Annotated in this window: 59 protein-coding genes and 1 tRNA gene (2 of these 60 running past the window's edge); 8 read left to right on the forward strand and 52 right to left on the reverse strand. The window is 43.6% G+C overall.

The window, feature by feature from the left end:
- The 45 genes from HGO26_RS08035 to HGO26_RS08255 all read right to left on the reverse strand — a co-directional run.
- A protein-coding gene (locus tag HGO26_RS08035) for a protein-glutamate methylesterase/protein-glutamine glutaminase (protein ID WP_168824450.1) crosses the window boundary here: on the reverse strand, positions 1 to 1,040 show its 5' portion. The gene continues 88 nt to the left of window position 1, outside the view; 1,040 of the gene's 1,128 nt are visible here — the first part of the coding sequence; it begins with the start codon at positions 1,038 to 1,040; the stop codon falls past the left edge of the window.
- A 20-nt stretch (positions 1,041 to 1,060) separates the two neighbouring features.
- Positions 1,061 to 3,307: a chemotaxis protein CheA gene (locus HGO26_RS08040; protein ID WP_168824452.1), complete on the reverse strand. Its 2,247-nt coding sequence runs from the start codon at positions 3,305 to 3,307 to the stop codon at positions 1,061 to 1,063.
- A 15-nt stretch (positions 3,308 to 3,322) separates the two neighbouring features.
- Complete coding sequence (locus HGO26_RS08045; protein ID WP_028761174.1) at positions 3,323 to 4,060, reverse strand: protein phosphatase CheZ; 738 nt, start codon at positions 4,058 to 4,060, stop codon at positions 3,323 to 3,325.
- A 13-nt stretch (positions 4,061 to 4,073) separates the two neighbouring features.
- Positions 4,074 to 4,457, reverse strand: coding sequence for a chemotaxis response regulator CheY (gene cheY, locus HGO26_RS08050; protein WP_007649667.1), 384 nt, complete (start codon positions 4,455 to 4,457; stop codon positions 4,074 to 4,076).
- A 47-nt stretch (positions 4,458 to 4,504) separates the two neighbouring features.
- Complete coding sequence (locus HGO26_RS08055; protein WP_168824454.1) at positions 4,505 to 5,218, reverse strand: RNA polymerase sigma factor FliA; 714 nt, start codon at positions 5,216 to 5,218, stop codon at positions 4,505 to 4,507.
- Complete coding sequence (locus tag HGO26_RS08060) at positions 5,211 to 6,092, reverse strand: MinD/ParA family protein (RefSeq protein WP_006082389.1); 882 nt, start codon at positions 6,090 to 6,092, stop codon at positions 5,211 to 5,213. Before HGO26_RS08060 ends, HGO26_RS08055 begins: the two co-directional genes overlap by 8 nt.
- A gap of 4 nt (positions 6,093 to 6,096) precedes the next feature.
- Complete coding sequence (flhF, locus tag HGO26_RS08065; RefSeq protein WP_168824456.1) at positions 6,097 to 7,467, reverse strand: flagellar biosynthesis GTPase FlhF; 1,371 nt, start codon at positions 7,465 to 7,467, stop codon at positions 6,097 to 6,099.
- A gap of 11 nt (positions 7,468 to 7,478) precedes the next feature.
- Positions 7,479 to 9,578, reverse strand: coding sequence for a flagellar biosynthesis protein FlhA (gene flhA / locus HGO26_RS08070; protein WP_028761177.1), 2,100 nt, complete (start codon positions 9,576 to 9,578; stop codon positions 7,479 to 7,481).
- Between the two features lie 183 nt (positions 9,579 to 9,761).
- Positions 9,762 to 10,892 carry a flagellar biosynthesis protein FlhB gene (gene flhB / locus HGO26_RS08075; RefSeq protein WP_131523091.1) on the reverse strand — a complete coding sequence of 377 codons (1,131 nt, stop codon included), beginning with the start codon at positions 10,890 to 10,892 and terminating at the stop codon, positions 9,762 to 9,764.
- A gap of 18 nt (positions 10,893 to 10,910) precedes the next feature.
- On the reverse strand, positions 10,911 to 11,708 hold the full coding sequence (gene fliR / locus HGO26_RS08080) for a flagellar biosynthetic protein FliR (RefSeq protein WP_028761179.1): 798 nt from the start codon (positions 11,706 to 11,708) through the stop codon (positions 10,911 to 10,913).
- A gap of 4 nt (positions 11,709 to 11,712) precedes the next feature.
- Positions 11,713 to 11,982 (reverse strand): flagellar biosynthesis protein FliQ, encoded by a 270-nt coding sequence (fliQ, locus tag HGO26_RS08085; RefSeq protein WP_012587225.1) that lies wholly within the window; start codon positions 11,980 to 11,982, stop codon positions 11,713 to 11,715.
- Between the two features lie 18 nt (positions 11,983 to 12,000).
- Positions 12,001 to 12,747 carry a flagellar type III secretion system pore protein FliP gene (gene fliP, locus HGO26_RS08090; RefSeq protein WP_028761180.1) on the reverse strand — a complete coding sequence of 249 codons (747 nt, stop codon included), beginning with the start codon at positions 12,745 to 12,747 and terminating at the stop codon, positions 12,001 to 12,003.
- A complete protein-coding gene (fliO, locus tag HGO26_RS08095; protein WP_168824458.1) occupies positions 12,744 to 13,169 on the reverse strand; it encodes a flagellar biosynthetic protein FliO in 426 nt (141 codons plus the stop codon). The genes fliP and fliO overlap by 4 nt, the downstream gene beginning before the upstream one ends.
- Positions 13,170 to 13,199: 30 nt before the next feature.
- A complete protein-coding gene (fliN, locus tag HGO26_RS08100) occupies positions 13,200 to 13,580 on the reverse strand; it encodes a flagellar motor switch protein FliN (RefSeq protein ID WP_028761182.1) in 381 nt (126 codons plus the stop codon).
- 11 nt (positions 13,581 to 13,591) lie between these two features.
- The gene (gene fliM, locus HGO26_RS08105; RefSeq protein ID WP_105251943.1) at positions 13,592 to 14,620 is read right to left on the reverse strand and encodes a flagellar motor switch protein FliM; all 1,029 of its coding nucleotides are present in this window, start codon (positions 14,618 to 14,620) and stop codon (positions 13,592 to 13,594) included.
- 39 nt (positions 14,621 to 14,659) lie between these two features.
- The gene (gene fliL, locus HGO26_RS08110) at positions 14,660 to 15,187 is read right to left on the reverse strand and encodes a flagellar basal body-associated protein FliL (protein ID WP_028761184.1); all 528 of its coding nucleotides are present in this window, start codon (positions 15,185 to 15,187) and stop codon (positions 14,660 to 14,662) included.
- A gap of 84 nt (positions 15,188 to 15,271) precedes the next feature.
- Positions 15,272 to 16,867 (reverse strand): flagellar hook-length control protein FliK, encoded by a 1,596-nt coding sequence (locus HGO26_RS08115; protein ID WP_168824459.1) that lies wholly within the window; start codon positions 16,865 to 16,867, stop codon positions 15,272 to 15,274.
- A gap of 241 nt (positions 16,868 to 17,108) precedes the next feature.
- Positions 17,109 to 17,555: a flagellar export protein FliJ gene (fliJ, locus tag HGO26_RS08120; RefSeq protein WP_168824461.1), complete on the reverse strand. Its 447-nt coding sequence runs from the start codon at positions 17,553 to 17,555 to the stop codon at positions 17,109 to 17,111.
- A 29-nt stretch (positions 17,556 to 17,584) separates the two neighbouring features.
- Positions 17,585 to 18,922 carry a flagellar protein export ATPase FliI gene (gene fliI / locus HGO26_RS08125; protein WP_028761187.1) on the reverse strand — a complete coding sequence of 446 codons (1,338 nt, stop codon included), beginning with the start codon at positions 18,920 to 18,922 and terminating at the stop codon, positions 17,585 to 17,587.
- Complete coding sequence (fliH, locus tag HGO26_RS08130; protein ID WP_168824463.1) at positions 18,891 to 19,886, reverse strand: flagellar assembly protein FliH; 996 nt, start codon at positions 19,884 to 19,886, stop codon at positions 18,891 to 18,893. Before fliH ends, fliI begins: the two co-directional genes overlap by 32 nt.
- Complete coding sequence (fliG, locus tag HGO26_RS08135) at positions 19,873 to 20,925, reverse strand: flagellar motor switch protein FliG (protein WP_168824465.1); 1,053 nt, start codon at positions 20,923 to 20,925, stop codon at positions 19,873 to 19,875. Before fliG ends, fliH begins: the two co-directional genes overlap by 14 nt.
- Complete coding sequence (gene fliF, locus HGO26_RS08140) at positions 20,918 to 22,606, reverse strand: flagellar basal-body MS-ring/collar protein FliF (RefSeq protein WP_168824616.1); 1,689 nt, start codon at positions 22,604 to 22,606, stop codon at positions 20,918 to 20,920. Before fliF ends, fliG begins: the two co-directional genes overlap by 8 nt.
- A 45-nt stretch (positions 22,607 to 22,651) precedes the next feature.
- The gene (fliE, locus tag HGO26_RS08145; RefSeq protein ID WP_028761191.1) at positions 22,652 to 22,987 is read right to left on the reverse strand and encodes a flagellar hook-basal body complex protein FliE; all 336 of its coding nucleotides are present in this window, start codon (positions 22,985 to 22,987) and stop codon (positions 22,652 to 22,654) included.
- 231 nt (positions 22,988 to 23,218) lie between these two features.
- The gene (locus HGO26_RS08150; protein WP_028761192.1) at positions 23,219 to 24,562 is read right to left on the reverse strand and encodes a sigma-54-dependent transcriptional regulator; all 1,344 of its coding nucleotides are present in this window, start codon (positions 24,560 to 24,562) and stop codon (positions 23,219 to 23,221) included.
- Positions 24,555 to 25,637 carry a sensor histidine kinase gene (locus HGO26_RS08155; protein ID WP_168824467.1) on the reverse strand — a complete coding sequence of 361 codons (1,083 nt, stop codon included), beginning with the start codon at positions 25,635 to 25,637 and terminating at the stop codon, positions 24,555 to 24,557. The genes HGO26_RS08150 and HGO26_RS08155 overlap by 8 nt, the downstream gene beginning before the upstream one ends.
- A 109-nt stretch (positions 25,638 to 25,746) precedes the next feature.
- Positions 25,747 to 27,180 (reverse strand): sigma-54 dependent transcriptional regulator, encoded by a 1,434-nt coding sequence (locus HGO26_RS08160; RefSeq protein WP_105251936.1) that lies wholly within the window; start codon positions 27,178 to 27,180, stop codon positions 25,747 to 25,749.
- A 287-nt stretch (positions 27,181 to 27,467) separates the two neighbouring features.
- Positions 27,468 to 27,878 (reverse strand): flagellar export chaperone FliS, encoded by a 411-nt coding sequence (gene fliS, locus HGO26_RS08165; RefSeq protein ID WP_028761195.1) that lies wholly within the window; start codon positions 27,876 to 27,878, stop codon positions 27,468 to 27,470.
- A gap of 6 nt (positions 27,879 to 27,884) precedes the next feature.
- Complete coding sequence (locus HGO26_RS08170; RefSeq protein ID WP_168824469.1) at positions 27,885 to 28,205, reverse strand: flagella biosynthesis chaperone for FliD, FliT; 321 nt, start codon at positions 28,203 to 28,205, stop codon at positions 27,885 to 27,887.
- Between the two features lie 30 nt (positions 28,206 to 28,235).
- Positions 28,236 to 29,606: a flagellar filament capping protein FliD gene (gene fliD / locus HGO26_RS08175; RefSeq protein ID WP_131523082.1), complete on the reverse strand. Its 1,371-nt coding sequence runs from the start codon at positions 29,604 to 29,606 to the stop codon at positions 28,236 to 28,238.
- 33 nt (positions 29,607 to 29,639) lie between these two features.
- On the reverse strand, positions 29,640 to 30,017 hold the full coding sequence (locus HGO26_RS08180) for a flagellar protein FlaG (protein WP_131523081.1): 378 nt from the start codon (positions 30,015 to 30,017) through the stop codon (positions 29,640 to 29,642).
- Positions 30,018 to 30,157: 140 nt separating this feature from the next.
- Positions 30,158 to 30,976 carry a flagellin N-terminal helical domain-containing protein gene (locus HGO26_RS08185; RefSeq protein WP_131523080.1) on the reverse strand — a complete coding sequence of 273 codons (819 nt, stop codon included), beginning with the start codon at positions 30,974 to 30,976 and terminating at the stop codon, positions 30,158 to 30,160.
- Between the two features lie 253 nt (positions 30,977 to 31,229).
- Positions 31,230 to 32,051 (reverse strand): flagellin N-terminal helical domain-containing protein, encoded by an 822-nt coding sequence (locus HGO26_RS08190; RefSeq protein ID WP_028761199.1) that lies wholly within the window; start codon positions 32,049 to 32,051, stop codon positions 31,230 to 31,232.
- Positions 32,052 to 32,145: 94 nt separating this feature from the next.
- A complete protein-coding gene (gene flgL, locus HGO26_RS08195; protein ID WP_168824471.1) occupies positions 32,146 to 33,357 on the reverse strand; it encodes a flagellar hook-associated protein FlgL in 1,212 nt (403 codons plus the stop codon).
- An 11-nt stretch (positions 33,358 to 33,368) separates the two neighbouring features.
- On the reverse strand, positions 33,369 to 35,294 hold the full coding sequence (gene flgK, locus HGO26_RS08200) for a flagellar hook-associated protein FlgK (RefSeq protein WP_168824473.1): 1,926 nt from the start codon (positions 35,292 to 35,294) through the stop codon (positions 33,369 to 33,371).
- Between the two features lie 40 nt (positions 35,295 to 35,334).
- The gene (flgJ, locus tag HGO26_RS08205) at positions 35,335 to 36,477 is read right to left on the reverse strand and encodes a flagellar assembly peptidoglycan hydrolase FlgJ (protein WP_028761202.1); all 1,143 of its coding nucleotides are present in this window, start codon (positions 36,475 to 36,477) and stop codon (positions 35,335 to 35,337) included.
- Positions 36,478 to 36,494: 17 nt separating this feature from the next.
- Complete coding sequence (locus HGO26_RS08210) at positions 36,495 to 37,586, reverse strand: flagellar basal body P-ring protein FlgI (RefSeq protein ID WP_028761203.1); 1,092 nt, start codon at positions 37,584 to 37,586, stop codon at positions 36,495 to 36,497.
- Between the two features lie 11 nt (positions 37,587 to 37,597).
- The gene (gene flgH / locus HGO26_RS08215) at positions 37,598 to 38,272 is read right to left on the reverse strand and encodes a flagellar basal body L-ring protein FlgH (RefSeq protein WP_028761204.1); all 675 of its coding nucleotides are present in this window, start codon (positions 38,270 to 38,272) and stop codon (positions 37,598 to 37,600) included.
- A gap of 11 nt (positions 38,273 to 38,283) precedes the next feature.
- Positions 38,284 to 39,072: a flagellar basal-body rod protein FlgG gene (gene flgG, locus HGO26_RS08220; protein WP_028761205.1), complete on the reverse strand. Its 789-nt coding sequence runs from the start codon at positions 39,070 to 39,072 to the stop codon at positions 38,284 to 38,286.
- Positions 39,073 to 39,082: 10 nt separating this feature from the next.
- On the reverse strand, positions 39,083 to 39,826 hold the full coding sequence (gene flgF, locus HGO26_RS08225) for a flagellar basal-body rod protein FlgF (RefSeq protein WP_105251930.1): 744 nt from the start codon (positions 39,824 to 39,826) through the stop codon (positions 39,083 to 39,085).
- A gap of 173 nt (positions 39,827 to 39,999) precedes the next feature.
- The gene (flgE, locus tag HGO26_RS08230) at positions 40,000 to 41,361 is read right to left on the reverse strand and encodes a flagellar hook protein FlgE (protein WP_028761207.1); all 1,362 of its coding nucleotides are present in this window, start codon (positions 41,359 to 41,361) and stop codon (positions 40,000 to 40,002) included.
- A gap of 82 nt (positions 41,362 to 41,443) precedes the next feature.
- On the reverse strand, positions 41,444 to 42,214 hold the full coding sequence (flgD, locus tag HGO26_RS08235) for a flagellar hook assembly protein FlgD (protein ID WP_168824475.1): 771 nt from the start codon (positions 42,212 to 42,214) through the stop codon (positions 41,444 to 41,446).
- Between the two features lie 24 nt (positions 42,215 to 42,238).
- Entirely contained in the window at positions 42,239 to 42,655 is a 417-nt protein-coding gene (flgC, locus tag HGO26_RS08240) for a flagellar basal body rod protein FlgC (RefSeq protein WP_006085646.1), read from the reverse strand.
- A gap of 2 nt (positions 42,656 to 42,657) precedes the next feature.
- The gene (gene flgB / locus HGO26_RS08245; RefSeq protein ID WP_113939454.1) at positions 42,658 to 43,062 is read right to left on the reverse strand and encodes a flagellar basal body rod protein FlgB; all 405 of its coding nucleotides are present in this window, start codon (positions 43,060 to 43,062) and stop codon (positions 42,658 to 42,660) included.
- A gap of 143 nt (positions 43,063 to 43,205) precedes the next feature.
- Positions 43,206 to 44,045, reverse strand: a complete 840-nt coding sequence (locus HGO26_RS08250; protein ID WP_168824478.1) for a CheR family methyltransferase — start codon at positions 44,043 to 44,045, stop codon at positions 43,206 to 43,208.
- Positions 44,046 to 44,145: 100 nt separating this feature from the next.
- Positions 44,146 to 45,066, reverse strand: coding sequence for a chemotaxis protein CheV (locus tag HGO26_RS08255; RefSeq protein ID WP_028761211.1), 921 nt, complete (start codon positions 45,064 to 45,066; stop codon positions 44,146 to 44,148).
- Positions 45,067 to 45,271: 205 nt separating this feature from the next.
- Between HGO26_RS08255 and flgA the strand changes: the two genes are divergently transcribed.
- The 3 genes from flgA to HGO26_RS08270 all read left to right on the forward strand — a co-directional run bounded on the left by flgA (position 45,272) and on the right by HGO26_RS08270 (position 46,806).
- Entirely contained in the window at positions 45,272 to 45,979 is a 708-nt protein-coding gene (gene flgA, locus HGO26_RS08260; RefSeq protein ID WP_028761212.1) for a flagellar basal body P-ring formation chaperone FlgA, read from the forward strand.
- 75 nt (positions 45,980 to 46,054) lie between these two features.
- Complete coding sequence (gene flgM / locus HGO26_RS08265) at positions 46,055 to 46,378, forward strand: flagellar biosynthesis anti-sigma factor FlgM (protein ID WP_168824480.1); 324 nt, start codon at positions 46,055 to 46,057, stop codon at positions 46,376 to 46,378.
- Positions 46,379 to 46,380: 2 nt separating this feature from the next.
- Positions 46,381 to 46,806 (forward strand): flagella synthesis protein FlgN, encoded by a 426-nt coding sequence (locus tag HGO26_RS08270; RefSeq protein ID WP_168824482.1) that lies wholly within the window; start codon positions 46,381 to 46,383, stop codon positions 46,804 to 46,806.
- A 128-nt stretch (positions 46,807 to 46,934) separates the two neighbouring features.
- Here HGO26_RS08270 and HGO26_RS08275 read toward each other — a convergent pair whose 3' ends face one another.
- Both HGO26_RS08275 and HGO26_RS08280 read right to left on the reverse strand, forming a co-directional pair.
- Complete coding sequence (locus tag HGO26_RS08275) at positions 46,935 to 47,387, reverse strand: LPP20 family lipoprotein (RefSeq protein ID WP_168824484.1); 453 nt, start codon at positions 47,385 to 47,387, stop codon at positions 46,935 to 46,937.
- Positions 47,384 to 48,016: a FlgO family outer membrane protein gene (locus HGO26_RS08280; protein WP_028761216.1), complete on the reverse strand. Its 633-nt coding sequence runs from the start codon at positions 48,014 to 48,016 to the stop codon at positions 47,384 to 47,386. Before HGO26_RS08280 ends, HGO26_RS08275 begins: the two co-directional genes overlap by 4 nt.
- 279 nt (positions 48,017 to 48,295) lie before the next feature.
- Here HGO26_RS08280 and HGO26_RS08285 point away from each other — a divergent pair, with 279 nt between their 5' ends.
- The 5 genes from HGO26_RS08285 to HGO26_RS08305 all read left to right on the forward strand — a co-directional run bounded on the left by HGO26_RS08285 (position 48,296) and on the right by HGO26_RS08305 (position 52,148).
- Positions 48,296 to 49,462 carry a flagellar assembly protein FlgT gene (locus tag HGO26_RS08285; RefSeq protein WP_168824486.1) on the forward strand — a complete coding sequence of 389 codons (1,167 nt, stop codon included), beginning with the start codon at positions 48,296 to 48,298 and terminating at the stop codon, positions 49,460 to 49,462.
- A gap of 55 nt (positions 49,463 to 49,517) precedes the next feature.
- Positions 49,518 to 49,593: transfer RNA gene (locus tag HGO26_RS08290), tRNA-Arg, on the forward strand.
- Between the two features lie 51 nt (positions 49,594 to 49,644).
- The gene (locus tag HGO26_RS08295) at positions 49,645 to 50,973 is read left to right on the forward strand and encodes a motility associated factor glycosyltransferase family protein (protein ID WP_168824488.1); all 1,329 of its coding nucleotides are present in this window, start codon (positions 49,645 to 49,647) and stop codon (positions 50,971 to 50,973) included.
- Positions 50,970 to 51,209 carry a hypothetical protein gene (locus HGO26_RS08300; RefSeq protein ID WP_105251922.1) on the forward strand — a complete coding sequence of 80 codons (240 nt, stop codon included), beginning with the start codon at positions 50,970 to 50,972 and terminating at the stop codon, positions 51,207 to 51,209. The genes HGO26_RS08295 and HGO26_RS08300 overlap by 4 nt, the downstream gene beginning before the upstream one ends.
- A gap of 78 nt (positions 51,210 to 51,287) precedes the next feature.
- Entirely contained in the window at positions 51,288 to 52,148 is an 861-nt protein-coding gene (locus tag HGO26_RS08305) for an N-acetylneuraminate synthase family protein (protein ID WP_168824490.1), read from the forward strand.
- 60 nt (positions 52,149 to 52,208) lie between these two features.
- On the opposite strand, the gene HGO26_RS08310 is transcribed toward HGO26_RS08305, so the two are convergent.
- The 5 genes in view from HGO26_RS08310 to HGO26_RS08330 are tightly spaced (at most 24 nt apart) and all read right to left on the reverse strand, a layout consistent with a single transcriptional unit that may run on beyond the window.
- Complete coding sequence (locus HGO26_RS08310) at positions 52,209 to 53,426, reverse strand: ATP-grasp domain-containing protein (protein ID WP_131523694.1); 1,218 nt, start codon at positions 53,424 to 53,426, stop codon at positions 52,209 to 52,211.
- Positions 53,416 to 54,171, reverse strand: coding sequence for an SDR family NAD(P)-dependent oxidoreductase (locus tag HGO26_RS08315; protein ID WP_131523693.1), 756 nt, complete (start codon positions 54,169 to 54,171; stop codon positions 53,416 to 53,418). The genes HGO26_RS08310 and HGO26_RS08315 overlap by 11 nt, the downstream gene beginning before the upstream one ends.
- Before the next feature lie 3 nt (positions 54,172 to 54,174).
- Positions 54,175 to 55,950, reverse strand: coding sequence for a 1-deoxy-D-xylulose-5-phosphate synthase (locus HGO26_RS08320; RefSeq protein WP_168824492.1), 1,776 nt, complete (start codon positions 55,948 to 55,950; stop codon positions 54,175 to 54,177).
- Between the two features lie 16 nt (positions 55,951 to 55,966).
- Complete coding sequence (locus HGO26_RS08325; RefSeq protein ID WP_168824494.1) at positions 55,967 to 57,172, reverse strand: class I SAM-dependent methyltransferase; 1,206 nt, start codon at positions 57,170 to 57,172, stop codon at positions 55,967 to 55,969.
- A gap of 24 nt (positions 57,173 to 57,196) precedes the next feature.
- On the reverse strand, positions 57,197 to 57,671 hold the 3' portion of the coding sequence (locus HGO26_RS08330) for a class I SAM-dependent methyltransferase (protein ID WP_168824496.1). Its footprint extends 437 nt past the window's final position; only the last 475 of its 912 coding nucleotides appear in the window; its start codon lies beyond the right edge, outside the window; its stop codon occupies positions 57,197 to 57,199.

A 57,671-nucleotide genomic window follows, 5' to 3' on the forward strand; every position in this document is an offset into this window, starting at 1 on the left:
TGTGGCATACCATAAACCACACAACTGGCTTCATCTTGCGCCCAAATGGTAGCGCCTACAGCTTTCAACATACGTGCGCCTTCTCTGCCATCCGCCCCCATGCCAGTTAATACAACAGCAAGCACATCACCACTAAAGGCTTTAGAAGCAGAAGCAAAGGTGATATCCACACAGGGCTTATAATTCATATCAGCACTGCCTGCGATAACTTTTAATCGGCCACTTGCTCCAGTACGTTCAACCATCATTTGCATACCACCTGGCGCTAAATATGCACAACCCGGTTTAAGAAGATCGCCATTAGCGGCCTCTTTTACTTCAATTTTACATAAGCCATTTAAACGACTCGCAAATGCAGGGGTAAAAGCTGCTGGCATATGCTGAATTAATAGAATTGGGTGCGGATAGTTTGCTGGAAACTGCGTGAGTATTTTTTGCAGCGCAACCGGACCACCAGTAGATGTACCGATCAGCAATAATTTATACTGCTTACCACTTGCACGAATCGTCGTTGCCGTTGACGTTCTAACAGGAGCTGCGACAGGCGTATGAGCCGATATACTCGTTGTACCTAAAACGCTACCTGTTGGACGCAAACTAGGTGTTGACGCGACTACAGGACGTGCAATCGGACGAAACATTCTGCGTCGTCCCAATGCCTTAACTCTTTGTTGCAACAATAAAATGGCATCATCTTTGTTGGTCGCAATATCTTCAAAACGTTTAGGTAGAAAATCTAATGCACCAGCATCTAAAGCGTCTAACGTTGCTTTAGCGCCATCATGGGTTAAAGAAGAAAACATCAAGATCGGAGTCGGACACTTAGCCATGATTTCACGAACAGCAGTAATACCATCCATGACAGGCATCTCAATATCCATAGTGATAACTTGGGGATTAAGCTCAGCAGCCAACTTCACCGCTTCGGCCCCATTTGAGGCCGTCGCGATAACTTCCAGTTCAGGATCTTGATTGACTATTTCACTAACACGTCGTCTGAAAAAACTTGAGTCATCAACGACTAATACTTTAATGGCCATTCCATTCCTTAGCTTGGAAACTAATTCTTACTTTTCGCATAATGCTTTAGCAATCCAGGAACATCTAAGATCAGTGCAATACCACCATCCGATGTAATTGTCGCACCAGCCATCCCAGGAGTGCCATGTAACATAGCGCCAAGAGGTTTAATAACAACCTCTTCTTGTCCTATTAAGGCATCCACTACAAAACCAATTTGCATCATGCCTAATTGCACGATAACCACATGACCATGCTTTTTATCGCCATGTTTAAAGGTCGTTTTGTTTCTATGTAGCCAGTGTTCCAAATAGAACAAAGGTACGGCCTTATTACGCACTATGACAGTCAGTTGCCCATCAACAATATTGGTTTTTGTGAGATCGAGATGGAAAATCTCATTCACGCTAGATAGAGGTAATGCGAACACTTGTTTAGCGACATCGACCATTAAGGTAGGCATAATCGCCAGTGTTAACGGTACTTTAATCTCAAGTATCGTTCCCTTACCTTTCATGGAATCAATATGTACAGTGCCATTCAGCTGGGTGATACGAGTTTTTACCACGTCCATCCCAACACCACGGCCTGAAATATCTGAAATCTCAACTTTAGTTGAAAAACCTGGTGCAAAAATCAAATTATAGGCTTCGCTATCTGTCATCCGCGAAGCAGAATCTTCATCGAGCACACCACGATTTATGGCGATTTTTTTGAGTTTTTCAGGATCCATGCCTGCGCCATCGTCTTCGATTTTCAGCAGTATATGGTCGCCTTCCTGACTTGCAGATAAGGTAATCGTTCCCGTTCTTGGCTTACCACTAGCTTCACGCTCGTTTGGCATCTCGATACCATGGTCCACAGAGTTACGCACTAAGTGGACGAGTGGATCGGCAAGCGCTTCAACGAGGTTTTTATCTAAGTCAGTTTCTTCACCGACCATGATCAAATCAATTTCTTTGTTTAGTGTACGAGCAAGATCACGTACCACCCGAGGGAAACGACCAAACACTTTCTTGATCGGTTGCATACGGGTTTTCATCACAGCGCCTTGCAAATCGGCAGTAACGAGATCTAAGTTCGCGAGAGCTTTCGACATCTCCTCATCATCACGACTGATGCCTAAGCTCACCAATCGATTACGCACTAACACTAACTCACCCACCATATTCATGATCTGGTCGAGTCGTGCAGTATCTACACGTACTGTTGTTTCACCCTGAGGCACATTCGCAGAGCTAGCCTTAGCAGGAGCTTTATCGACAACCGCAATTTCCACCTTAGGCTTTGCAGCAACGACTGGAGCAGGAGCTGGTACTGCGGCTTTAACTGGCGCAGCATGTAGTGCAGCAGTAGGTGCTACAGTCGAAACAGGGGGCGTAGGCGCTTTGACTTCGGCTTTCGCAGGTGCTCCGCCTTTCCCGTGGAGTTCGTCGAGTAATCGCTCAAACTCATCATCGGTAATTTCATCAGCATCTACAATCGGTTGAGGCGCAGGTGTTGCCACAACCTTAGGCTTAACAGGCACTTCAGCCTCAGCTTTAAATTTACCTGAGCCATGAAGTTCATCCAGTAACGCCTCGAACTCATCATCAGTGATGTCATCACCTGATGTTGAAGGTGTTTTAATTGGTGCAGCAGGCTTGACAGCAACAGGCTCAGATACAAATGTGGTAGCAGCGACCGCTGGTCCCTTTCCTGAACCATGAAGCGCATCCAATAAAGCTTCAAATTCAGCATCATTGATATCATCAATACTTGAAGACGTATTTTCAATGGAAGATGAGTTATCACTTATGTCAGCAGGGATTTCTTGAAGGGTAGGAGTATCAATAATGACTTCTACAACAGGTTCTGGCTCTGCAACCTTGGCAGAAGCGACTTCAGATGGCAAAGGTGCACCTGAACTGAGCATTTTAAGTCTCGCTAACAAACCTGAATCGGCGGGGTCTTGTTGTTCGCCCTGCTGGGTTTGCGCAAACATAGTATTAATTGCATCAACAGCCTGCAAAATAATATCCATCAACTCTGCGTTAACGCTACGCTTGCCTGTCCGCAATAAATCGAAGGTATTCTCAGCCTCATGACAAACATCAACCATGGGAGTTAAGCTAAGAAAGCCAGCACCACCTTTAACGGTATGAAAACCTCGGAAAATGGCGTTCAGCAAGTTAGTATCATCAGGATTATTTTCAAGCGCAACGAGTTGCTCTTGCAGAAGCTCTAAAATTTCACCGGCTTCGATTAAAAAGTCCTGGAGTATCTCTTCATCTACATCAAAGGCCATCAAATTGACTCCCAGTTAGAAACCCAGACTCGATAGAAGATCATCCACTTCGTCTTGACCCGTTACCACATCTTGACGAAGCTCGGCATTCATTATCGGGCCTTCTGCTTCAATATTATTTTTCTGAGCAATCTGACTTTCAATCATAGGTTGCTCACCAAATACCGTCAGCATAGAAACCAGATTACTTTCTACTTCCATTACTAGATCAATAACACGACGTATTATTTGTCCTGTTAAGTCTTGAAAATCTTGCGCCATCAAAATTTGATTAAGCAATTCACGTAATCGAGTCGAGTCATTTGCACTACGAGACATAAGGTCTTGTACATCGTGACAAAGGCCCTTAAATTCAGTCAGCGCTATCTCGCGTCGCATTAATCTGTCCCAAGATGGCATGACATTTTGAATATTTACGGTCACGGCATTAGCCAAAGGTAAACATTCTTCAACCGCATCCATGGTTTTATTTGCAGCTTGTTCGGTCATGTCAATAACGTAATTTAAACGTTGCTTGGCATCGGGGATCTCTGTATTGGCTAATTCAGCAAGACGATTATCAACTTGAAAATCCATCAGCGCACTATGAAGTTGCCGAGTTAATTTACCTACTTCTTCGAATAATTCTCGTTGCAGTGGAGCAGCAAGCTCCCGAAATAAATCATCTGCCTGACTTTGCTCACCTGCACTTAATAATTCAACTAAATGCTGAGCTTGCTCGAGCGTGATGAGCCCTGATGTTTGTGACTTCATAGCTCATCCTTGCTCAAGCGAGTCGTTCGAATATTTTATCTAACTTCTCTTTCAGCGTTGCAGCGGTAAAAGGCTTAACCACATAACCATTCACTCCCGCTTGAGCGGCAGCAATAATCTGTTCACGTTTTGCTTCAGCAGTTACCATTAATACGGGTAAATGCTTTAGCGAATCATCAGCGCGAATTGCTTTTAACAGATCGATTCCTTGCATACCAGGCATATTCCAATCTGTAACAACAAAATCAAAATCCCCCTTTTGCAACATCGGCAGGGCTGTTGAGCCATCGTCTGCTTCTTGGGTGTTATTAAACCCCAAGTCTCGCAACAAGTTCTTGATGATACGCCTCATTGTCGAAAAATCGTCAACAATGAGAATCTTCATATTCTTGTCCAAGGTTTCCTCCGGTGAGCTGACATTCTGTGCTCGATTAATAATTATACTTATGTCCAGTGCTTGAGTTTAGCTTTCAATCGCAACATTGCCTGACTTAATATCTGGCTAACCCGCGATTCACTGACTTCAAGAATGGCGCCAATCTCTTTTAAATTCAATGCTTCATCGTAGTACAGGGATAACACTAATGCATCTCTTTCAGGCAATAATTTAATTGCCTCAACCAGAGCAGAATGAAATTGGTTCTCAGCTAATGCTTCAAATGAATCATCATCGGACCGATCACTCACTGTAAGTATATCCTGAGATACGCCTAAATCTTCTATCCCTATGATTTTTCCGATAGAAACATCGTTAAGAATATGATGGTACTCATCAAGCGTCATATCAAGTTTTTCTGCAATTTCTGTGTCGCGTGCATCACGGCCCAGTTCTTGCTCTAACTCATCAATAGCGTGTGCAACCTTACGATTGTTACGATGAACGGAACGAGGGACCCAGTCGCCACGACGAATTTCATCTAACATGGCTCCACGTATGCGTATGCCGGCGAAGGTTTCAAATTTCGCACCCTTGCCACCATCAAACTTGGATGATGCTTCTAGTAACCCCATCATCCCAGCTTGGAGTAAATCATCTAACTGCACAGATGCAGGTAGTCTGGCGAGTAAATGATGCGCAATTCTTTTAACCAACGGAGCATACTGTTCAACGATCGACGATTTATTGTCTAAACAAGTATACGCAGCGGCTTTATTCACTCGTTTTTTCCTCTTGAAAATCTGGTCGTTGTACTAAACGCTCAACGAAAAACTCCAAATGCCCACCAGGTTGCTGCGGCACAGGCCAGCTCAAAATTTTATTTGCCAATCCTTGATACGCAATCGCCGCTGGTGATTTAGGATAAGCTTCAACCACCAATTTTTGTTTACGAACTGATTTACGTAAGTTTTCGTCAAATGGAATCGTGGCGACTAATTCAAGTGCAACATCTAAAAATCTGTCGGTCACTTTACTGAGTTTAGCAAATAATTCCATACCTTCGCGTAAACTACGCACCATATTGGCAACTATTTTAAAACGGAACACGCCATGCTCACGGCTGAGAATTTTAATCAGGGCGTAGGCATCGGTAATCGAAGTGGGTTCATCACAAACAACGACTAGCACATCCTGCGAAGCACGTGAGAAACTGAGCACCATATCTGAGATCCCAGCAGCAGTATCTACGACTAGAATATCAAACTGAGTCCGCATCTCGCTAAATGCTCGGATTAATCCAGCATGTTGTGCAGGGCTTAATTCCACCATCCCCTGTGTTCCAGAGGTGGCTGGTACTATGCCTATCCCCTTTGGACCACGCACGATAATATCGTCAAGCTCTGCATCACCAGAGAGCACGTGAGAGAGGTTACGCTCGGCACGAATACCCAGCATGACGTCGACGTTTGCTAAGCCAAGGTCAGCGTCAAGTACCAAGACACGCTTGCCTTTTTCGGCTAATGCCACAGCAGTATTAATAGAAACGCTGGTTTTACCCACGCCTCCTTTACCGCCAGTGACCGCGATTACTTTCACTTTTTCGTTATAGGGTTGATTCATCATACGTAAACCACTTGCTTGATCCAGGGTCATAAATCTACTCAAATGCACAGGCCATATTATCTGACCACGCTGTGTCTTGTAATGATTGTTGTTCTGTACTATCTAACGCTGCGAGTGCCTGCTGGGCTAAATCTAGGGTATCCGCAACTTTCATATCTTCAGGAACTCTTTGTCCATCAGTAATATAACTTAATGGTAATCCGTTTTGGATCAACACACTTAATGCCCCTGCTAACGACACAGATTCATCGAGTTTTGTGAGAACGACACCAGATAGGGGAATGCGTTTAAAATGATTGACTGCATCTTGCAGCACACGGCGCTGCCCTGTCGCAGACAGTACCAGATAACTGCGGATAGGTATCCTGCTATTTGCAGTTAAATTATCAAGTTGCTGGTAAAGGCGCATATCTCGCTGTCCCATGCCAGCCGTATCTATCAATACTAGCTTGCGATTCCTAAACTGATAGAGAATTTGTTCTAATTCATTTAGATCATGAGCTTGCTTTACTGGGCAGCCCATTATTTTGCCATAAGTTGCTAATTGCTCATAGGCTCCGATGCGATAATGATCTGTGGTAATTAAAGCAACATGTTCAGCACCATGATGTGCCGCAAAACGGGCAGCAAGTTTAGCTAATGACGTTGTTTTACCAACCCCAGTAGGACCAACTAATGCAACCACTCCGCCCTGCTTAACAATGTCATCGCCCTGATTATCAAGCATATTCGCAAGACTTTGTGGTAATGCTCTGACTAATTCAGCTGGCGTATAATGCTGGCTCAGCGCGGCTAATTTATTCGCAACCGCAGGGGAGAATTCAGCCTCAAGCAATTTGGCTTCGAGCATAGCACCGACGGGATCGATGCGTTTTTTATGTTCCGTCATCAAGGAGGATACTTGATGTGTCAGTAAATTACGCAGTGATGCTAATTCATCACGCATAGCCTCAATATCAGCACTTTGTTTCTGTGATGTTTGTGGCTTTTTATCAAACGAGGAAGACGCTTCACGACGTTCTGGTTTCACAGCAGTAGGGGCTTGTAAGCCCTTAGCCCATGCTGGTAACTCGGCATCAACTTGCTGATGTGACATTTGTTGATTCAAACGGCTTTGCTGCTTCTCAAGTAAGGCTTGTAATGAGTCTGCTGGTGCGGCTGGCTTAGCGCGAGTTTCTACACGAACTGGCTGCTTAGCACCTAGGGACACGAGATCGTCGCTCACGTCCATAAAGGTCGGTGCTGGCGCAGTGGCTTTAGGTTCGTCATAGTCAACGGCAGCGACAATTTCGATGCCACCGTTCACTTTTTTATTTGACATAATGACGGCATCTGAGCCGAGTGTTTCTTTCACTTGGGCCAGTGCGGCGCGCATGTCTTTGGCAAAAAATCGTTTAATCTTCACTTATGCGTCCTCTACTGGCCGACTGCAGATACGATACGTATTTGCTTCTCATCAGGTATTTCTTGATATGAAATGACTCTGAGATTAGGAATAGTATGTTTAACAAAGCGTGACAGCGTCGCGCGTAACATACCTGACGTCAACAATATGGCGGGTTGTCCGACCATTTCTTGCTTCTGAGCCGCATCGGCAAGGGACTGCTGCATGCGTTCTGCAAGACCGGGTTCAATATTAGGACCATCACCACCGGTTGCTTGCATTGACTGATGCAACATCTGTTCCAACTCTGGCGCCAAAGTAATGACGGGGATTTCGAGCTCTGGGCCTGAGATTTCCTGAACTATCATACGTTTCAAAGCGATACGTACAGCGGCAGTCAAGACTTCAGTGTCATTACTCTTAGTGCCATATTCTAACAAAGTTTGCACTATAGTACGCAAGTCTCTAACTGAAACCCCTTCATTTAATAGGTTCTGCATCACTTTTACGACATGTCCTAACGGCATGATATCTGGAATAAAGCCATCAACCAGCTTAGGAGAGTGTTTCGCAAGCATATCCATCAGTTGTTGCACTTCTTCGTAGCCTAACAACTTAGCAGCATTATTTGTGAGTAATTGACTAATATGAGTTGCAACAACCGTCGCAGCATCGACGACGGTATAACCTAGTGTTTGTGCGTGCTCACGTAACTCAGGGGCGATCCATACAGCTTCCAGGCCAAAGGCGGGATCGCGCGTTTCGATACCATCGAGTTTGCCATAGACTTGACCAGGGTTGATCGCCAATTCGCAATCATGACGAATATCTGCCTCTCCGACGACGACGCCCATTAATGAAATGCGATACGCATTAGGTGATAAATCTAAGTTATCGCGAATATGCACCGCGGGCACTAAGAAGCCTAATTCCTGAGACAACTTTTTACGCACGCCTTTAATGCGGCTTAGTAACTCGCCACCTTGGCCCTTGTCTACCAGAGGGATCAAACGATATCCAACCTCAAGACCAATAGTATCCACATGATGTACATCGTCCCAACCTAGCTCTTTAGGCTCTTTATCTTGTCTTTCTATTGGACCCGATTTCACTTGTTCTAGCGCTTTAAGACGTTTGTTTTCATTTCGTTTATAAACAAAATAAGCTGCACCAGCAGTCATAAAGGCAAAGCTTAAAAACGCCATGTGCGGCATACCAGGAACAATACCCATGACAAACAGGACTCCGGCGGCGATACCCAATGACTTATGACTGTCAAACATCTGACTCATCATCATTTGGCCCATATCACCCGACTCGTTTTGACGAGTCACCATCAAGGCTGCGGCGATTGACAATAATAGACCGGGGATCTGCGCCACTAAACCATCACCGATAGTCAGTAAGGTATAAATTTCAACTGCTTCAGAGAAACTTAAGCCATGCTGCACAATCCCTATGATGAAACCACCTACGATGTTGATCACTAAGATCATGATACCGGCAATCGCATCCCCTTTAACGAATTTGGACGCACCGTCCATCGCACCATAGAAATCAGCTTCACGGGTCACTTCGGCACGGCGTATTCTCGCTTGGTCTTGATTTAAGGTTCCTGCATTTAAGTCAGCATCGATTGCCATTTGCTTACCTGGCATAGCATCCAAGGTAAAGCGGGCACTAACTTCTGCGATACGACCAGCACCTTTAGTAACTACCGCAAAGTTGATGATAATCAGAATGATAAATACCACTAGACCAACGGCATAGTTACCACCGATCACCACAGAACCGAAGGCTTCAATCACCTTACCCGCGGCATCACCGCCATTATGACCCTCAAGTAAAACCACACGAGTAGAGGCAACGTTGAGCGCAAGACGTAATAATGTCGCCACCAGCAACACAGTTGGGAAGGCAGCAAAATCTAAGGGTCTATCGGTATAAATAGCCACCAGCAATACGATGAGAGCTAACGCAATGTTGAATGAAAAGAGTATGTCTAATAGAAATGGAGGGATAGGTAAAACAATCATGGCCAATGCAGCAAGCACAACCACCGGCGTGCCAATGCCTTTAAAAGTGCTGAGCCTAATTTGTTTTACTTGACCAAGAGTCGCTTTAACATCCATTCGCTATAACCTAAACTTTGACGTGTAATAGCATAAAGCAAAAAACGCGCCAACAAGATTAAAGCCATTAATGAAGGAAAGATATGTACTGTGACTGATTGATATACATAAAATTAGCCATAAAAAAACAAATGAACTTGACATCATCAGCTTTACCAATGACTACCATCTGAGACTAGTGGTTCAATATTTCAATTCATCTGGTATAGGTTGATTAAGTGGGACAGGAATAGGTTTACGACCGCGTCCTTTTTGATATTGGCGCAGTTGGAATACATAAGCCAAAATCTGTGCGACAGCAGTAAACAAACCTTCAGGGATCTGCTGGTCTAACTTAGTCGTATGGTAAATAGCCCTTGCAAGTGGTGGGGCCGAGACAATCGCAATATTGTGCGCGCGGGCAATCTCACGTATTTTAAAGGCCACATCATCAACACCTTTCGCTATCACAAAGGGAGCTGCAGAGCGCTGCACATCGTATTTAATCGCAACGGCAAAATGCTCAGGGTTAACGACAATCACATCGGCATTTGGCACTTCAGCCATCATACGCCTTTGTGCTAGTTCACGTTGCATCTGCCGTATATGCCCTTTCACCTCAGGTTTACCCTCAGTGTCTTTATATTCATCTTTTACTTCTTGTTTGGTCATCTTAAGTTGCTTGTTGTGATTCCAAATTTGGAACGGCACATCGATGACGACAATAAACAAAATCGAGGAACATAACAGGATAAACATCCAAACCAACAAATCTAATGCATGGTAAACATTACCAGGAAGATGGTCGCTAGACAGCAACATGATGTCATTGAAATAGAAGCTTAATAAAAAATAAGCAGAAAACGCTACTACAGAAAATTTTGCAATGCCTTTGGTGAGTTCAACCAGAGCCTGTACGCCAAACATACGTTTAAAACCAGCAAGGGGACTCATTTTACTGGCTTTTGGCATCATAGCTTGGGTCGAAAAATTGATCCCACCAAGAGAGACGTTACCGATAAACGCAACCACCACAATCAGTAGCATAATTTTAGCCATGGGCCAGGCTATTTCACTCGCAACAACACCCCACACGTTGAACATTTCATTAGTATCAAAAATTTGCGCCCTATCCATGGTAAATACAATTTCAAACACCCGAGTTAGGCTAATGGCCAAACTTGGGCCTAGCATATAAAACCCACATGCCGCCGAAATCAATACCGCTGCAGTCCCGAGTTCTTTCGAACGTGCAATCTGTCCTTTTTCCCGCGCCTGTTCTAGACGCCTCCCCGTGGGTTCCTCTGTACGTTCGCCACTTGATTCTTCAGCCATGGGCTTCTCCTAATCCCATCATATCAAGCCATCAGCGTTACATTGAAGCGCTAACATATCGCAAAGCAGCACTTGAGCCGTCGACCATACTTCATCGAAGTGTGCCATTACCGGTGTTAGGGTTAACCACAGAATAAACAGTCCACCAATCATAGTGATCGGAAAACCAATAGAGAAAATATTCAATTGCGGCGCGGCGCGGGTCATGACCCCGAAGGACAAGTTGACTAATAACAAGGCGATAATCGCAGATATCGACATAGTGAGTGCCGCACCAAACATATACGAACCCCAATCAGCCAGCGATCGATAACTTGTCAGTGTTAAGCCTTGATTAGAAATCGGCAAAGTTTCAAAGCTCGCCACTAGCATACGGATCATCAAAAGATGACCGTCCACAGCTAAGAAAATTAATGTCGCCAATAAAAGGAAAAAGTTACCGATAACGGGTGTTTGTTGGCCAGACCCAGGGTCAACCATAGAGGCAAAGCCTAAACTGGTCTGCATACCAATGATCTGTCCAGTGAGCACAAAGACTTGCATCACCATTTGAGTCACAAACCCCATGGCAACACCGATAATAATTTGCTGCGCCGTGATGAATACTGCGCTTAACGAAAATAAATCCACATTTTGAGTTGGAGGAAGAACAGGTGCTATCGCAAAGGTAATTGCCATCGCCAATAATAAACGCACTCGAGTTGGTGTCGTTGCCGCCCCAAATACTACCATGACCATCAACATGCTCGCGACGCGAAACAATGGCCAAATATAAGCGGCAATGGTTTGCATTAAGGTATCGAGCAGCAGCTCCATCGCGTTAGCCTATCACTTGAGGAATGCGATTCACCATCTCGATGAAAAAGTCCATCAGGGTTTCAACTAACCAATGTCCCATAAACATTAGGCCAAAAAGTGTCACTAACAAACGCGGAAGGAAACTTAAGGTCTGCTCGTTAATAGAAGTCGCCGCTTGAAACACAGCAACGATTAACCCAATTCCCAGCCCAGGCAACACAATAGCAGACACCATCATAACGATAACAGCGAGAGCTTCACGAAAAATATCAATTAGCGCCTCAGGACTCATGTGTTTACTCTCCCTTGGCTATCCGAAACTATTCGCTAATGTCCCGAGGACTAAGCTCCAACCATCTACGAGCACAAACAACATGATCTTAAACGGCAGCGACACTATCATGGGAGATAACATCATCATACCCATAGCCATCAAGATACTCGCCACCACTAAATCGAGTACTAAAAAAGGCACAAATAGCATAAAGCCAATCTGAAATGCGGTTTTTAACTCACTGGTAATGAAAGCGGGCACTAACACACTCATAGGTGCTTCTTCGGGAGACTTAATATCCTTATAGCCAGAAATCTCAATAAAGGTCTTTAAATCCGTCGTTCTTACTTGGCCCAACATAAAGCCTCTCAGCGGCTCTTTCCCTTTATCAAACGCTTGCTGCAAGGTTAATTGCTCATCGATATAAGGCTTCACCCCTTCATCATAAATCCGGTCGAATACCGGTGCCATGATAAAAAAAGTCATGAACAAACTCATGCCAATTAAGACTTGATTAGATGGAGTCTGTTGTAATCCAATGGCTTGGCGTAATATCGACAGGACAATGATAATCCGCGTGAAAGAGGTCAACATGATGAGCATGGCAGGTAAAAAACTCAGCGATGTCATCAGCAGTAAAATCTGCATTGTGACCGAATATTCCGTTGAGCCGTCTGGCGCCGTTGTTACTGTTACAGCAGGTAAGACGCCATCTGCGGCCCATGCTGACGGCATCAATAGCAGCATAACTAACCCAACTAACGCGAGGATACGTGTTGTCATTGTTTTAATTTCGCCTGGCGTAATCGACTCGCAAACGAATCAGCTTCTAGATGGATAGGTTCAGCTAACTTATCAATCAAACTCACCTGCTGCGAGCTAACCCCAAGTAAATATTGTTGTTCTCCCACCTGAACCAAGACTAAACGTTCTTTTTGACCGAGGGAAGTCACAGCAATAGTCTTTAGCACGCCATTGGTCGTGGGGACTAAATTAAACCTTCTCAGTAAATAAGCTAACGCGAAAATTAATAATAAAACCAGAATCAAGCCGCCTAACATACTTGCTAAGGTCGCAACTTGAGAAGGTTCTGCCATTTTTGTAGCAGGCGCTATTGAAGCAATATTCGCTGCGCCTTCCCCACCGAGGCTATCTGCGCTCGCTTGAACCGCTACCACTAAACTCTGTATTACCGATGTGCTCATTTAAAGTTCCAACGACTTTTACATCTCGAATTATTTAAGCTTTTTAATTCGCTCAGTTTGACTGATCACATCCGTTAAGCGAATACCGAATTTATCGTTTACCACCACCACTTCACCGTGAGCGATAAGCGTGCCATTGACCATCACATCTAACGGTTCACCTGCGACTCTATCTAACTCAACCACAGAACCTTGGTTAAGTTGTAATAAGTTTCGAATACTAATATAGCTACGCCCCACTTCCATCGAAATGGTGACAGGAATATCTAAAATTGTATCTAACTTAGCCGCTTCAGCCTTAGAAATAGGTCTTGAATCATCAACCAGCTCATCGAGTTCAATTGCGTTGGCTTCTTCTAACGCTTGTTCTGCCATTGCTGCAGCCCAATCATCCGTATCGTCTGTGCTCATCTTACTTCACCTTATAATTCTGATATATCACGAGATTTACCCTTACGCGTCACCAATTGCAGCTCAGATTTAACTGTCTCTGGCCGAGGGATTTTCTCACATATTTTAAGCGCTAGGTTATCTCTAGAACGGCCCATTTTACAACGATATGTCGGTAAATCCTCGATTTTCATCATGATAAACTCGGGTAACTCAATCGGAATAATATCGCCCGCTTTAAAATTCATGACCTCTTTGAGTGTTAATTCATGTTCAACAATATTGGCATCGAACCCGACCTTCACATCCATGATTTCATCGTGTAATGCCTGTGACCAACGCATATCAGTATCTTGCTTGTCACTTTGCACACCCGCATCGAGTAACTCTCGGATAGGTTCAATCATGGAGTAAGGCATAGTGATGTGAAAATCACCACCACCTCCATCGACTTCAATATGGAATGAATTAATCACCACAACTTCGGTAGGACTAACAATGTTCGCCATGGCGGGGTTGACTTCAGAGTCCAAATAATCAAACTCAACATCCATTACGGGCGCCCAAGCATCTTTATAATCTTCAAATATAATCTTAAGCAGTAACTGTACGATTCGTCTTTCTGTCGGCGTAAATTCTCGCCCTTCAATCTTGGCATGGAAACGCCCATCGCCACCAAAGAAGTTATCCACCAGGATAAATACCAGTCGCGCTTCCATGGTGATCAATGCTGTGCCTTTGAGTGGGCTAAAACGCACCATATTCAAGCTAGTAGGAACAAAAAGCGTATGTACGTACTCACCAAACTTGAGCATCTGTACACCGTTGATCGACACTTCGGCCGCTCGGCGCATCATATTAAACATACTAATGCGTAAATGGCGCGCAAAACGCTCATTCACGATTTCCAGCGTCGGCATACGCCCACGAACTATTCGATCTTGGGAAGAGAAATCGTAGGAACGGGCATCTTCTCCAACAGCGTCAATTTCGTCATCATCGACGTCATCAACCCCGTGCAATAGCGCATCAATTTCGTCTTGGCTTAATAAATCACTCACTATATTGCCTTCGCCTCTTTTGGTGCTGAAGTTAAAGGATTATTGCATTACAAAACCGGTAAATAGTACTTTCTCGACAACCTTACGCCCAGTTACTGACTGTAGAGTATTTTGCACACTCAAAAGTGCTAACTGCCGTAACTCATCTTTCCCCGCTTGCGTGCTGAGCTTTTGCACATCTGCACCACTAAAGGTCGTTAAAAGCGCATCTTCAATCAGCGGAATATGTTTTTGTGTTAGCACATCATCATCGGTACCACGCACCATAAGCTGCACTTTAATCTCAACTAAACGAGCCCTATCAGGCCCTGGTAAGTTGAATAAAAAAGGACGTGGCATAGGCACGTATGATGCGGTAGCTACTTCTCCTGATGCTGGTACTTCAGCCTGAACAGCACTATCTGCTGCTACGGCGGGAACCTCTTCGGTACTGCTTCCCATAAAGAACCAGACACCGCCACCGATTAACAGCGCGACTAAAACGCCCACACCAGCAAAAATAAATAGTTTCTTCTTACTCTTAGGCTCTTCAGTACTTTCAAGTTCTAACGATTCTTCCTTAGCCATCACTATTCTCTTTAATTTAGGCGGAAACTCATTACAGTTTTATTTGAAACGTAATTATGTCAGTCATTGCTATAGGTTACCTGCTTAAGCGTAATAATCTATACCTGAAGTTACACTAATCGCTTGATTTAAACCTAAATGTAACTCTTCTGCCGAGATTTCATCCATATCAGCCGCATTTGAACTGCCGCCATCACCGAAACTACCTTCACGACGCTCACCTTGATCGCCTTGAGAAACATGGCTGTCAGCCAACTGCATCCCTTGCTCTTGCAATAACTCACGTAATCTTGGCATAGCTTGTTCAACCAGATCACGCGTTTGCGGCTGAGTAACATGGAACTGTACTTGGGTTTGGTCGCCATGCACTTGGATCTTTACCAACATATGCCCAAGCTCAGGGGGATCGAGCCGGATTTCCGCATGTTGGATGCCTTGACTCACCATAGTAATCAATTGCTGCTTCATCACAGGTGAAAATCGTTGGATCATCTCCTGCATTTGGTTTTGCTGTTCTACTCCTTGACGCAATGACAGCTGAACTTGCATGGTTTCTTGGCGATTTAATTGTGACATCGAGAGTGTCTGTATGGATGATGTCGACTTAAGTTCTGAGAAAGTATTACTATCATCCATAAAACTTTCGTCTCTGGGAATATCCATCGCAACCGTTAATTTAGCATCTTTCAGTAATAGGTTAGCAGCCAAATCGGAATTGGGACTCCCATCAAGATCACTTTCTGTTACAGATGTTGTATCTAATGGTTCAGATGAAGTTGAAGAGCCTAAGGTATTCAGGTCGAAAGTATTTCCCGAGGTCGCGATATTAGCCGTATTGAGACTATTCACTGTAGAGCTACTAGTCGTTGCTTTTGCCGCAGTGTTGGTTACCGACTTTATCGTTGCACTGTTCGCTAAGCCCGCTTGATTAATCACAGCATTAAGTGTGACCTCATTCTCAACTAAAGACTCATCTATACTCACCCCGACTTCAGTGGCAGAGACAAGCTCAGTGTCTTCTAAAGGTAATTCTGAAGCGTCATCGGTCAAATTTGGATCAATCACAACATCACTATCCGCTGACACTTCAAGTATATTTGGGTCTATGGGGAGAATTTGTACGAGTGACTTATCAGTCAAAGATGATGGTTTCACATCATCTGCGATTAAAATTGCTGCCATATCTGGGCTAGTAGAAACTAACTTTTGTAATTCAGCAGAAAAACCCGCTTCATCGGCATCTATATCTGATGCCAGTTCAATCTCAACAGAAACAGTAGATGCCAATGCTGAGCCGGTTAATAAAGCTGATGAAGTATCAATATTTTCTTCACCAGTTATATCTTCTTCAGCATTTAAAAATGCTAGCGGCAAACTATCTCCATCTGATGCCGTTTTCTTCATATCATTTGCCATGCTAATTTGGGCAAAAATGAGATTTACGTCGGCGTCATCAGTTGATATATCGTCATCTTTTACTTTATCAGCAGAGGTAACCTGCACAGTATCATCAGTGTTAGCAATGGTTTTTTTAGACGCAGAAATAGAAAATGAGCTAGCAGTGACTGACGCAAGTGTAGATGAAAAGTCTTCATTATTAGACTCTTGGGAAGATGTCTTAGCGGAATTGGCCGCAGAGTTGCCTGTTTTACTTAACAGGATATTGGTCATTTGTTGCATAAGTGCTCCCAAACATCACCCAACAAAAAAAGAAATGGCTAGGTAGAAACGTCAATTAAACACTGCGGTTGCAGGGTCATGGACTAAATCAAAGCAAATAAGATGCCAAAACATCAGATTTTACGACAGCATATCGAAAAGAATTAACACTGAGAGGTGCCGAATTGATGCTTATGCCATCAATACAAAAAAACTAAAGAGCCTATCCGGCTAGCGAGCAGTAAAGATGCCTATCATTTCACTAACGTTGATGACGGCGATAAAATTGCTGGGAAGCAAATTCATCGGTCATTTTTTGCTCCCTTTTTTGTTCAGCCACTTGACGCTTCTTCTCTTTACTGGCTAAGAGTAATTCTACTGCCTTACGTTTTTTTTGCTTTTCCAACCAATGTTGTTGTCGATATTCTTTTTGCTTTTCACCGTCGGCTACGACGCGATTTTGCTGGATAATTGCGTCATCGATCTGACGAATAAAACGGTGAAACTGGTGATAGTGACTAGCACTGATGGCTTGACCTTGCTGTGATTGCATTTGCTTCATGTATTCTAAGCGATAGTTATTCAGAGCACTGAGTTGATTCAACCGTTTTTGACACTCTAATTGCGCAGATTTTAACAATAATGCCGCTTGTTCTTCGGCATCATTGGCAAGCTTTAACACTAACAACAAGGGATCGGCGTTAGCCATACTAGACCTCGATTAATTCGATGACGCCATTATTTGCACTGTGCAGCAAGTTGCCCAAGCATGACTTGGCTATCGGCAAAGCTAAATGCATCACGCATGGTTTGTCGCAAAAAAGCATTCATTGCTGGCTGCAGTCGTATCGCATTATCAATGCGAGGATCGCTTCCTTGGGCATAGGCCCCAATAGAAATCAAATCTCGATTTTGCTGATACAAAGAATAGGTTTGTTTCACGCGGCGCATCGCCTCCAAATGTTCATTGGAGATCACCATAGGTGCGACTCGGCTAATAGAAGCTTCAATATCAATTGCAGGATAGTGCCCCGAATCCGCAAGCGAACGTGACAAGACAATGTGACCATCGAGGATCGCCCGCGAAGCATCGGCAATGGGATCCTGTTGATCGTCTCCTTCCGTCAACACAGTATAAAATGCCGTAATTGAACCTTGCCCAGGGCCACCGTTTCCGGCGCGCTCAACTAAACGTGGCAATTTTGCAAACACAGAAGGCGGATAACCTTTAGTCGCAGGCGGTTCACCCACAGCCAAAGCAATTTCACGCTGCGCTTGGGCGTAGCGCGTTAAACTGTCCATAAGCAATAAAACGTTATAGCCTAAATCGCGGAAGTATTCGGCAATACGAGTCGAGGTTTCACAGGCGCGAAGGCGCATCAGCGGCGATGTATCCGCAGGCGCAGCAACGACGACTGAACGCGCTCGACCTTTCTCACCAAGAATTTCCTCAATAAACTCTTTCACTTCCCGTCCACGCTCACCCACTAGCCCAACCACAATAATGTCGGCGGTAGTACCGCGAGTCATCATACCTAAGAGCACACTCTTACCGACACCTGAGCCCGCAAACAAGCCCATACGTTGGCCTTTGCCCACGGTCAGCATAGCGTTGATAGCGCGAACGCCAACGTCCAGCGGTTCAGTAATAGCACGGCGAGATAAAGGATTAATGGCAGCGCTATGTCTTGGCGCTTGTTGGTCCGTTTGCAACGCGCCTAAACCATCTAAAGGCACGCCGTTACCATCGAGTACGCGTCCTAGCAGGGATAAACCAACATTGAGTCCAGTTTGTTCCCCCAAAGGCACAACCCGCGCACCAGGTAATACACCACGCAATTCTTCAATGGGCATTAAATATAATAGTTCGCCATCAAACCCGACCACCTCGGCGATTAACTCGCCCGCCATGGTTTCGATCGAACATAAACTGCCCACAGGCGCACGGCAACCGCTTGCTTCTAAGGTTAAGCCGACAACACGCACCAGTTGACCACTGGCCACAGCGCGAAATGGCGGCACCTTACCCTGATGATGATTAAGCCTATTCAGCAGTTGATGTTGGCGATTTTGCATCTGATTTTGCCTCTAATTGCTCACCTGTGTTTGAGGCAGATTGTATATCCTCAGCATGTTGAGAAACCGTATCGACAACCTGATCATCAAGCTCTAATCCCACGGCCTCAGAAGCCGCAACATGTTTTGCGGTATCTTCAACCTCTATCGCCTCTTGCAATTGACGCTGCTTGTCACTTAAGTGAGCATGTTGGTTCCGTAAAGACTCAAACACAGCATCGATGCGCGATGCGAGGGTCAAATCGACTAAAGAACGATGACTACTGAGAATACAGTCACCTGGGCTTAAGGAAGGGTCAACTTCAAGTTCCCACTTACTGCGGGTCAGTTGGGCGGTGGAATAAAGTTGTTCGACTAAGATAACATCGTCAGGATGCAAGCGGATTGTGACCGTTTGTTCTTTTATCGGCAGCGATTCTATACCTAAGCGCAATGCCGAAAGCACTTGTTCAGGATGAGTTTTTAATTCGTGGCCAATGACAGATTTCGCTAATGTCATACTCAGGTTCAGTAGCGAAAGTTCAATATCGCCATCGAGCAATTGCAATGGTTTTTCAAATTGGGCTAATAAGGTTTCAAAACGCGAGAGCAATATTTTTGCTTGGGCTAAACCGGTTTCTAATCCTTGCTCATGCCCTTGGGCGAGCCCTTCAGTATGGCCCTGCTCTAACCCTTCTAAACGTCCTTTTTCTAGCCCTTGCTCATACCCTTGCTGCTTACCTTCGCTAAAGCCTTCTTCTTCGGCTTGGGCGCGAATGTCTTCAATCTCAGCCATAGTCGGTGGAGAAACACTTTCCACAGTAGTCGACTTAGCGGCTTGATGATTAGAATGGCCGAACAGATTTGAGATAGAATCATCATCGGCTTCAGTCACATCTGGCAGCGCCCAGTGACTAAATTCGACATCTCCTTCGCTCAAGACCTTATTCAACAATTTATTGTCACTCGGATTAGAGGAACTCATCGCCACCACCGCCGCCTAACATGATTTCGCCGCTGTCACTTAAGCGACGAGCAATAGACAGGATTTCTTTTTGTGCGACTTCCACTTCACTGATACGGATTGGGCCCATGGCTTCAAGATCATCACGCAATAATTCAGCGGCACGTTTTGACATGTTACCCAAGATTTTTTCTTTCAGTTGATCATCAGTGCCTTTGAGCGCCTTCATCAGTACATCTTGCTGCACTTCACGCAACAGGGCTTGAATACCGCGGTCATCGACATCGATTAAGTTTTCAAATACAAACATCAAATCTTGGATTTGCTGCGCCATTTCTTCATCAGACTCGCGCATGGTTTCCATCAACTGGCTTTCGATACCCGTGTCTAAGTAGTTCATTATGTTGGCAGCCGCTTTTAAGCCACCCATTTTCGCGGCCTGGGCGCCACCTTGACCGGCGAACTGTTTCTCCATGATGTCGTTCAACTCTTGCAGTGCAGCGGGCTGCACTTCTTCAAGATTTGCAATACGCATCATCAAGTCTAAGCGGGTATTCTCAGGGAATTGACCAAAAATTTCCGCCGCTTGATCGGGTTCTAGATAAGACAACACAATGGTTTGGATCTGGGGATGTTCGTTTTGAATAATGGTCGCCACTTGGCGTGCATCCATCCACTTCAACGAGTCCAAACCTTTAGCGCCACTGCCCATGATAATCTGTTCAATCAGATTACCCGCTTTATCTTCACCCAGCGCGGCGGTTAAGGCTTTACGGACGAACTCTTCACTGTTGAAACCAATTGAAGAATACTTTTGAATATCATCAAGAAACAGCTTATGTACCCCGATAACTTTTTCCTGACCAAACTCATCCATTGCCGCCATGGCCATACCCACTTTTTGCACTTGCTTCGGCTCTAAGTGTTTTAAAATGGATGCAGCATCAGCCTCACTCAAACTGAGGAGTAAAATAGCGGTCTTTTCAACGCCACTAATATCTTTGATATTAAAGGCTGGTGTGGCCGCAGGAGCCACTTCTTTCGTTTTATTCTCAGCCATTGTCTTGTAACCAGTTTTTCACGACTTGAGTAGAGAGCTCAGGCTCATTCGCCACGAGCGCACGGATAGCTTTAATCATATCATCATCTTTGTGAAGATTAGGGATATGAATTGAGCCATCGTCAGCATAACTGTATTCCGCCTCTTGAGTATTGAGCATCCCTAGCGTATCAGCCGCATATTGGTCCTCAATTTCGGCTAATTCATTACCTAATCTGCCATCCTCAGGCATATTCACACTGTCAGGATAGATCAAGCGTTTCAGCATAGGACGTACCACAGCTAGAATCAGCACCAAAATCACTAGCGCACCAATCCCAAGCTTAATCGCACGCCAAAACCAAGGTTGCTCCCAAAGTTCAGGTGCGGGTAAATCTTCAACCAATTGATCCATAAAGGGAACAGTTACCACTTCCAGCACATCACCCCGTTGTGAGCTAAAACCAACCGCGCCTTCAAGCAAACGACGGATATTGGTCAGTTCTTGTTCGGTACGGGCAACACGGGCTACTTGACCATTTTCTCCAGCGGCACCAGGTTTAAAGTCCACCGCGACTGATACACTAATACGGCGCACTGCACCAACTTGCTGGCGGGTATGGCTAATGGTGGTATCTAATTCAAAGTTACGGGTCGCTTCGCGGTGCGAATTACCTGCTGCAGCCGTTGCTGATTCTGTCGCTTTTGTTGCATCTTCTGGAATATTAGACTCCATTGGCGGTTGATTGGATAACGCGCCAGGGATCCCACCAGAAGAGCCGCCAGTGGTGTTATTTTCAACGGTCATTTCACTACGCAGTGCCGGTAAATCAGGGTTAAAACGCTTTGATGTTTGCTCAACCGCAGTAAAATCCATACTGACGTCGACTTGAGAGGTAAAATTATCAGGACCTAGAATTGGCACCAGAATCGATTCAATCTTAGTGCGATATTCAGCTTCTTTTTGCTGTACTAATTCAAGTTCACGGCGAGCCGTCGCAGACGCGCCATCTTGGCTGCCTGAGTTCAATAAACGGCCGTTAGAATCAGTTACCGTCACCCTTGATGGTTCTAAACCTTGTACTGCAGAAGCAACAATATCGACGATAGCATCGACTTCACCTTGGCCTAAGCCACCGCGACGGGTATTGATCACCACTGTTGCACTCGGTTTAGAGGCATTGCGGGCGAAGACGTTTTCTTTAGGTAACGCAAGAATGACTTTGGCACGACTGACACTTTGTAGTTGCTCTATCGCACGGGCGAGGTTTTCTTCTTGGCTATGCTTAAGACGAGCTTGTTCCATACGTTGGCTGACACCAAAACCACTGTCTTTATTCAAAAAATCTTGGTTGGCTGCAGGACTGTCGATACCTGCACGGCTCAACATCATTTTGACTTCTTGATATTTATCTTCAGGAACTTTAATAACGTCCACGTCGATTTGGTACTTAACTTTATTTTTATCAAGTACATCTAGCACTTGAACCATTTCCTGAGTTTCCATTTTACCCAATGGACGATACTCTGGCTCCTGCGCCCACAGCATGACAAATACCGCCAAGGCTAAACAAATCGCTAAGGCTAAAATCATAGTCACTTGGCGCATCATATCGACACCGCCAAGATTTCCCATCATTCCTGACTTATGTTCTTGCTGGACACCTTGGTCAGCTAAACCGGAATTGGATCCGACAATCATTTCTGTACTCACGATTCGTACCTGCTAATTGGGTTATTCACTGGCCTAGACAGGCATGCTCATTATTTCTTTGTAGGCTTCGACAAGCTTATTACGCACTTGCACTGTCGCCTCGAAAGCGACACTCGCTTTCTCACGGGCAATCACAGTGTCCGATAAAGAAACGGTAGTATCACCCATCTCTAAACGTGTCGCGAGGTTTGACGATGCAGACTGTAAGCCGCTGACATTGCCGACGGCTTGCGATAGCAACTGACCGAAGTCTGCACCACTAGTGTTATTCACTTGCTGCATGATATTTGGCTGAACGCCAAACGACGGCGTTATTTCGCCTTGGAGTTTCTGCATTTCCTGCAGGAATGAATTTGCGCCTATTTGCATGCTGAGCTCCCAGTCGTCGAATTCTTGACGATCAAAATACCGATAACGGGACAATGCAAAATAACGGCCAAGTTTTCAGATGGTCGTGATTGATAATAAATTGACGGGATAAGAAGATGTCAATATCTAAGGATTTTGAATGAAATGAGCCACTTTTACGGTTGTGTATTTTAATAAATACAGCCTCACACTCAATGTGGAGGCTGCGAGATGATAACTTGAATTTATAGACTAATTTGGCAGTTGGATCCCCATATCACGCATCCTTGCCATCTTGTATCTTAGGGTTCGTGCGCTAATTCCTAGCTTTTCGGCGACTAACTTACGACTTCCTTGGCATTGATTAAGGGTCTCTAAAATAATCACATGTTCTTGAGCTTTGAGCTCTTCACCTAAGCCATCTGGCTCAGAAGAAAATGGGTCTAGATCTTCACCGCTTAAAATCACATCCTGCGCATCGATAATAATGTCATTGGCAGTGATCAATTGACCGGCTCTTAATATCAAAGCACGCTGGATCACATTGTCGAGTTCACGTACGTTCCCTGGCCAGCGATGACTCAATAAACGTCGACGCGCATTCTCATCCAACTCAGGCACATCGGCAACATTCAATGCCTTAGCATGTTTAGCCAATAAATGACGCGCAAGAGGTAAAATATCTGCAGGACGTTGACTTAACGCAGGCCAAGCTAAAGGAAATACGTTAATTCGATAGTAGAGATCTTCCCTAAATCCGCCAGCTGCGACCACTGCCTTTAAATCACGATTGGATGTGGCAAGCACGCGCACATCCAATTTAATGGTTTTACGGCCACCTAAACGCTCAACTTCACGCTCTTGCAAAACCCGCAACAACTTAGCTTGTAAGCCTAAATCCATCTCAGAGATTTCATCGAGCAGCAAAGTGCCACCTTGAGCCTGCTCAAATTTCCCCGGACACGCTTGATAAGCCCCCGTAAATGCACCCTTTTCATAACCAAAAAGGGTGGCTTCGAGCATGTTCTCAGGAATAGCGGCACAGTTAATGGCCACAAAGGCTTGATTAGCACGGCTACTGTGTTGATGAATATAACGGGCCAAAACCTCTTTACCCGAACCGCTAGGACCTAAGATCATGACAGAGGCATCAGAAGCGGCAACCCGTTGAGCCAGTGCTAATAAGGCTAAACTTTTCTCATCAGCGACGACGGGCTGATCCACATTTTGTTTTAATGGCAAATAGCGTGAGACTTGATTGAGTAACACTTCTGGTGCAAAAGGTTTGGCTAAATAATCAACAGCACCTAATTTTATAGCGTTCACCGCGCTACCAATAGTCGCGTAGGCCGTCATCAACAGCACTGGCAACTTAGGATGATGCTGCTGCAGGTAGTTCAATAAACCTAAACCACCAATACCTTGCATCTGCACATCGCTAATAACTAAATCAAACTGATGTTGTTTCAAGGCTAAAATAGCGTCTTCACCGGAGGCAACATCAACACACTCATACTGAGCCAGCATTAAGGTATCCAACAAGGCTTCACGTAATGAAGCATCATCCTCAACGAGCAATAACTTTGCTTCAGACATGGGTAATCTCCAAAGGTAATATCACCGCGGATTTAGCCCGTGGGAATACTAAAGACACAGTACAGCCTTTATTCGGTACACAACTGAGTTGCAGTTGCCCCCCATGATTGCGCACCACAGATTGCACAACGGCTAACCCAAGCCCTGTTCCCTGCGACTTAGTCGTAAAGAAAGGTTCAAATACCTTCTGCTGCATAGTGGCGTCTAAGCCTTTACCATTATCGATGACGTCCAATAATAACCGTTCGCCCTCTTCCTTCGCTTGGATACGAATTTCAGTTGCTCCGGCTTCTATGCTGTTCATGACTAAATTATTAATCGCCGAGCTTAATGCATTGGAATTAGCTAACATCGAGCTGCTTGACGCATCATCAAATAACAAGTCACAGCCTTGCTTTGCCGCTATTGGCTCACAATTTGCCAAAACATTGTCGATAACCTCAGCCAACGAGATTAGATCTCCAAGTTCATCCTGACGGCCTTTCGCCATCAATAGCATGTCGTTAACCTGCCGCTCGAGTTCATTGAGTCTATCAACAAGTTTTTGTTGGAATTTAGCTTTAGCGGAATCGGATAACTTCGGACTCGCAAGGTTTGAAGCGTATAACAAAGCGGCTGATAAAGGCGTGCGCACCTGATGAGCCAAAGTTGCTACCATCTTGCCCAGTGCAGATAAACGTTGTAAATGGGAGATATTTTTCTGTAATAACCGAGTTTCAGTCAGATCAGTTAGCACAATTAATTGACCAGGCTCTGGCGTCAATGGCGTAATCGCTAATTTAACGCGGCGGCCATTACGCAGTGACACTTCGTGGCCATCATCGTCCTGCGGCGCAAAGGCACTGTGAATCACATCAATCCAGCGAACACCACACAAGGAGCGCTCAAGTAATTCAACTGCAACCGGATTTGCATCCGTGACTATACCGTCGCCATTGATAATCACCACGCCGGATGGCATAGCCTGTAAAATATGCTCCATTCGATTGGACATATTCGCGGCCTCACGCAGTTGGTTCCATTGTTTGCTAGTGTGCTTGAATGACTCAATTTGCGCTAGTGGGTTGGCTGACATAGTCACTCCGTCAAAAAATTGCTTATGACGGGGTGACTGCAGTATCTATGCCAAATTGGAAATTGAACTTTAGAGGTTAAAACAACTTATATAACAATAAAATAGAAAACTAATCTTTTGTCATTCCGTACTTACGCATTTTTTCTACAAGCGTTGTACGGCGTATTCCAAGCATTTCAGCAGCGCGAGCTACGACATTATCTTGTAGCTCTAGCGCCTGACGTATCATGTCTATTTCTAGTTCTGCTAACAAATCCTTAAGGTTCACACCTTCAGGCGGCAGCTCACTAGGGAAACGCGTTTCAGGGATTTCAACCGGCTCTTCATCGCTAAAGATAGAAGCTAAAGCATCACGTTCCTGTTGCTCTTCACTCATCTCTACACAATATTCGGGCACATCGATATGGCGATATTTGACAGGTAAATCGTTAACATCAACCAGTCCACCCGGATATAAAATGGTGAGGCGTTCGACTAAATTAGACAGCTCGCGCACGTTGCCCGACCAAGCATGTTCTTTCAGCGACTCTATCGCACGCTGCGTAAAACGCACCTTACCACGGCCTTCGTTATAGACTCGGCTAACTAACTCTTGTAATAGCAAAGGCACATCGTCCTTGCGATCACACAACGCGGGCATTTCAATCGGGAATACGTTTAGGCGGTAATAAAGATCCTCACGGAACTCATTAACGCTGATCATGGTTTCTAAATCTCTATGTGTCGCAGCAACTACGCGTACATCAGCATTAATAGTCTTAGTACCACCAACGCGCTCAAATACCCGCTCTTGCAGCACACGGAGTAATTTAACTTGCATTTGTAGTGGCATGTCTCCTATTTCATCGAGAAATAGTGTACCACCTTCAGCTAATTCAAAACGGCCTTTACGAGAACAGATTGCCCCCGTAAATGACCCCTTTTCATGACCAAATAGCTCACTCTCTAATAACTCAGGCGGTATAGCACCACAGTTAACAGGGATAAATGGACCGTCACGGCGCTCAGACAAATAATGGATATTACGGGCGACCACTTCTTTACCTGTACCTGATTGACCCAGAACAAGCACGGTTGCCTCAGATGTTGCTACTTGATTTATCAAGTGCCTCACATTCGCAATACCATCACTGCGTCCCACTAAGCTTCGGAATAACTTTGTTTGATTCGCACTAGTAGGGACTTGAGGCCGTTTAACTTGACCGAATACTTGGCAAAAGTGTAATAATTCAGTGAGCTGAGGATACGTTAAAGGTTCTTCAATATGTCCAAGAATGTTAGACACTTGCAGATCGTCAACATTGCCAAGCAACAGCATAGGTTGCCATGGATGTTGACCTGCGATGTTTTTAAGCCCATCAGCATCCATAACATCAGTTAGGATAACTAAAGCTCGAAAACGGGTATCTTGGAGGCTAGCACTTAATTTTTCGGTGTCAATTTGTACAAATTGCTCACCTAAAAAATCCAAAATGCAACACAGGCGATTTAATCGCTCTGATGGAGGGCCGATAAGTAAAATTCGTTGATCTGTTTGCATCATTCAGTAGGCCGTAAAGCTCTAATATGTATTAATTCGCATTAATTATTTATGATTAGTTGCTGTAAAAGCTTAACAAATTCAATGTAACAATCTGTGCCACCATCACTACTTGTGATGAATATTGTATTATCAGCAGACGAGAAGCAAGCCTCAGATGAGGTTTATGCCAAACTGAATTGATTTTAGTTCATTTACATCATGATTCTAGTCTAAAACGTCAATACTTTGACTTTTAGCCAAAAAAAAGACGCAACCAGTGCGTCTATTTTTAATCACGAAATAAGATATTAACCCGCTTCAGAATGCGCAGAAATATTATGTTTATCTGCAGGAATTGCATCCCAACCTTCTTTGATAGTACGTAAAATATCACATACATCATCAATCGCTTTCACATCATTATTTACGTTAGCTTCAGAAATTCTACGCAACATAAAGTCATATAAATCACTCAAATTTCTAGCTATCTGGCCACCAGCATCCATATCTAGGCTATTGTTTAAACCAGTAATAATCCCAATAGCTTTGCCAATGTACATACCTTTATTAGACAAGTCATTTTGTTCAATCGCAAGACGACTTTGTGCTAAACGTTGCAGTGCCCCCGCAAACATAAGCTGAATAATACGATGTGGTGACGCAACAGTAATTTCACTCTCTAAAGACACCTTACGATACGATTGCAGTGATCCTCTCATAAACACCTACCTGTTTAAATCTATAGTCTCATAAACACTAATCTGGCGCTTATTCTTATTACCTGCATGTAATAATGCTTGTCTATCTGCCATAACAATACTTGCTTTACTTGTGTACTCTTGAGTAAGTTCAAGCTGATGTTGAAGATAATCAACATCTGTCATATTAGCATCAGCCACTAATACATTGAGTAAAATTTGACGCTCTCCAACCAGTACTTGCAAGTTCGACACCAACTCGTCAGATTGAGGCTCTTCAGCAGGAAGCTGAGTCAGTTTATTTAAATTTTCACTCAAAAGGACATTAAGCTCATCGAGTTGTTTCACTTATACTCCCCTTACTCATTTATAATTTCACTATCGTTTTTTAACAGCTCCAGGAAGCGAATTCAAACGATCAACAAGACCACTGCTCTGCTGATTTAGTTTTCCAACGACAAGATCCATCGCATTAAATTGCTTCGTTAAACGGGCTGTTAGTTGATCCATTTTAAGCGTGAAAGCTTCTCTTCTATCTGTAAGCTGGCTTTGTTGATTAGTATATCCGGTTTGACGTGACGCAATTAATCCTCGAGACTTGACATAACTATCAGCAAGATCATTAAAGCGATTAGCAAGCCCTTTATCTGGTGTCGAGAATAATGCCTCAACACTGGCCATATCTTCAGAGATGACTTTATTAAGTTTAGTATCATCGACAGACAACTTACCATATCTATCTGTTTTTATACCAATATCATATAATGCTATCGAACTGCCGCTATCAGTTGGCACTCGTTCACTCGATATACTTCGGAGTTGCGATTCTATAGAACGGATCATAGAGTCGCCCTGTAATGCAGCTGCTGTTTTTTTCTCTTTATCATAAGACGACATTTTATCAACTGCAGTCGCTAAACTATTGTAGGCATCGACAAAAGCTTTCACATTTGTCTTTACTGCATCATCATCTTGTTCAATTTTTAACGTAGTCGTCTTAGAAACATCAGCATCAGTTAAGTTTAACGTCACCCCTGCAATAGCATTTTTAACTTCATTAGTTTGCGAGGTAACTTTCTGATTATCGATATAAACAACTGCATTTTTAGCATCTTGAAGCGTGGAGATGTTACCAGCACCGAACATATCATTTAGTCCAGTTCCAGTCGTGTCATTAGCTGTAATACTAATTTGATTGTCTTCACCTGACTTATCTGAACTAAAAACCAATCGACTGCCTGCATCACTGGTAATAACAGTTGCAGTTACGCCCGCATTATCTGGGGATTCATTAACTTTTTTAGCAATCGCAGCAAGTGAATCGGTAGCCGAAACATCAATGGAGAAATTCTTACCATTGATACCAAAATCAAGGCTCCCTTCACCTACAGGTAATGCAGGATCTGCAACGTTTTTTCCAGCAATTTTATGATTTACCGCAAGTTGCTCAACTTTAATACCATAGCTACCCGCTTGTGCAGTTTTGTCTGTTGTTGCTGATAAATAAGTTTGATTACTAACAGAAACCTTACGCAGATTGAGGGCATCGCCAGTTTGAAGTTTTTTTAAGGCATCTTGAAACGTAGACAACGCACTTTTTAAGGTTCCCATGGCAGAAACTTTTGCTTTGATGCTGTCTTCCGTTTTATTAAACATCGCTTCTTTCGGTGTTTTTTCGGCATCAACTAAAACTTGCACAATTTCACTAATTTTAAGGCCAGATCCCATGCCTGTCGCTGTTAATGCCATATAGACCTCTCAATCAAACGTACTTACAAATATTTATGCTTCTGTTTTCATCAAAAGCCCTGTGACTTCTGATAGTTTTTCTGCCAAGGCTAATGCTTCTTCACTCGGCATTTGTCTAATCACATCACCAGTATCTCGGTCAAGTACAGTCACAACAGCTTGTCCAGAGTTCTCATCAACCTTAAATGCTAAACCTTTACGCATCATAGACATCATATCAGACAACTCTGTGGCAACTTGAGCCAGCTTACTCGGGTTCTGTTCATTTTTCGTTACATCTTGTTCCGCAGCTTGTTCAATAGCCGTATTTCGCTTTAACTCAGCATCTGGAGCAGATGCTTTTAGTGGCGTTTGAGCTAAATCAACCTTACTGTGAAGCATAGAAGGTGAACTTGCTATATTGATATCCATAACCATACCTCAGCAAATTTAGTAATAACTTTAAATAGTTACATTAAAATTACCCTATAAAACTACATTAACCTTTAAAGTGGCAAAGGGAGATCCGTCACCGAACCTCCCTTATCACTTTCTCACTATTCTGCGTTAAACTACAGCAGTGACAAGGCCACTTGAGGTAACTGATTGGCTTGGGCCAACATTGCAGAACCCGTTTGTTGTAACACTTGATTCTTGGTCATTTGTGATGTTTCTTTCGCAAAATCCACATCCACAATTCGGCTCTTAGCATCAGCAACGTTTGCTTGAGTATTAGCACTGTTACTGATGTTGTATGCTAGGCGGTTTTGTTTAGCACCTAAGTTAGCACGCTGACTATCAATCGTTTTAATGGCTGCATCAATATTCGCAAGTGCAGTTGAACGACCAGCAGAACTTCCAACAGACAAACTATTAACAGATAAAGCGCCAGCATTCGTTGCTTTTACTGAAATAGTAACGTCTTCACCTTCTTGGTGTCCGACTTGGAAGGTCTTACCTGCGGAGAAATCACCATTCAGTAATTTTGTGCTACCAAATGCAGTTGTATCACCGATTGCTGTAATTTCTAATGCCAGTTCATCAATCTCACTTTGCAATGCTGTCAAATCATCAGTGCTGTTAGAACCGTTCTCTGCTTGTACTGTCAAATCACGCATACGTTGAAGCATGTTAGTCTGTTCTTGCATCGCACCTTCAGAAATCTGGGCGATTGAAATGGCATCGTTAGCATTGCGCATACCAACATCAAGGCCACGCACTTGGCTGTTTAGTCGGTTAGATATCGCTAAACCAGCAGCGTCATCTTTGGCACTGTTAATACGCAGACCACTGGATAAACGTTCCATAGATGTGGCCAAACCGCCTGCGGAAGTATTTAAATTCTTTTGAGCTTTTAATGAAGTGACGTTTGTGTTTACTGTAATGGCCATGATCGTTTCCTCTTTATACCTGGCTTGTGAACTTGCCTGTCTACTTAAGCCAGGCGGGTCTTAGTGGTTACAGTATATTTAACGGCAGCATCTTTTTTAACTTTAGAGTTATTTTTTAAAATATCTTGATTTTAAAAAATAACTCTAATTATCATAAACATAAATATCAACTCCTATAAAACTTTGCCTACTTTTCTAGATAATTCTAGAACAAGTAGGCAAAAGCACTTCATATAACATCACGCAAGTAACATTAACCCAGAAGAGATAATGCAACTTGAGGTAACTGGTTAGCCTGTGCAAGCATTGCAGAACCCGTTTGTTGTAACACTTGATTCTTAGTCATAACTGAAGTTTCCTTCGCAAAATCGACATCCACGATACGACTCTTAGCATCAGCAACGTTGGCTTGAGTATTAGCACTGTTACTAATGTTATAGGCCAAACGGTTTTGCTTCGCACCTAAATTGGCTCGTTGATTGTCAATTGTTTTAATGGCAGCATCAATATTCGCAAGTGCTGTTGAACGACCAGCTGAAGTCGCTACGGATAGCGAATTAACAGATAAACTTGCAGCATTAGTTGTCCCTACCGAAATAGTGACATCCTCAGCTTCTTGGTGCCCTACTTGGAAGGTTTTACCCGCAGAAAAGCCACCAGTCATTAATTTGGTATTACCAAACGCCGTACTATCACCTATAGCAGTAATTTCTTCTGCTAATTGATCCATCTCTTTTTGCAATGCAGTCAAGTCATCAGTGCTATTCGCACCGTTTTCTGCTTGAACAGTCAAATCACGCATACGCTGCAACATATTGGTTTGCTCTTGCATCGCACCTTCGGCAATTTGAGCAATTGAAATCGCATCATTTGCGTTACGCATACCCACATCTAAACCGCGCACTTGGCTGTTCAAGCGGTTAGAAATGGCTAGACCAGCGGCATCGTCTTTTGCACTGTTAATGCGTAGACCACTGGATAAACGTTCCATTGAGGTCGCTAAACCGCTACTGGAAGTATTTAAATTCTTTTGTGCCTTCATTGAAGTCACGTTGGTATTTACTGTAATAGCCATGTTGAGTTCCTCTTCCTAGTTATACCGCCAAGGCTTGGAGCTTGGCTAAATTTTTAACAATTTATCTTACAGATGGATAGGTACTTGCTTTCTGTTAAATAAAGTCGAACAGGGAAACAGAACCCACCTTACTAAACACGCTAGAGACTGCGTTCAATGCAAGCTGTTGCTTTTCAAATTCCGTAATCGCTGATGCATAATCGAGATCTTCCAAGAGTGATAGCGCTGATGAGTTCACCACTTTCTCCTCGGTATGAGTCTCTTTGTAACTTTCGACAACTTTCAGATTATTTCCCGCCACACTTCTGGCAGAACTAATTTGATTGACGCCACTATCGATGTTATTCAATATCTGTGCCAACTGAGCTCGGCCTTGGGGAGTGTTGGCAGAATTAGGGTCTTCAATTAATGCAATCGCACTGCTGATCGTATCGAAAATACTGACTTCGGCCTGCGGCTCCATGGTGAAACTATCGCCAGCGCTGGGTTTTCCATCAATTTTAACTTCTATACCATTAAAACTAACGGGATTAGTGGCATCGAAGTTAACTACGTTTGCGACGGGATTACTTGCAGAATCGAGCACTTGCAAGTTAGTACCACCGGCACCATTATCAGTGAAGTTAAATGTATATGTATCAGCCACATAAGTTGCAGCGTCAGCAATTTTTGCTGTTTTAACGCTAAACTCCCCCTGCTGGCTGGCCAAATAATTGACGCTATAATCACCAAGTCCATTGGGTGCTTTCATAAACGCGCTATCGCCAGGGATGTTTGTCCCCATGGCAACACCCGTTTGTACTAAACTATTTTTGACGCCAGAATCGCCGCTATACACTATTTTAGGCGGCGTCGAGTTATCAAAAGCAAAAGGTTCTTTATCGGTACTGAAACCAGAGAACATATAATTGCCAGATTCATCCTTACTATTCGCAATAGAGAGCAATTCTTCTAAGCTGCCTTTCATCTCTTCGGCAATCATTTGCCGCTCAGTTCCTGAGAGTGTGCCGTTTATCGCTCGCATAACTTGCTCACGCATAGAGCCAGTTAAATCTTCAGCACTACCGAGTTTGCTTTCTGCCACAGCAAGACGATTTTTCGCATAGTCAATATTTTTCATAAACTGATCGACTAGCGCATTTTTCTGATTCAGATTATCGATACCCTGTGACGCCACAGGATCATCACCAGCAGTATTGACTTTCTTACCACTGCTCAATTGGTCAAGAATTTTGCTGGTCGCCGTTTGCTTTTGCAGCACACTGGTAATGCTTTGATTAAAAATCTGCGCGGATGATAATCGCATAGTTAAATCTCCTAACGCACTGAGGATAATAAGGTGTCAAAAATCTGCTGTGCAGTCGTCATGATCCGTGCAGAGGCTTGATAGGCTTGCTGAAAACGCATTAAATTTGCTGCTTCTTCATCTAAGTTCACACCCGACTCACTCTCTACTCGCGCATAAGCTTGTTGATACACGGCCTCTGCCGAACCAACACGCACTTCAGCCGCTTTCGTTTTACTGCCTACCTCGAGCTTAGTGTTCTCGAACACATCAGCTAGGGTCGACTTTCCCCCATTCATCACCTTACTTTCGCTCAACTTCGCCATAGCGACAGCATTAGAGTTATCCCCCTCTGCGAAGGATAAATCGAAGGTAAATCTGTCATGGCCTGCAGCCGCTTTGCTGTCAACTTCAAAGGTAAAACCAAAAGCGCTAATACTAGGAGGAGTATAAGGGGCTGCAGCCCCAAGGGATGTTCCCGCGGCGTCGAATGCTTCATAGGTTGGAGGCACAACTGTGGTATCGAGCTTTATCGTCAACTCACTGCCCGTTACAGGGAAATTTGCGGCATTACGATTGCTAATTTGAGTCAGCTTCACTTGGGTATTGCCAGAGTTAGCGGCATCTGCAGTAATCTTTGGTGATGCGGCGGCAATGCCTTTAGGGTCTTTCATGACCACTTCAATGCCATTTGAAGCACCCGCTGTCGGGCGAATGGCAAAACGATCGCCAGACGCCATAGCGCCCGCTTTTATGTCAATTGAAAATCCAGAACCACCCGATAAAGTCGAGCCATTTAACGTCAGTGGCGTAATTGCCCCCGTTTTCGAATCTCTCAGCTCATAAGTTGCAGGCGCGGTAAATGACAGTTCGTAGGCACCACCAGTTAATAAACTGGTGTCATCTATGGTAACGCCTAACATTGCATTACCCGTATTACCAGAAAATCCTGCTGCACGGCCCAAAGACATCATAGGATCGTTGATATCTTTGAAGATATTGGCACCAACTTGCCCATTGAGGTCAATACCTTGTGCTTGCATTTTATTGAAGTTATCAGCCACGCCCAAGGCTAATTGGTCGAGCTCATGACCCGCGGGAATTAACGTTTGATCACGATAATCAAAAATGGCCCCTAACTGACCGCCAAGTTTACTCGGATCAACAGTGACACTTTGCGAACCAATACTTGAAGTCAATTGGAGCTCATTCGGAAATGGATCACCCGCTTGGACTCCCATCGTCATAGCAATTTCGCCAGAAACCAACATCACTGAGCCACCGAGCATTACGCTCTTAGCACCATTTTCTAATGGAATAACATTCACTTGAGCGTACTGGCTTAACTCTTGAACAAGTGCATCTTGCTTATCAAGCAACTGCGCATCCTGATTCGGCGACTTCATTAACTCTAGGTTTAAATTTGCCAGTTCTGTACTGATCTCATTGATACGCTTAGTCATACCAGTGATCTGGTCATTGGTCTGATTAAGCTGGCCATTCAAATACGACTGCATCTGATTAAGACTGCTGGCAACTTGCTGTGCATTTGTTAGGGTCGAACTCCGAATACCCAAATCTGCAGGCAAATCAGCCACACTATTCAGCCCCGAAAACAGGTCATTCAAGCTTTGTGGCACAACTTTACCTACCTGTGAAAACAGCTGATCTAGCTCACTCAATTTACCGTAGCTGGCTTCGGCGGCACTTAACGTTGTTTGGCCAATGCGTAACTCTCTTGCGGCATAGTCATTGTAGATACGCTTAACGTCATTAACGTAAGTTCCTGTGCCATAAAAACTACTACCAAAACGCTGCGATTCAAGAGTCGACTGGGTTGCCACTTGTCTGTGGTAACCAGCGGTATTGGCGTTAGCTATGTTATTACTGGTAACACCCAGTTGCGACTGGGAGGCAAGCACCCCAGTTCGCGCTATATTCAGTAGATCAACGGCCATTAGTTGACACTCCTATGAACAAACAGGGTTGTAAGATTCATCATTTGTCTTCTCCTGGCAGAATTGATTTCAGTTCTTCACTGATCGACTGCATCACTTTAATCACTTTTTCAGCGTATCGAGGATCAGTGGCATAACCCGCATCCTGCAAAGCTCGGATGAATTGAGTAGGGGAAGCGGCCACTTTTTTCGCATCTTGATAACGTTCACCTTCGGCAATGAAGGACACAAAATCGTTAAAGCTATGCTCGAAATCACTATAAACTCGGAAGTCAGCTTTTTGCTGGACAGCAACACCGTGCTCAAATTCTAAGGTACTGACGTTAGCCTTATCACCTAACCAACGACGATCAGCTTTAATGTTGAATAGGTTATGACTCGGCGCACCGTTATTGCCGCGGACGATTTTTTGTCCCCAGCCAGTTTCCAGTGCCGATTGCGCCAATAATACTTCTGGTTGGGTACCTAATGTTTTTGCGGCTTTTTCAGCATGTGGATATAAGGTAGCTAAAAATTCTTCTCGACTACCGAACCTGACAATTTTTTGGGTTTCCCTAAATGCTGCCGTCGGCAAAACTTGGCCGCTAATCACAGGTTCTACCACTGAAAGTGATTGTTCACTCCAGCTCGGCTTAGGCGTATCGATAGCCAGTGAACGATTAGGCGCATCAATGTCCATTGATGAATTTGCATCTTCAGCTCTATCCGGTTCAAATACAGGCCGAGCAATAGCAGCCGGCACACCATGATTTACAACTGTGGGTTCAACCACTGGAGCGGCTGAACTCTGCATAGGCACATTAAGCGCTTTATCGTCGTGGAGCATTTTCATGCCACCATCGTCACGCAATACCGATGCAGGCGTGAAATGACTTGTTTCGGGAGAGAGTTGCTGCACCATCATATCGGCAAGGCCCAATACACCTTTGTCAGATAAATCGACCGATAACTGCTGATCGCGCATCTGCTCGTAAAACTGAGTGTATTGGCTATTGAGTGGACTATCAGACTGAAAAACCGCATTGGCATCGCGCATACTTTTCATCAGCATTTGCACGAAAATACCTTCAAATTGTTGGGCGACCTTTTTCAAGGCGCCCTTCTCATCTTTCTGAGCCTGGGCGCGGAGTGAATCTAGCCCGCCCAGGTCAAGAAAATGTGATGAACTTGAAAGCTTTTCCATGATTTTCCCGACAGAAATTAGATGATGATAAGTTCACCATGCAAAGCTCCTGCCACTTTTAATGCTTCAAGTATTGCTAACACATCTGAAGGGGCTGCACCGACTAAGTTAACCGCTCTAACCAGCTCATCCAGCGTAGTGCCTGGATTAAACATAAACATACGACGGTCACTTTCTGTCGCTGTGATCGTACTATTACTCGTGACGGTTGTTTGACCATTTGCCAACGCGTTAGGCTGCGAAACCTGTGTCGCCTCCGCAATCGTGACAGTCATGCCGCCATGGGTAATCGCCGCAGGGAGTAAGCGTACGTTTTGCCCAACCACTATGGTTCCAGTACGTGAATTAACGATCACTTTGGCAGATTCCTCTGCGGGAACAACATCAAGGTTTTCAAGCGTTGCTAAAAAGGAGACTCGTTGTGATACATCACGTGGAGCCGTTACCTGAACAGACGTCGCATCTAAAGGACGCGCCATATCTGGACCTAATAGATCATTGATCGCATCGGCCATGCGCTGCGCAGTAGAGAAATCCGAACGACGTAGGTTAAACGTCAAATAATCGCCAGTTGAAAATGGGGTTGCAACACTACGCTCAACAATTGCGCCATTGGGTATACGACCTACAGTTGGCGTATTTTGAATCACCTTTGAACCATCTAAACCATCGGCACTAAAACCACTCACCACTAAACTACCTTGGGCGATCGCATACACATTACCATCTACCCCTTTCAAAAAGGTCTGTAATAAGGTGCCACCGCGTAAGCTTTTGGCTTCGCCTAAGCTAGATACCGTCACGTCAAGATCTTGACCAGGTTTGATAAAGGCAGGCATATCCGCGTGTACGGCTACCACTGCAACGTTTTTAATTTTCGGTTTGACGTTGTCAGGAAGATTAATCCCAAAGTTTTTGAGCATAGTCATAAAGGTCTGCTCGGTATAACTGGTTTTTTCCCCCGTTCCCGGTAAACCGACCACTAAGCCATAACCAATCAACTGGTTACTACGCACACCTTGCACATTGGCAATATCTTTAATTCGTTCAGCCTGACTAGGTAGAGAAAACACTAGCATGGCAACGGCTAACACCAGTTTATATTTCATGATACGACTCCTTAGAAGGGCCACCAGTCGCTCATAAAGAACTGGCTTAACCAGCCCACTTTTTGAGCATCTGCGAAAGTGCCTGTGCCACTGTATTGGATACGGGCATTAGCCATTCGCGTTGAATCGACAGTGTTATCGGGTTTAATGTCCTGCGAGCGAACGAGACCAGTGACACGAATAAACTCATCACCATTATTGATTGAAATCCATTTTTCACCACGGATCACTAAGCTGCCGTTGTTCAGCACTTGCATCACGTTTGCCGAGATACTGCCATCTAGACTATTGCTCTGATCCGCATCCGATTCACGCTTAGTGTTCATGCTATCTTTGTAACGCAAATCAATTGGCACTCCGCCAATGGACACATTACTACCACCAGCAAAGATGGGATCTAAGCTCATGTCTGAGCCTTTTTTGATCTGATTGCCTGCACTCTTCTTCGCCTGAGTCGATTCCTTCAATACGATAGTGATAATGTCACCGACTTTATGGGCGCGTATATCCGAATACAAGCTAGATGCTTGGCTGTCTTGATAAATAGAGCCAGTTGCGGCAATTTTTGTCGGCGGCGCCTCTGGGTATACCGGCGCGTAAAAGGGATCATCCGCAAGGGGTTTCTTTTGCGTCGAGCTACAGGCTGCAAGCAATAACGCGACGGCCAACACAAGATATCTAGCCATGATGTTTGCCTCTATAAATTCTGAGTCACATAAGACAGCATCTGATCTACCGCTGAAATCACTTTGGAGTTCATCTCGTAAATGCGCTGACTTTCGATAAGGTTCACCAGTTCCTCGGTCACGTTCACGTTAGAGGTTTCTAAGGCGCCTTGACGAATAGCACCCATACCATCTAACGAAGCGGTACCTTGAATTGGCGTGCCGCTCGCACCAGTTTCCGTATATAAGTTTTGTCCCATAGGATCTAGACCCGATGGATTAATAAAATCCGTCATAGTCAACTGACCCACGACTTGGTTCTCAGCGGTACCCGGCGTTTTTACTGAAACTTCACCCTCCGCTGAAACGGTAATACTGGTCGCATTATCAGGAATAGTGATCGCGGGTTGTAGCAAATAGCCAGAACCTGGCGTCACAATCTGACCCGTATCATCTAAGGTAAACTGACCATTTCGAGTATAAGCAGTGGTTCCATCAGGAAGCTGTATTTCAAAAAATCCAGGACCTTCAATCATGAGATCCAGTGAGTTATCCGTCGTCAGCATGTTACCCTGAGTAAACATTTTTTGAGTAGCGACGACTTTCGTACCCGCACCTATGTTTAATCCGTTGGGTAGCTTAGTGTTAGATGCACTAACACCACCTGCTTGGTTAACTGTTTGATAGAGTAAATCTTCAAATACTGCGCGGCTTTTTTTGTAGCCCACAGTGCTAGCGTTCGCTACGTTGTTTGAAATCACTGAAATATCAGTTTGCTGTGCGTCTAAGCCAGTTTTACTAATCCATAACGCCGGATGCATAATCTATCTCCTAACTAATACGCATTAATGAGGATGAAGCGCGATCATTCTCTTCCGCGGTTTTCATCATCTTGACTTGCAATTCAAACTGGCGCTGAAGATCAATCAAAGACACCATTTCATCAACAGGGTTAACGTTACTGCCCTCTACGGCACCACTTTCAACTGCGACGAAAGGGTCAGCTGGTGCTGGTTCGCCTGACATTTGTCGAAATAATCCATCTTCACCACGCATCATCTGCGCATTGCCGGGATTAACTAACTTCAATCTAGCCACTTCTTCTATCACTTCAGCAGTCGCCCCCTGAGGGCGAACAGACACTATGCCATCCTGTGAAATTGACACTTTATCAATAGGTAATGGCAGCACTATCGGGCCAGCGTCCCCCATCACGGGATTGCCTCTGTCGTTATACAACATGCCCGTCGCATCGAAACTGAGACTACCTGAACGGGTATAAGCTTCACTGCCATCTTTCGCCTGAACGGCAAACCAGCCATCGCCTTTAATGGCAACATCGAGATCCCGTCCAGTGGTTTTTATCGGACCAGAGCGAAAATTAGCTGACGGAGATTCTGTCATCGCAAACACCCTTGAAGGCAACCCTTCACCGAAGGCTTGCATCGATCTGGCCTGCGCCATATCTGATTTAAAACCATCGGTATTAGCATTGGCTAAGTTGTTCGCACGGAGTGCCAGCTCATTCATATTTTGCTTAGCGCCACTCATGGCGACATAAAGGAATTTGTCCACAGACTGCTCCGTCAAATTTTCTACATGACAATATCAAAGCAAGCATCATGCCAATAAAAAATAACGTTTAATTTACTGATAGAATTGAAAAATATGAAAATGAAGTGATTTGACGGCAGGATAAAGGCTAAGTGTTGCCACTGGCGGCAACACTTAGTTAAATAAAGTAATGATTAGCGGATTTGTAATACGGTTTGTTGCAGCGTGTTATTCACTTCAAGGGTACGAGAGTTCGCTTGGAAGTTACGCTGCGCCGAAATTAAATCGACCAGTTCAGTAGTTAAATCGATGTTCGATTGCTCTAACGCCGATGAACTGATGCTACCAAAAGTTCCACTATTTGCCTCACCCGCTAACGCTGGACCTGAAGCTAAACTGGCTTTCCACGACGTATTACCCACTTGCGTTAAACCTTGTTCGTTAGCAAAACGAACTAAAGCAACCCGTGCTAAAGGCACGGTTGAACCATTAGAATAACTCGCGGTCACTAAACCATCTTCGCCGATTTCAACGTTAGTTAAGCGACCTACAGTCGTACCATCTTGCGTCAACTCAGTTGCACCAAAAGGAGCAGCATATTGCGTTGGGGCATTAAACTTCACAGTCAACTCTTGAGTACCATCGGCACCTGGCCCTAAAACACCCGCACCACTGACGCCCAAAGCCTCAGTCTTGACTATAGCAGGATCACTACCAGTGTAGACACCAACAGAATTGAACTTGAGTACAGAGCCTTTCCAACCACCAGCAGTTTGAGCTGTGCCCGTTGCATCAGGCGTACCATCGCCGGTGGTATCTGTTTGATAAGTACCAGCAGGACCGGCTAAATCGACTTGCTTTCCATCAACAGCATAGTAAGCCACCCAATTGTTCTCACCATTGTACGAACCATCTTTGGGCTTAACAAAATAAGTGGTCATAATATGTGGCTCACCGAGTGAGTCATAAATTGTCATTGATGTAACGTTATTGTAGGTTTTTGCATCTAGAGGATCGAATGCCGCGGGGTCGAGTGCACTTTCCTTAGCATTTAAGTTCATTTGTAAAGTAACATTCTCAGTCTTTACAGGGCTACCTGCAGTGTCTGGTATTTGTACCGGCTTAGCCGTCGTTAAACTCACTGATGTTGAGTTCCCATCTTTATCCACTGGGAAAGTTTGCAAATAATTACCAGCAGAATCAACCATGTAATTATTTTTATCGACCTTAAATGCTCCAGCACGGGTAAACGAGTGGTCTAATGTACCCAGTTCAGAGGCTGTAACGAAAAAGCCGCCACCTTTAATCGCCATATCAAGGGAGTTATTCGTCAACTGTAAGCTACCTTGATGGAATTGCTGTGCCACTTGACTCGTAGCAACACCACCACCGACAGCAGTTTTAGCATTTGAAAAAATAGAATTAGCGTAAACATCCGCAAATTCAGCACGGGACTCTTTAAAGCCAATGGTGTTCGCATTAGCAATGTTATTCGCCGTAGTGTTTAAATCTTTCTGCGCGGCAGAAATGCCACTCAATGCAATGTTAAACGACATAATTCACCTCTACACTTGACTCAATTCATTTATGAGCGACTTACGCCCAATTCGGATACTGCAAAAATTCTTTTAGGCAAACTTAGGTTTCAGACACAGCTAACACATCGGTTAACTTGATGCCCATACCGCCTCTCAAGTTAAGAATCGCGCCAGTACTGGCCGTACCGAGAGAAACGCTGGTCACATGAGCATAGGTCGAGACTGGCAATTCTTGGGATTTCCCATCCACTAAACCACTCGCCTTGATCGTATAGTTACCTGCGGTTACAGGGTTTCCATCTTTATCGAGGCCATCCCAGTTAACATCGACATTGCCCCCCTTACTGCCATCAACTTTAAAGGTGGTCACAACTTGGCCTTTCTCATCCTCAACACGTACAGTAACTTCAGGAATTTTAGCTGGCGTGCTAATCACACCTTTTATTGTTGGGCTTTCAGCTGAAATGTTACCTGTATCAGTTGGGATCAATACCTTGCGACCAACAAGTCCTGATGCCTGTAATGCTTGGCTTGATGTCATAACACCGTTTAAATTAACGATTTCCTTATTCAACTTAGTAATACCATCAACCGTCGAGAATGATGCCATCTGCGCAATCATTTGGTCGTTGTCGACGGGCTTAAAGGGATCTTGCATCGATAACTGTTGGCTTAATAACGAGAAAAAGTCATCTTGAGTTAACTGCTGGCTTTTTGCTTCCGGTACTATTGAATCTTTTGGCAAACGTATGCCATCAAGAAACGGATTACCCGTTGAGCTGGTTGATGAATTCGTCGTAACGGCATTTGGCTGACTCTTATTTTGAGCCGTCTGCGCCGACGCTTGGTTAATTTGATTAATGAGGCTCACAGCTTACCTCCTAAGTAACACATGTTATTTACCCATCCCAAGTGTTTGTTGCAGCATAGACTTAGCTGCTTCAGCGACTTGAACATTCATTTGATATGAGCGCGAAGCAGAAATCATATCTGCCATTTCTTCCATGACATTAACATTCGGTTTATAAATAAAGCCGTCCGCATCCGCCATAGGATGATCGGGCGAGTATTCTTTCAGTAGTGGTTTATCACTTTCTACAATGCCTTTTACTGCAACGCCTTGAGAAGCTTGTTGCTGACTTTGGGCTTTAGCCATTTCGGCTTCAAAAATGGGATGACGGGAACGATAGGTCTTATCTACACTACTCGAGACGGAATCCGCGTTGGCTATGTTGCTCGCGGTGGTGTTTAGCCTGACCGATTGAGCAGACATTCCCGAGCCAGCAACATCAAATATGCTAAATAAACTCATGATTAATCCCCTCTCAACGCTTTCTTCATGCCACTAAACTTACTATCTAAAAAACCTAGCGACATTTGATATTCAAGTGCATTTTGCATGAATGCCGATTGTTCCTGTTGGATATCAACAGTATTACCATCACCGGTATCGGGTTGATTTGGCACACGGAACTTAACAAATTGCCCAGTCAACTCCGCAAGCCCAAAATGCTTATCTGGCTCTTGCATTTCAAGACTATTTCGCTGCTGCTGTTGGCCTCGAGCGGCCTGCATTGCCGCAGAAAAATCAACATCGCGGGCTTTGTAATGTGGCGTATCTGCGTTAGCGATATTGCTTGAAATGACTTCAGCCCGCTGCGCTCTAATACCGAGAGTGTATTGATGCACACCCAGTGCATTATCAAAATTGATCGCCATAAAATTGCCTCCTCGTGTTCTCACGAAAATAAAGCAATTCATGTGCCAACATCAGGAAAATTTTGAGAATAACAACAAGGATGAGTAAGTGATGGGTAAAAAATTACCGACAATTGTCGGTAATTTTCTTTAGAGCGGCTGAGTTAAGTCTTTTTCTGGTAATAAATGCCAGGGTTACAACGAACCATATCAAACTCGTCCGTTAAACCAGCGATAGATTCTGATGCACCGAGAAATAAAATCCCTTTGGGATTGAGAGCGGCAGCGAATTGCCGCAAAATTTTTGCCTTTGCCTCTGGTGCAAAATAAATCAGCACATTGCGGCAAAAGATAATGTCGAACTTGCCAAGCAGACTATAACTCTCAAGCAAATTATGCGCTCTAAAGTTCACCAACCGCTTCACATTATCCTTTAACTTCATATTACCTGAAGGTAATGCATCAAAAAACTGACGCTTACGTTCTTCAGATAAACCACGCGCTAATGCCAAACTATCGTACTCGGCATTTTTGCAGCGTTCTAACATGGAAGGAGATAGATCCGTTGCTTGAATCGAAGCACTACCAGCCAAGGCACCAGGCTTCTTCTGTTGATACTCAAGAATAGTCATAGCCAATGAGTATGGCTCTTGGCCTGACGAGCAAGCCGCAGACCAAATTTTGAGCGGACGCCCCAGACGACTGTATTCAGGTAGTAGGACATTATTCAACAACTCAAATGGATAACGATCACGGAACCAAAGGGTTTCATTGGTCGTCATAGCATCGATCACTTCAGCTCTGAGCGCACGCTCAGTAGGCTTCATCGAATGCTTAACCACATCAGATAAGGATGGCAGGTTATATTTGCCCATCAAAGGAGCAAGACGACTGCGCACAAGATATTGCTTATTTTCACCCAGTACGATGCCGCTGTGTTGCTCTAAGAACAACCTAAATTGATTATATTCAGCCTCAGCGAGTGATTTATTTGGCACATTCACATCCTAAATCCTATAGCAAGCACCAAAATCAGTGCGAAACCATCATGTTATAAAGTCGAGATTATAGCGTAAAGCGTATCTAGGTACTAACCTACAGCAATTACAAACTTAAATGCTTATTCACAGCAGCAGCCAGTTCGTCGGGATTAAACTTAGCGATAAAGTCATTAGCCCCCACTTTTTGAACCATTGCCTGATTGAATACACCACTTAACGAAGTATGCAGTACCACTTTAATATGCTTAAGCTTAGGATCATCTCGGATTTCAGCGGTCAGAGTGTAGCCATCCATTTCAGGCATCTCAATATCAGAGATTATGAGGGGGATCTCATCGGCCACATTATCCATCTCTTTGGCGATCTCTTTAAGCTTGTCTAATGCTTCGCGACCATCTTTTGCGGTATCAATTTGTAAATTCAATGACTCGAGTGAACGAATAATTTGTTTACGCGCCACGGCAGAATCATCAATAACCATAATATGATAATGCTGAGTTCTATCGAGGGTCAGTTTTTCATTGGCTTCTTCACTGATAGCCGTTTTAACTGGTGAAATCTCATCTAAGATTTTTTCCACATCGAGAATTTCAACTAATTCACCTTCAATTTCAGTCACAGCTGTCAGATAAGAATAACGGCCAGCACCTTGCGGCGGAGGCATAATCGCTTCCCAATTCATGTTGATGATCCGCTCAACAGAACTGACCAAGAAGCCTTGAACACTGCGGTTATATTCAGAAATAATGATGAAACAGTTTTCAGTGCTCGCTAAAGGTTTTCCCCCTGTTGCCGCACTCAAATCAATCACTGAAATGGTTGTTCCACGAATATGAGCAACACCCTTCACATAAGGATTAAGTTTAGGCAAAGTGGTCAGTGGTGGACACTGCAGTACTTCTTTCACCTTAAACACGTTAATCCCAAACCGTTGACGACCGTTTAATTTAAAAAGCAGCAATTCTAAACGGTTTTGTCCAACGAGCTGGGTTCGTTTGTTGACTGAATCAAGAATACTCGACATAACTCTGCCTTGTTGTTCTGTTTATGTTCGGCCCTATAACTCAGTTGAGTATAGGCATATTAATTGCTTACGTCTTATCTATCGATAAACATAGTCGAAACTGAGTCAATCTTCTGACAGTGATGCAAATTATTATTACAGTGGTCAGCTTCGAACTTAATAAAAGTATAGGTGCATTCTGGCGTTACAAGCTAGTCTCTTCATTATGAAAGTAAATTTAGTCTGTTTTTTTAGTCTTTTCACCCTCTTCATGCCCGCTTTTGCGAGTGCAGAGCCTATTGTCCCCACCGTATCGGCAATCTCAGAATTAGCTAAAGCGCTTATTTCAGAAAAAATATCCGTTCCAGAAAATGCCAAAGTAAATATTTCGCCACAGATGGTTGACGCAAGAATGCTGCCGTCACAATGTTCGTCTCCAATGAAAGTTGAACTGGCTAGCGATAGGGAAATTAGCCGTAATAACACCTTAAAAGTCAGCTGTGATACGCAAGACTTAGCTTACCCTTGGCAAATCTATATCTCGGTTCGGGTGGATATCTTATTCCCCGTTGTTGTCTCAACCGAAATCTTAGCACCAGGCGAACTCATCTCTCCTAGTCAAGTAGAAGTCCGTTACATTGAACAAAATAGCTTGAGAGGTGCCGAATTCGATGACCCGAGTAAATTGGCTGGTGTGCGAGTAAAACGACGAGTAGCAAAAGATAATCCCATATTAAGCAACAACTTATGCTTCGTTTGTAAAAATGATTCGGTATCTATCTACGTTCGTTCTGGCTCATTCGAGCTCAAAACAGTGGGAGAAGCCCTACAAGATGGCAATAAAGGTGATCGGATCAGAGTCAAAAATAGCAGTTCAAACAAAGAACTAGATGCTATAGTCACAGGCATTGGCGAAGTTGAAGTAAGAATGTAAAATAATCTAAAGCTTTTTTGTAAGCTGCCGATACCCCAGTTAAGAAATCCCGTACACACGACGCTGGAGCCTAAAATGGCAATTGATATTAGCAAACTCAACACAGCAACGACTGCGCAAGTTCGTTCAGGCGCAACGAAAGCGAGCAGCGATCAATCTGCTCAAGTTGCTACAAAATCGACAACACCACAAAGAAGCGACTCAGTGGTCATTACGGCCCAGGCACAACAACTTCAAGGAGCTCAGACTAAAATGGCTAGCCTTCCTGAAGTTGATCAAAAGAAAGTAGCCGAAATCAAACAAGCTATTGCCGAAGGTCGCTATAAAATTGACCCTGAAAAGTTGGCTGCCAATATTGCAAGTTTTGAAGCCGAACTTAATGACTTAAATAAAGAGTAACTATGACTGAAATAGCTAAACTGGTAGATCTACAACACGCCCATTTGGCTGTTCTTAAGCAAATCATACTCAAGGAAAAAGGCGCTTTGGTTGACCAAAACGCCGATTTACTGCTTTCCCTTGCTAACGAAAAATCGCAATGTCTGAAAGAACTAAAGACTAATGATGATATTCTGGCAAATAACAGTGATAAATCGCTACTCACTCAGCAAGTCGAACTCGTGCATAAAATGGCTGAGATCAAAGACGCATTGACTGAATGCAAAGAATTAAACGAACAAAATGCCAGTTTAATTGAGATGAATTTAGCGAGTTTAAATCGCTTTGCTCAAGCTTTACAAGCCAGCAGAAACGCCTCCAGCCTCACCTATAACGATAAAGGCAAGACCTCGACTATCTCAAGTTTAGGCAATGATTTAAAGGCCTAACAAGCGCATCACTCCCACTTAGCATTCCCTTTTCTAAGCTCTGATTAGATATTAATGTCTTGTACAAAAAAGAAAAGCCGCGTAAATACGCGGCTCAATACATGCTGTTGAACATACTCTCAAAAACGCTAGAAATACGTCACTTCCTTCACTCGTTGTGGACGGTACTGTTGTTGATAAAGCGCCCAAACCTGTGAAAAATCAAGTTCTAACTCAGTGACATAATGCTCACCTGCTGGATAACTCTTAACGACTCGTGCACCGCGGATCACGCCAGAAACTGACGCTTTGACATTATCGTCCGTCAACATCCAATCACTGACACTGCTGTTTGCCGTTATTTTCTGCCCATAAACTTGTTCCGCTAATTCACGATAAGCCACAATTTTTGATGCCTGCATAGCCATCAACACTCTTTGTGATTGCTCTTTAGCCGGTTGAGTCGCTAAGGGCGCATATCCTATAGCCGTTAACTTAGGAAAACTCGGCGGCGGCACATCTTCCCATTGCACATATCTATCTTTAGCAGCGCAGCCAGTTAGCATTAGCCCCGTGATAAGTAATAAAAGGTAGTGTTTCATTTTCCATCTCCTAAGACACGTACTTCATTCATGCCCGGACTCGCCTGACGATATAAAATGCCATTTTGTGACACAATTTGCTCCGAAGGCTGCATGTAGTTTGCCAACTCTTTTTGAGTCACAAAAGTTTGAGATGCCGATACCACACGATTGTTACTAATGTTCACAATCCGAGTATTGATCGCCATACCATTGGTTACTACGCTCATAGTCGAAACGACAAGATGCTCAACAGGAAGATCTTTCGACAATTTTTGCCAATCTCGCGTCAAAATAAAATCCCCGTCAGATGTGACTCTCAAGCCATCAGCTAAGTTTAAATCCACCACATTAAACTGAAAACTATGGAGCGACGTCATTAATCCTTGCTGTAACTGTTGCGCTAACGCATTAGTGCCATTTAAATCGCCCACTAATACTGGTGTTGCAACTACGATAGGTTGATCAGAACGCAAAGCATCATTTTGCTTAACGAGCTCAGTCACTATTCGCTGTGCTAAATGGTTAATCACTGCCGTTGGCGGCAACCCATTGCCATCCACTAAACTCGGTTTGGGCGGCGTAACCGGTTTAGCTACACATCCACCTAACATTATCAATGTTAAGGGAATAATCACACGCTTTAGCATTGGATTTACCTCATCTATGGGTGCATTGACAGTCAAGTGACTCACTTTCTAAGCTTCAAATTTTTAATTAGTAACAAAACCAGCAATCTTCGGACCAATATTAACCTCAGTCCGACAATATTCTTCTATTACACAGTATATCGACTGTAACAATGGAAACTTTATCAAAAGTTATCATACTCAGGCACGAAATTTGCTTTATTGTCATATTAGATTAAGAGTCAGAAAACTGGCTCGATTGGTAATATCGCCATTAGCCTAGCGATAAGGATTGAATTGATGCACATACCAGGTTCAGCTTCGCTCATCATTTTGAGCCTTTTACTACTTTCTTTGCCCACCAGAGCCGAATGGATAGAAGCCAGCGGAGAAGCAACTATTATCAATGGTAATACAGCTCAAGCAAGGGAAGAAGCAATTAATCAAGCTGTTAGCTATGCGACATTAAGCACAGGTATTCAAATATCCAGCGAGCAACAAACCTCTAATGGTAACCTCACACAAAATAACTTTGCGATAAATCGCAACGCCCAAGCCATAAACATCCAACTCGTTAGTGAACAAATTCAGGGAAATAAAATATATGTATCCCTACGCCTCGATCTAAATGATGATCCAACACAACAGTGTCCTAATGGCCAATTAAAGGCCGCTATTTTAATACCTCAAACACAAATAAAAGATCGTTCTCAGCTTAGATATGGACAACTTTCAGGCTTTGAAGAGGTCATTTCAGAGGCGTTAGGGAACACTATAGAAGATTACTCTTCAACTGGCTTTAGTCACATCCATGCTAACGAGCGACTCGATATTGAACAAGACCTAGTGGATATTCGCGGTTATCGACTCCCAAGCTGGCTCAGTGAAATTACCGACAGCCAATATATTCTTCAACCGCAGATCATTGATATATCGATAGAGCCTGTACAACCCACCTTCTTAGGATTTTGGGATGAAGCTCCGCTAAGGCAATTTCAATTCAAACTCAGCCTCTATCATGGGATCAGTGGCGAAGAGGTCTGGAGCAAAAGCTACAGCACATCGGCCCCATGGGAATTTGAAGAACAGGCTATCATTGCTCCCAACAGTAATAGATTCTGGCGTTCCTCCTATGGAAAAAGTATTACTCAATTAATATTGCAAGCTACCCGAGATTTAGACAGCACACTTAATTGCAGGCCATTACTTGGCCAAGTCGTTAGCCGACAAGCAGACAGGATTATATTAAATCTAGGCCGTAAACATGGCATTCGTGTCGGTGATAAATTCCAAGTAGTATTAAAACAAAACTTACCCGATAGACTCAATGAAATGCGCGCCGTCGCGACCAAAAGTCGTGCAACGGTAAAAATTGAGCAAGTAAGCGAAGAAAGCGCCACCGCAGTACTTGTAGACCAAAATGCCGCCTACAATGTACAGATAAACGACATAGCGCTTAAGATTTAAGCAACTAAATCTTAAGCCTTTTAATCAAAGATAAAACCAGTATAATCACTGTCGTCTCTTCATAGCTCAACAGGATAGAGCAGCCGCCTCCTAAGCGGCCGATCGGGGTTCGAGTCCCTGTGGAGAGACCAGATAGTGACCTTGGTGATATCAAACTCCCAGAAATCTTCCGGAGAAACGGAATGACCGAGCTATTTGCGTCTAATCTCAATATTATCGTTAAGCGTTGGCCTATAGTGGCCGCTGCGGTCAAAAGCCAAACCATCAATGAATTAGATGCTCACCTTGTCAACGGTCGCAATCAAACTATCAGTGTTAATGGTATTCAACTCAGCAGCCGTCATGACCGCATCGCCGAAGCACGGCTCTTTATCAGTACATTACCTGCAGATGCAACTCACGTAACCGTCTACGGTGTCGGGATGGGAGATGTACCAAGTTTACTTATCGATAATCCACAGTATCTTTCAATTGATGTTTGCATTTTAAACCTCAGCGTTTTTGCCCTCCTCATTAGTTACACAGATCAAAGCGAATGGTTAAAGCATCCAAACATTAATTTAACGGCGCTTCCAAGCGCAAAGTTAAATTTTCCTAATATTGCAATTACGCCAGATCTCACTCTTGTCAGTGATGAAAATGCGACTCTTAGAGACTTATTAGTCATGGAGCTCAATCGTGAGTTCTCTAATCAACGACATCAGTCTGATGATCCTGCAATATTAAAACGCTTCGAGGATAACCAACTTTATATTACTCACGATCCTGATGCTGCGAGCTTAATAAATAGTCATAGTAGCTATAAAGCTATCGTGATTGGCTCGGGTCCTTCTTTAGAAGAGCATTATGATTATCTGCAACAAATTAGTTCAAGTTCCCATAGGCCACTAATCATAGCGGCCGATACTGCATTACGTGGTTTACTTCACAATAATATAAAACCAGATATTGTGATCTGCATTGACGGATTGATAGGTGAATACCATTTACCGCTAGCCTCGACTCATAACATCAATCTTGTTTATTTTCCCCGGGTTGATCCAATGGTACTTAATGCTTGGTTAGGCCAAAGATTTATTGCCTATGGAGGCAGTAAAATATACGCCCAGCTCGCTTCTCGATATCCCAAACTAAGACTGTTCACGAGTGGAAGCGTCATTCATCCGGCAATTGATTTAGCGATCAAATTAAAGGCAAAAGAAATTACCCTATTAGGGTGTGATTTTTGTTATTGCAATAACAAGAGTCATGCGTTCTGGAATGATCACAAATTTGGTCAAAACGATATAAAAGAACAAATATGGGTTAATGCGATTATTCAGAAAGTGAAGGAAGCGAAACACTGGTTGATCAATGGCAAAGGTCAGCGGATAGCGACGGATCTAAACCTAAGAGCATATCTCAGACACTTGGAACGCTATATCGCTAAACATCCAGATGTAAAATTTTACCAAGCGAGTTTATCAGGCGCTAAAATTCGCGGTTCTCAGTATAAGGACCTCATATTATGAGCTTAAGCCTACAAGATTCACTGCGGCAAACGGCAGGTTTATTTAGACTAGGTCAAGAAGCAAAGGCTTCAGTAGAGTTACGGTTATGTCTTGATAAAATAGAAAAAAACTGCCCAGAACTTGTCCTTAATTCGACTTTTCAGCAAATATTGCCTGCTATGCTTCAGGCACAAGAGCAACACGATTGGTTAAGCCTTGCCGATTATTTAGAGTATGAACTAATAGAACTCGTCTGATAAAGCAAGAGAAACAGGGCATCAAGCTTCCCAGAGACTTGCCGTTAATAGACTATACCGAGCCATTTGCGAGTAACTATGACTACACATTCACCTATTTTTATCGCTGAAGTCTCCAGCAACCATCATAGAGACTTACAGCGTTGCATTGAGTTTATCAAAACTGCTGCAGACATTGGTTGCGATGCCGTAAAGTTTCAGCTTTTCCAAATAGAGCAACTTTTCGCTCCCGAGATTCTGGCTAAAAGTGAAACGCATAGAAAGCGCAAAGATTGGGAGCTCCCAGTCAGTTTTTTGCCTGAATTAAAACAAAGCTGTGATAAATATGGCATTCAGTTTTCTTGTACACCATTCTACTTAGATGCAGTGGCAGAACTTGAACCCTATGTCGATTTTTATAAGATTGCCTCCTACGAATTGTTATGGACGGATCTACTAGTAGCCTGTGCAAAAACGGGATTACCTGTTGTTCTTTCAACTGGCATGGCTACTTTAGAAGAGATAGATCAAGCGGTACTCACGCTAAAAGAAAATGGCGCGAAAGACATCACCTTGCTCCATTGCGTATCGGCATACCCAACTCCTGAGAATGAATGTAATCTTGCGGTATTAGAAAGCTTTAGAAACCGCTATCAAGTTAACGTTGGCTGGTCTGATCATACTGTCTCTAGTGCGGTACTTAACCGAGCTGTACACAAATGGCGAGCCGATGTCATAGAGTTTCATTTAGATTTAGATGAAAAAGGCGATGAATATGCTTCAGGACATTGTTGGCTGCCACAACAGATAGCACCCGTAATCCAAGGTATAAAATTAGCCAATGTGATTGATGGCAAACCAGAAAAACAATTTGTTGCTAGTGAAGCCTCAGATAGAGAATGGCGAGCGGATCCCCTTGATGGATTACGTCCACTCAAACACATCAGGCCGTATTTTTAGCCAATCATTCACCGTTCATAACTAAACACCGAGTACCATACAAGGTGTTTAGTTATAGCTTTAGCTAATGTCAAACTTAATAGTCTTGTAAACCCACGATACTCGCTTCTCTAGCTCTTCTAAAGAATCCGCTGTGACGATAAAAACACCAGCCCTATCCGCATGACTACAAATAGGTTGTATTTTTTCACCTACATTAATAAAAAACTCTAGCTTTTTGACAAAACTCTGAATTTTAACTTGTTCAATTCCATGAATTCCAATGAGTTGACCTTTTTCAGGGAAAAAATATCGATTAGCAACAAATTGATTTTGTTTTGGGATTAAGGCCTCAAAGTCAGGCTTAATATCCAGTGCAATTTCTAACGCAGTGCGTACATAGTTAATTCCCAGCCCCAAAGGAACAAGACTTTCAGAAAAATCACCACCGCTCAGTCGAGTTGCAACCTCGATAACCTTTGCTCCTGTCTCAGTATAAACAATGTCACCTTTGATGACTCCGTTTTCAATATCTAATGCCTTAGCAACATCATCAATAAGTTTCTCGATTTCAATTCGCTGTAATTTGGATAAACGACTTGGTTGCCAACCGCCATTTTCGAGAATATAGGGGGCAAAAACATCCAACATCTCATAGTTACGATCAACAAATCCCGCAGTATATCCTTTTCCTTGATAAAAAAGCGTTTCGGTACTAACCTGCGGTCCTTGTAGATACTCTTCGATGATAACCTGCCCACTAAACGATTCTTCTATTGAACGCCGATATAAAGCTTCTATATCCATGCCCTCCTTCAAAAGAAACACTCCCCGGGCACCAGACCGATCTACTGGTTTTAGCACTAAAGGTAGACCGCGTTCGGCCACCAGAATACATAAATGCTCAAAACTCTCAACGGCAGAAAACCAAGGGATAGCAACATTTTTTTCAGCAAAATGTTGTTTCATAAGAAGTTTATCTGTTGTAATCAGGGCAGTTCCCAAAGGAATACAAGGCACTGAAAGATACTCGGCAAGAGCAGATACATACTGAGAAATATCACTACCCATTACCGCCACACCGTGAACAGTTATTTGTAATCGATCAACAAAAGCTTTAAGCCCTGGTAAATCTCTTGTGCTGACAATCGCATACTGATCGGCAAGCGCAAATCCTGGAGAATTGGGATTCCCATCTACAACAATGACATGCAAACCCATCGCCTTTGCTGTCTTGATGGCAAAAACTTGATCGGCACTCGCACCTAAAAGTAGGAGATTTTTTACTTCAATTGTCAAGAATTGCTCCTCCACTAACCGCAAGAATTTGCCCTGTCATATATTGTTGTTCATCCGATGCTAAAAATACGCAGGCACTTGAAATATCTTCAATTCTTCCCGCTTTTTTCAACAAAGTCATATCTAGCACTCTAGCTCCTGCAGGGGAATCTATTTCATCAGCAGTTTGATCTGTTCTAACCAATCCTGGCGCCACTGCATTAACAAGAACATTATACTCAGCGCCATAACGTGCAAGTACTTTAGTCAGGCTATTTAACCCAGCCTTTGATACCGCATAATGCACAGTCTTCGGTCCATGATACTGACCAGCAACAGAAGAAATATTGATAATTCTGCCGCCGCCATTAGCCTTCATCAAAGGAAACACTTCCTGGCAGCACATAAAGGGGCCTTTGAGATTGGTCCCCATTATCATATCCCAGGCCTCATCAGTTACTTCATCAAACCAGCCTCTTTGGTTAATACCAGCATTGTTTACCAGAATATCAATGCGACCGAACTCAATCTGCGCTAGGTGTATCAAATTTTGGATCTCACTTCGCTTAGAAACATCAGCACGGATCGCGACCACTTTACGCCCCAAATTCTTAAGCTTACTAACAACACGAAAAGCCGCCTCATCATTTGTACGATAATTAATGATTAAATCAGCGCCTTCGCTGGCAAAAGCTTCAGCAATACCTGCACCGATCCCTCGTGATGCACCAGTGATAAGCGCCACTTTACCTGTGAGTCTACCCACTCGTTATTCCTCTTGATATTCGATCCAACGCTGCTGGATTTTCACCACTATCTGTTTTACAGTAATACCAGCTTCATCACTACATTCTTGCTTACTTCCTGGCCTTATAAAACTATCTTCGACACCACTTCTAAAAACCCTGAGACTAATATCTGAATCGCTTATGGTCTCAAGTAATACAGAACCAAAGCCCCCCGCTAATACGCTCTCCTCAAGGGTGATAATGTCCATTCCAGGAACCAACAAATCGAGAATGCCATTTACAGGAAAAGGTTTGATGCTCTGAACACAAATAATACCAAACGTTTTACCTAAATTTGCCAATAGTGATTTGAGTTCCCAAGCCTTTGCCAAAGTATTTCCAAGACAAATAATATAACCATTTTTACCTTTGGCGGCGATAGACATCCCCTTGCTAAGAACTCCAGTATCAGGCTCTGAAGTACTTAAAGGCTCATAGGGATGCAAAATAACCATGGGACCCACAGGCGAAACTAAACGCCTTTCCAACAATCTCTGCGCCTCGATACTATTAATCGGATATTCTACTTGCATATTCGGGAATGATTTTAAATACGGAATATCATAAATCCCATGATGAGTAGAGCCATCGTATCCCGCAAAACCAGCCCTGACGCCCAGTACAGTGATGGGTAAATTCATATAACAAGCATCATGCAACAACTGATCGAAGGCCCTTTGCATAAAGGTTGTTTGCATACATACTACAGGCTTTAATCCCTCAAGCGCCATACCACAAGCCATTCCAACAGCATGTTGCTCCGCCATTCCAACATCTATGACTCGACCTGGGAACAAGGCAAATAAACCATCCAAAGACGAAGCATAGGGTGTTGCAGGAGTGATAACATGAATATCAGGATCCAATGCCATAAGTGCAGCTAATTTTTCAGCAAAAACAACCGCAAATGTCTTTCCAGCAACTGTAGGTGACGCACCTTCACCAGTCATTGGATTAAAAGGCATTGAAAAATGCATTTTATAGGGATGAGAACCTGCGCAATCTAACCCCTTTCCTTTTAGAGTTTTGATATGCACTACTGTAGGACGCCCAAGAGTCTTTGCATTCTTAAGAGCCTGAACAAGAGACTTTGTGCAATGACCATTTGCAACAGACAAATAGCCGTAACCTAAACTTTCAAAAAAGTGTTGGGATTTTTCTTGCCAATTATCACCAATAGTGAGCTGCCTAACACCGCCTACTGACGGTGCTATTGCCATTTCGTTATCATTCACCACAAGAATAAGTTTGGCATCCCGATCTACACTGCCAAAGTTTAGAGCCTCAAATGCCATTCCTTCAACTAGAGAACCATCTCCGATGACTGAAACTGTAAAGTCCCTACTTCCTTTGCTTTTAAGCGCAGCAGAGATACCTGTCGCCAATGAAATTGATGTACCAGCGTGCGAGGCGTCGATAGTATCGTGCTCACTTTCTTCCCTAGCGATAAAACGACTCATCCCCTTATAAGTGTTAAGGGAGTCAAATGCGGCACGGCGCCCAGTTAAAAGCTTATGGGTGTATCCTTGGTGACCAGTATCAAAAATAATTTTGTCAAAAGGAGAATTAAAAACAAAATGAATTGCCAAGGTTAGCTCAATCACTGAAAGGTTGGCACCAATATGACCACCGGTGGCAGATATTTTATCTATCAAAAAACAACGTATTTTTTCGGCCTGTCCATCCAGAGCTTCAATTGGCAATTTTTTAAGTTCAGCTGGAGAGCCTACAAACTCAATATAATCAATGGCTGCCATAAAAAATCCTTAAAAATTAACGAATAGGTTTTATACAAACAAGAACAGTATTGGTGCCATAGGGATCAGCATCATCGTGTATAATGCCAGCCTTAATACCAATCACTTTAACAATGTGAAAATACTGTCCAACTAAGTTCAGAAGATAATCCAAACTATATTCGACTATATGGCAAGAATTCACTGGAATATGACCATAACTGTTTTGCGGTGTGCTTAGAACTAACATGCCGCCAGGTTTAATGATACGTTGTAGCTCTTTCAAACAAGCCTCTTCAGACACATGTTCTAATGTCTCGAAACTGGTAACTGCATCATAACTATCATCATCGAAGGACATGTCAGTAATATCTTCAACAAAAAACTCAACATTTTTTTGAGATGAATGAGCTTTAGCGTAAGCAACACTTTCTGGATCTAGATCAGCTCCGTGCACCGTGGCAAGAGATGTCGACATCATTCGAACACCGTAACCATCAGCACAAGCTATATCCAATACTTTCATATTGGACTTAAGGTATTTAAGCGCTAATTGATAGTGATAACCAAGCCTGTCACCCGAAGCAATCCGATGATTATTCACTTCTTGACGTGGTATCTCATAGATAGCTTGTGCCAACTGCCTACACTCTCTTAAATAGTCATCCGTGTATTGAGGTAAGGACTCGAGATGTTCAAACTTATAATCATATCGATTGAGTTCAAAATAAGTTTTAGGATGAACGTGAAATTTTGCTAACTCAGGTTTATCAAGAATTGTAACCAGCACCCGAAGTGCGCCGACACGAAAGACTTCAGAGCTAAAATGAACAGGAAAGTCAGCAGGTAGCTTGATACAATCAAGATTATTTTTTTGTGCGAGACTAACCATCTGTTGACTAAGATTAGTATCGAAGCAGAAATGAATACCATCCACTCGGACAATGAAATCATCATCATTCAACTCGCTTGATGCAGCAACCATACGTCTGAGAGGGCTTTCATCAAATCCATAAAATGCTTGCAATCGTTTATCGGCAATTTCATCAACAATCCCTTTTAGCTCGCCGCCACGATCAAATTCTGGGGCAACTAAACAAAACTGAGCCTCGGGAAATGCAGTCAATGCACGCTTAATTGTCCTTACAATGGCAATTTCACCGTCAACCAATCCCATGCAAATATCTCTACCTCCAGCCCAAGAGCGAGAACTTGCCTGAATCAATACTTTGATATTACTCATATCTACCCCTACATGGCATATTATCTATAATTTTTTGGCAAAAAGGACAACTTCTCGCCCCATACCTACGCTGGCAAGCGCTCGATAAAAATCTCTTTTGACTTGATTATTACCAGCCTTCGACATCTGGGTATCGAATCTCATACGCTTTTTATGGCAAGCACGTCCTAGTTCCGGTGACTCAACATAATTGTCACCCATTAACAAAAACATATCTATTGGAAAGGTTGTTTCCTTCATGACAACATCAAAGCCGACAGAAGCAAGCAAATTACCTAAGGTTTCGAAATTGAAATAATTAAGGTGATGTGGAGGAGCAACCCACCAAGGGCGATAACCTTCATAAGATCTAAGCGTTTCCTGAAATGGGTTATAGTCATTTGGAACTACAACACACAAAATACCACCGGGTACTAGTGCTTCTCTGCATAGTGACAACATTTCTCTAGGATTTGGTATGTGTTCAAGGACAGCGTTGGCGTGAATTGCATCAAATTTT

Source organism: Shewanella oncorhynchi (genome assembly GCF_012584455.1).
In the GTDB taxonomy this organism is placed as follows: domain Bacteria; phylum Pseudomonadota; class Gammaproteobacteria; order Enterobacterales; family Shewanellaceae; genus Shewanella; species Shewanella oncorhynchi.

What these genes read in the sequence shown, in the direction of transcription:
- HGO26_RS08040 (WP_168824452.1), bottom strand. Translation starts at nt 3,307, where the DNA reads ATGGCCTTTGATGTAGATGAAGAGATACTCCAGGACTTTTTAATCGAA.
- HGO26_RS08270 (WP_168824482.1), top strand. Translation starts at nt 46,381, where the DNA reads ATGACTGAAATAGCTAAACTGGTAGATCTACAACACGCCCATTTGGCT.
- flgL (WP_168824471.1), bottom strand. Translation starts at nt 33,357, where the DNA reads ATGCGATTATCATCCGCGCAGATTTTTAATCAAAGCATTACCAGTGTG.
- flgK (WP_168824473.1), bottom strand. Translation starts at nt 35,294, where the DNA reads ATGGCCGTTGATCTACTGAATATAGCGCGAACTGGGGTGCTTGCCTCC.
- HGO26_RS08325 (WP_168824494.1), bottom strand. Translation starts at nt 57,172, where the DNA reads ATGAGTAATATCAAAGTATTGATTCAGGCAAGTTCTCGCTCTTGGGCT.
- flgJ (WP_028761202.1), bottom strand. Translation starts at nt 36,477, where the DNA reads ATGGAAAAGCTTTCAAGTTCATCACATTTTCTTGACCTGGGCGGGCTA.
- fliP (WP_028761180.1), bottom strand. Translation starts at nt 12,747, where the DNA reads ATGACAACACGTATCCTCGCGTTAGTTGGGTTAGTTATGCTGCTATTG.
- HGO26_RS08320 (WP_168824492.1), bottom strand. Translation starts at nt 55,950, where the DNA reads ATGGCAGCCATTGATTATATTGAGTTTGTAGGCTCTCCAGCTGAACTT.
- HGO26_RS08155 (WP_168824467.1), bottom strand. Translation starts at nt 25,637, where the DNA reads ATGTCAGCCAACCCACTAGCGCAAATTGAGTCATTCAAGCACACTAGC.
- HGO26_RS08275 (WP_168824484.1), bottom strand. Translation starts at nt 47,387, where the DNA reads ATGAAACACTACCTTTTATTACTTATCACGGGGCTAATGCTAACTGGC.
- flgE (WP_028761207.1), bottom strand. Translation starts at nt 41,361, where the DNA reads ATGTCGTTTAACATTGCATTGAGTGGCATTTCTGCCGCGCAGAAAGAT.
- fliH (WP_168824463.1), bottom strand. Translation starts at nt 19,886, where the DNA reads ATGAGTTCCTCTAATCCGAGTGACAATAAATTGTTGAATAAGGTCTTG.
- fliJ (WP_168824461.1), bottom strand. Translation starts at nt 17,555, where the DNA reads ATGGCTAACGCCGATCCCTTGTTGTTAGTGTTAAAGCTTGCCAATGAT.
- fliF (WP_168824616.1), bottom strand. Translation starts at nt 22,606, where the DNA reads ATGATTGTCGGATCCAATTCCGGTTTAGCTGACCAAGGTGTCCAGCAA.
- flgM (WP_168824480.1), top strand. Translation starts at nt 46,055, where the DNA reads ATGGCAATTGATATTAGCAAACTCAACACAGCAACGACTGCGCAAGTT.
- flgG (WP_028761205.1), bottom strand. Translation starts at nt 39,072, where the DNA reads ATGCATCCGGCGTTATGGATTAGTAAAACTGGCTTAGACGCACAGCAA.
- flgC (WP_006085646.1), bottom strand. Translation starts at nt 42,655, where the DNA reads ATGAGTTTATTTAGCATATTTGATGTTGCTGGCTCGGGAATGTCTGCT.
- fliI (WP_028761187.1), bottom strand. Translation starts at nt 18,922, where the DNA reads ATGCAAAATCGCCAACATCAACTGCTGAATAGGCTTAATCATCATCAG.
- HGO26_RS08150 (WP_028761192.1), bottom strand. Translation starts at nt 24,562, where the DNA reads ATGTCTGAAGCAAAGTTATTGCTCGTTGAGGATGATGCTTCATTACGT.
- fliS (WP_028761195.1), bottom strand. Translation starts at nt 27,878, where the DNA reads ATGAGAGGATCACTGCAATCGTATCGTAAGGTGTCTTTAGAGAGTGAA.
- HGO26_RS08060 (WP_006082389.1), bottom strand. Translation starts at nt 6,092, where the DNA reads ATGACCCTGGATCAAGCAAGTGGTTTACGTATGATGAATCAACCCTAT.
- flhA (WP_028761177.1), bottom strand. Translation starts at nt 9,578, where the DNA reads ATGGATGTTAAAGCGACTCTTGGTCAAGTAAAACAAATTAGGCTCAGC.
- HGO26_RS08160 (WP_105251936.1), bottom strand. Translation starts at nt 27,180, where the DNA reads ATGATGCAAACAGATCAACGAATTTTACTTATCGGCCCTCCATCAGAG.
- HGO26_RS08280 (WP_028761216.1), bottom strand. Translation starts at nt 48,016, where the DNA reads ATGCTAAAGCGTGTGATTATTCCCTTAACATTGATAATGTTAGGTGGA.
- flgB (WP_113939454.1), bottom strand. Translation starts at nt 43,062, where the DNA reads ATGGCGATCAATTTTGATAATGCACTGGGTGTGCATCAATACACTCTC.
- fliD (WP_131523082.1), bottom strand. Translation starts at nt 29,606, where the DNA reads ATGGCATTAACAGCGACAGGCATGGGATCTGGCCTTAAAATTAGTGAA.
- flhB (WP_131523091.1), bottom strand. Translation starts at nt 10,892, where the DNA reads ATGGCTGAAGAATCAAGTGGCGAACGTACAGAGGAACCCACGGGGAGG.
- HGO26_RS08300 (WP_105251922.1), top strand. Translation starts at nt 50,970, where the DNA reads ATGAGCTTAAGCCTACAAGATTCACTGCGGCAAACGGCAGGTTTATTT.
- HGO26_RS08115 (WP_168824459.1), bottom strand. Translation starts at nt 16,867, where the DNA reads ATGCAACAAATGACCAATATCCTGTTAAGTAAAACAGGCAACTCTGCG.
- HGO26_RS08305 (WP_168824490.1), top strand. Translation starts at nt 51,288, where the DNA reads ATGACTACACATTCACCTATTTTTATCGCTGAAGTCTCCAGCAACCAT.
- fliO (WP_168824458.1), bottom strand. Translation starts at nt 13,169, where the DNA reads ATGAGCACATCGGTAATACAGAGTTTAGTGGTAGCGGTTCAAGCGAGC.
- fliG (WP_168824465.1), bottom strand. Translation starts at nt 20,925, where the DNA reads ATGGCTGAGAATAAAACGAAAGAAGTGGCTCCTGCGGCCACACCAGCC.
- HGO26_RS08295 (WP_168824488.1), top strand. Translation starts at nt 49,645, where the DNA reads ATGACCGAGCTATTTGCGTCTAATCTCAATATTATCGTTAAGCGTTGG.
- HGO26_RS08285 (WP_168824486.1), top strand. Translation starts at nt 48,296, where the DNA reads ATGCACATACCAGGTTCAGCTTCGCTCATCATTTTGAGCCTTTTACTA.
- HGO26_RS08190 (WP_028761199.1), bottom strand. Translation starts at nt 32,051, where the DNA reads ATGGCTATTACAGTAAATACCAACGTGACTTCAATGAAGGCACAAAAG.
- HGO26_RS08210 (WP_028761203.1), bottom strand. Translation starts at nt 37,586, where the DNA reads ATGAAATATAAACTGGTGTTAGCCGTTGCCATGCTAGTGTTTTCTCTA.
- fliQ (WP_012587225.1), bottom strand. Translation starts at nt 11,982, where the DNA reads ATGAGTCCTGAGGCGCTAATTGATATTTTTCGTGAAGCTCTCGCTGTT.
- fliE (WP_028761191.1), bottom strand. Translation starts at nt 22,987, where the DNA reads ATGCAAATAGGCGCAAATTCATTCCTGCAGGAAATGCAGAAACTCCAA.
- fliN (WP_028761182.1), bottom strand. Translation starts at nt 13,580, where the DNA reads ATGAGCACAGACGATACGGATGATTGGGCTGCAGCAATGGCAGAACAA.
- HGO26_RS08045 (WP_028761174.1), bottom strand. Translation starts at nt 4,060, where the DNA reads ATGAAGTCACAAACATCAGGGCTCATCACGCTCGAGCAAGCTCAGCAT.
- flgH (WP_028761204.1), bottom strand. Translation starts at nt 38,272, where the DNA reads ATGGCTAGATATCTTGTGTTGGCCGTCGCGTTATTGCTTGCAGCCTGT.
- flgA (WP_028761212.1), top strand. Translation starts at nt 45,272, where the DNA reads ATGAAAGTAAATTTAGTCTGTTTTTTTAGTCTTTTCACCCTCTTCATG.
- HGO26_RS08255 (WP_028761211.1), bottom strand. Translation starts at nt 45,066, where the DNA reads ATGTCGAGTATTCTTGATTCAGTCAACAAACGAACCCAGCTCGTTGGA.
- fliR (WP_028761179.1), bottom strand. Translation starts at nt 11,708, where the DNA reads ATGGAGCTGCTGCTCGATACCTTAATGCAAACCATTGCCGCTTATATT.
- fliL (WP_028761184.1), bottom strand. Translation starts at nt 15,187, where the DNA reads ATGGCTAAGGAAGAATCGTTAGAACTTGAAAGTACTGAAGAGCCTAAG.
- HGO26_RS08180 (WP_131523081.1), bottom strand. Translation starts at nt 30,017, where the DNA reads ATGGATATCAATATAGCAAGTTCACCTTCTATGCTTCACAGTAAGGTT.
- HGO26_RS08185 (WP_131523080.1), bottom strand. Translation starts at nt 30,976, where the DNA reads ATGGCCATTACAGTAAACACAAACGTCACTTCATTAAAAGCTCAAAAG.